38 protein-coding genes (1 of these 38 cut by a window edge) are annotated in these 46784 nt (G+C 72.3%); 20 read left to right on the top strand and 18 right to left on the bottom strand.

The features are described 5' to 3' along the window. From VFV67_RS08165 to VFV67_RS08150, 4 genes are all read right to left on the bottom strand, one after another. Positions 1–735, bottom strand: a 735-nt coding sequence (locus tag VFV67_RS08165) for a DUF4192 domain-containing protein (RefSeq protein ID WP_326468491.1), incomplete at its 3' end; no start/stop codon positions are given. Positions 736–840: 105 nt separating this feature from the next. Continuing rightward, positions 841–2259, bottom strand: coding sequence for a hypothetical protein (locus VFV67_RS08160; protein WP_326468490.1), 1419 nt, complete (start codon positions 2257–2259; stop codon positions 841–843). Next, the gene (locus VFV67_RS08155) at positions 2256–4097 is read right to left on the bottom strand and encodes a dynamin family protein (protein ID WP_326468488.1); all 1842 of its coding nucleotides are present in this window, start codon (positions 4095–4097) and stop codon (positions 2256–2258) included. The genes VFV67_RS08160 and VFV67_RS08155 overlap by 4 nt, the downstream gene beginning before the upstream one ends. Before the next feature lie 80 nt (positions 4098–4177). After that, the gene (locus VFV67_RS08150) at positions 4178–5182 is read right to left on the bottom strand and encodes an IniB N-terminal domain-containing protein (protein WP_326468487.1); all 1005 of its coding nucleotides are present in this window, start codon (positions 5180–5182) and stop codon (positions 4178–4180) included. A 206-nt stretch (positions 5183–5388) separates the two neighbouring features. On the opposite strand from VFV67_RS08150, the gene VFV67_RS08145 reads away from it, so the two are divergent. Continuing rightward, entirely contained in the window at positions 5389–6630 is a 1242-nt protein-coding gene (locus VFV67_RS08145) for an Hsp70 family protein (RefSeq protein ID WP_326468485.1), read from the top strand. A gap of 42 nt (positions 6631–6672) precedes the next feature. After that, on the top strand, positions 6673–9003 hold the full coding sequence (locus VFV67_RS08140; protein WP_326468484.1) for a helix-turn-helix transcriptional regulator: 2331 nt from the start codon (positions 6673–6675) through the stop codon (positions 9001–9003). Between the two features lie 51 nt (positions 9004–9054). Here the strand turns inward: VFV67_RS08140 and VFV67_RS08135 are convergent, their stop codons facing one another. Then, positions 9055–9897 (bottom strand): M23 family metallopeptidase, encoded by an 843-nt coding sequence (locus VFV67_RS08135; protein WP_326468482.1) that lies wholly within the window; start codon positions 9895–9897, stop codon positions 9055–9057. A gap of 61 nt (positions 9898–9958) precedes the next feature. Between VFV67_RS08135 and add the strand changes: the two genes are divergently transcribed. After that, entirely contained in the window at positions 9959–10966 is a 1008-nt protein-coding gene (gene add, locus VFV67_RS08130; protein ID WP_326468480.1) for an adenosine deaminase, read from the top strand. Between the two features lies 1 nt (position 10967). Here add and VFV67_RS08125 read toward each other — a convergent pair whose 3' ends face one another. Beyond that, complete coding sequence (locus VFV67_RS08125; protein ID WP_326468478.1) at positions 10968–12911, bottom strand: Xaa-Pro dipeptidyl-peptidase; 1944 nt, start codon at positions 12909–12911, stop codon at positions 10968–10970. 64 nt (positions 12912–12975) lie between these two features. On the opposite strand from VFV67_RS08125, the gene VFV67_RS08120 reads away from it, so the two are divergent. Genes VFV67_RS08120 through VFV67_RS08095 form a run of 6 tightly spaced genes read left to right on the top strand, consistent with a single transcriptional unit; the run spans position 12976 to position 19161 of the window. Next, positions 12976–14568 (top strand): mucoidy inhibitor MuiA family protein, encoded by a 1593-nt coding sequence (locus VFV67_RS08120; RefSeq protein ID WP_326468476.1) that lies wholly within the window; start codon positions 12976–12978, stop codon positions 14566–14568. Then, a complete protein-coding gene (locus VFV67_RS08115; protein ID WP_414636203.1) occupies positions 14568–15458 on the top strand; it encodes a dihydrodipicolinate synthase family protein in 891 nt (296 codons plus the stop codon). The genes VFV67_RS08120 and VFV67_RS08115 overlap by 1 nt, the downstream gene beginning before the upstream one ends. Next, positions 15458–16459, top strand: a complete 1002-nt coding sequence (locus VFV67_RS08110) for a proline racemase family protein (RefSeq protein WP_326468473.1) — start codon at positions 15458–15460, stop codon at positions 16457–16459. Before VFV67_RS08115 ends, VFV67_RS08110 begins: the two co-directional genes overlap by 1 nt. A 7-nt stretch (positions 16460–16466) precedes the next feature. Further along, positions 16467–17576: an FAD-binding oxidoreductase gene (locus VFV67_RS08105; RefSeq protein WP_326468471.1), complete on the top strand. Its 1110-nt coding sequence runs from the start codon at positions 16467–16469 to the stop codon at positions 17574–17576. Then, the gene (locus VFV67_RS08100) at positions 17573–17839 is read left to right on the top strand and encodes a (2Fe-2S)-binding protein (RefSeq protein ID WP_326468470.1); all 267 of its coding nucleotides are present in this window, start codon (positions 17573–17575) and stop codon (positions 17837–17839) included. Before VFV67_RS08105 ends, VFV67_RS08100 begins: the two co-directional genes overlap by 4 nt. Then, positions 17836–19161 carry an NAD(P)/FAD-dependent oxidoreductase gene (locus VFV67_RS08095; protein WP_326468468.1) on the top strand — a complete coding sequence of 442 codons (1326 nt, stop codon included), beginning with the start codon at positions 17836–17838 and terminating at the stop codon, positions 19159–19161. The genes VFV67_RS08100 and VFV67_RS08095 overlap by 4 nt, the downstream gene beginning before the upstream one ends. A 49-nt stretch (positions 19162–19210) precedes the next feature. Here VFV67_RS08095 and VFV67_RS08090 read toward each other — a convergent pair whose 3' ends face one another. The 3 genes from VFV67_RS08090 to VFV67_RS08080 all read right to left on the bottom strand — a co-directional run bounded on the left by VFV67_RS08090 (position 19211) and on the right by VFV67_RS08080 (position 23491). Continuing rightward, positions 19211–19714 (bottom strand): GNAT family N-acetyltransferase, encoded by a 504-nt coding sequence (locus tag VFV67_RS08090; protein WP_326468466.1) that lies wholly within the window; start codon positions 19712–19714, stop codon positions 19211–19213. Between the two features lie 18 nt (positions 19715–19732). Next, on the bottom strand, positions 19733–20977 hold the full coding sequence (locus VFV67_RS08085) for a LuxR C-terminal-related transcriptional regulator (RefSeq protein WP_326468464.1): 1245 nt from the start codon (positions 20975–20977) through the stop codon (positions 19733–19735). Positions 20978–21181: 204 nt separating this feature from the next. Beyond that, a complete protein-coding gene (locus tag VFV67_RS08080; RefSeq protein ID WP_326468462.1) occupies positions 21182–23491 on the bottom strand; it encodes a peroxidase family protein in 2310 nt (769 codons plus the stop codon). Positions 23492–23932: 441 nt separating this feature from the next. On the opposite strand from VFV67_RS08080, the gene VFV67_RS08075 reads away from it, so the two are divergent. The 3 genes from VFV67_RS08075 to VFV67_RS08065 all read left to right on the top strand — a co-directional run bounded on the left by VFV67_RS08075 (position 23933) and on the right by VFV67_RS08065 (position 31091). Continuing rightward, a complete protein-coding gene (locus VFV67_RS08075) occupies positions 23933–26668 on the top strand; it encodes a lectin (RefSeq protein WP_326468460.1) in 2736 nt (911 codons plus the stop codon). 1112 nt (positions 26669–27780) lie between these two features. Then, positions 27781–29007: an HNH endonuclease signature motif containing protein gene (locus tag VFV67_RS08070; protein ID WP_326468459.1), complete on the top strand. Its 1227-nt coding sequence runs from the start codon at positions 27781–27783 to the stop codon at positions 29005–29007. Between the two features lie 62 nt (positions 29008–29069). Then, the gene (locus tag VFV67_RS08065; RefSeq protein WP_326468458.1) at positions 29070–31091 is read left to right on the top strand and encodes a prolyl oligopeptidase family serine peptidase; all 2022 of its coding nucleotides are present in this window, start codon (positions 29070–29072) and stop codon (positions 31089–31091) included. Here VFV67_RS08065 and VFV67_RS08060 read toward each other — a convergent pair. Continuing rightward, complete coding sequence (locus VFV67_RS08060; RefSeq protein ID WP_326468457.1) at positions 31079–32029, bottom strand: hypothetical protein; 951 nt, start codon at positions 32027–32029, stop codon at positions 31079–31081. The two genes, VFV67_RS08065 and VFV67_RS08060, sit on opposite strands and share 13 nt — an antisense overlap. A gap of 55 nt (positions 32030–32084) precedes the next feature. On the opposite strand from VFV67_RS08060, the gene VFV67_RS08055 reads away from it, so the two are divergent. From VFV67_RS08055 to VFV67_RS08045, 3 genes are read left to right on the top strand one after another with little or no spacing between them, the layout of a single operon-like run. Further along, positions 32085–32840: a Sir2 family NAD-dependent protein deacetylase gene (locus VFV67_RS08055; protein ID WP_326468455.1), complete on the top strand. Its 756-nt coding sequence runs from the start codon at positions 32085–32087 to the stop codon at positions 32838–32840. Positions 32841–32900: 60 nt separating this feature from the next. Continuing rightward, positions 32901–33860 (top strand): MoxR family ATPase, encoded by a 960-nt coding sequence (locus tag VFV67_RS08050; protein ID WP_326468453.1) that lies wholly within the window; start codon positions 32901–32903, stop codon positions 33858–33860. Next, complete coding sequence (locus VFV67_RS08045) at positions 33857–35071, top strand: DUF58 domain-containing protein (RefSeq protein WP_326468451.1); 1215 nt, start codon at positions 33857–33859, stop codon at positions 35069–35071. The genes VFV67_RS08050 and VFV67_RS08045 overlap by 4 nt, the downstream gene beginning before the upstream one ends. Here VFV67_RS08045 and VFV67_RS08040 read toward each other — a convergent pair. Next, positions 35013–35837 carry an SAM-dependent methyltransferase gene (locus VFV67_RS08040; RefSeq protein ID WP_326468449.1) on the bottom strand — a complete coding sequence of 275 codons (825 nt, stop codon included), beginning with the start codon at positions 35835–35837 and terminating at the stop codon, positions 35013–35015. The two genes, VFV67_RS08045 and VFV67_RS08040, sit on opposite strands and share 59 nt — an antisense overlap. Before the next feature lie 72 nt (positions 35838–35909). On the opposite strand from VFV67_RS08040, the gene VFV67_RS08035 reads away from it, so the two are divergent. Both VFV67_RS08035 and VFV67_RS08030 read left to right on the top strand, forming a co-directional pair. Then, entirely contained in the window at positions 35910–36893 is a 984-nt protein-coding gene (locus VFV67_RS08035) for a penicillin-insensitive murein endopeptidase (protein WP_326468447.1), read from the top strand. A gap of 58 nt (positions 36894–36951) precedes the next feature. Next, a complete protein-coding gene (locus VFV67_RS08030; protein WP_326468445.1) occupies positions 36952–38367 on the top strand; it encodes a M28 family metallopeptidase in 1416 nt (471 codons plus the stop codon). Positions 38368–38401: 34 nt separating this feature from the next. Here VFV67_RS08030 and dinB read toward each other — a convergent pair whose 3' ends face one another. Then, a complete protein-coding gene (gene dinB, locus VFV67_RS08025) occupies positions 38402–39646 on the bottom strand; it encodes a DNA polymerase IV (protein WP_326468443.1) in 1245 nt (414 codons plus the stop codon). A 36-nt stretch (positions 39647–39682) separates the two neighbouring features. Beyond that, positions 39683–40402 (bottom strand): class I SAM-dependent methyltransferase, encoded by a 720-nt coding sequence (locus tag VFV67_RS08020; protein ID WP_326468442.1) that lies wholly within the window; start codon positions 40400–40402, stop codon positions 39683–39685. 31 nt (positions 40403–40433) lie between these two features. Between VFV67_RS08020 and VFV67_RS08015 the strand changes: the two genes are divergently transcribed. Continuing rightward, positions 40434–41288: a ParA family protein gene (locus VFV67_RS08015; protein WP_326468440.1), complete on the top strand. Its 855-nt coding sequence runs from the start codon at positions 40434–40436 to the stop codon at positions 41286–41288. A gap of 5 nt (positions 41289–41293) precedes the next feature. Next, a complete protein-coding gene (locus VFV67_RS08010; RefSeq protein WP_326468439.1) occupies positions 41294–42082 on the top strand; it encodes a DNA-formamidopyrimidine glycosylase family protein in 789 nt (262 codons plus the stop codon). A 255-nt stretch (positions 42083–42337) separates the two neighbouring features. Here the strand turns inward: VFV67_RS08010 and VFV67_RS08005 are convergent, their stop codons facing one another. Beyond that, positions 42338–43192, bottom strand: coding sequence for a hypothetical protein (locus VFV67_RS08005; RefSeq protein WP_326468438.1), 855 nt, complete (start codon positions 43190–43192; stop codon positions 42338–42340). A 33-nt stretch (positions 43193–43225) separates the two neighbouring features. Between VFV67_RS08005 and VFV67_RS08000 the strand changes: the two genes are divergently transcribed. Next, positions 43226–44248, top strand: a complete 1023-nt coding sequence (locus VFV67_RS08000) for a quinone-dependent dihydroorotate dehydrogenase (protein WP_326468436.1) — start codon at positions 43226–43228, stop codon at positions 44246–44248. On the opposite strand, the gene pspM is transcribed toward VFV67_RS08000, so the two are convergent. From pspM to VFV67_RS07980, 4 genes are all read right to left on the bottom strand, one after another. Continuing rightward, a complete protein-coding gene (pspM, locus tag VFV67_RS07995; RefSeq protein ID WP_326468434.1) occupies positions 44234–45046 on the bottom strand; it encodes a phage shock envelope stress response protein PspM in 813 nt (270 codons plus the stop codon). The genes VFV67_RS08000 and pspM overlap by 15 nt on opposite strands. Before the next feature lie 9 nt (positions 45047–45055). Then, entirely contained in the window at positions 45056–45925 is an 870-nt protein-coding gene (locus tag VFV67_RS07990; RefSeq protein WP_326468432.1) for a PspA/IM30 family protein, read from the bottom strand. A gap of 183 nt (positions 45926–46108) precedes the next feature. Continuing rightward, complete coding sequence (locus VFV67_RS07985) at positions 46109–46579, bottom strand: helix-turn-helix transcriptional regulator (protein WP_326468430.1); 471 nt, start codon at positions 46577–46579, stop codon at positions 46109–46111. 151 nt (positions 46580–46730) lie between these two features. Beyond that, positions 46731–46784: the final stretch of a CinA family protein gene (locus VFV67_RS07980; protein ID WP_326468428.1), read on the bottom strand. 462 nt of this gene lie beyond the right edge of the window; only the last 54 of its 516 coding nucleotides appear in the window; its start codon lies off the right edge, out of view — the gene reads right to left on this strand; its stop codon occupies positions 46731–46733.

Raw genomic sequence — 46784 nt, 5'->3', positions numbered from 1 at the left:
GTCGGTGGGGGGAGCAGGGGCCTCGGTCGGCGGGCTGGGGGCGGGGGTGCACGGGGTGGGGGCGGGGGTGAGCGAGTGGGTCTGATTGGGGGGCGGGGCGAGGGCGTCGATGGTGGTGCGGAGGAAGGGGAAGTCGTGGTCGGGGTTTACCGGGGGAAGGGTGGTGAGGAGGGTGGCGCGGTGGGCTAGGGACTCGGGTGGATCGGCTGACAGGTGGGCGGAGAAGGCGGCGCGGTCGGCGAACGGGGTGGTGGGGGTCGGGGATGGGGTGAGGGCGGTGAGGAGGGGTGGTGGGGTCGCGGGGATGTGGCCGGTGCAGACGGGATCGGCGTAGCAGTGCCAGGGGGTGCCGGGGTGGGGGTCGGCGGCCCAGATGGAGTGGGCGACCAGGATGCCGCCCTGGTCGAAGGATTCGGCCAGGGCGTCGACCAGGGGACGGTGCGGGAGGTCGGTGGCGGGGTCGGATGCTCTGCGGCCGCCGAGGATGATCAGTTCGACGACGCTGGCTTCGTGGTTGTGGGCGACCATGCGGAGTTGGTCCACCACGTCGGGAACGTGCGGTGGGTCGGGGAGGTCCATGCGGAGCACGGCTTCGAGGCCGAGGGTCTGGGCGCCGGTGTAGGTGATCAGGACGAGCGAGTCGGCGGGGACGAAGCGGAGCAGGGCGGGGATGGCGGCGATGAGGCCGCCGGGGTCGTCGGACAGCAGGCTGGGGCCGGGCAGTGGTGAGGTCATGCGTCCACAGTGCACGGTTTCGCGGGCGGGCAGCGGGCCGCCATGGGTCTGCTGTGGACAGATCCGGCCCTTGTGGACAAGCGGCGGGAATGTCGGTGGGGTGTGTTAACCGGGAAGGTTGGCCAGCATGCCTTCGCAGCTGCGAACGACGGTTCCGGCGGCGGCGCGGGCGTCCTCGTCGAACACCGGGTTCTCGGCATGGGCGCGCCAGCGGCGCAGGGCGTTGACGATGGCGTGCCGCAGCGCGGGGTCGGCGAGTTCCTCGTCGGTCAGGCCGAGGCGGGCGGACAGGGACACGCCGTCGCCGCCGATCAGGGTGCGGGCCTCGGCGGTCAGCTCGGCGGGCAGCACGGCGGCGCCGGCGTGCAGGGCGGCGAGCAGGCGCAGCTCACGGAAGTCGTGGGCGCCGGCCAGGATCTGTTCCAACTCGGCCGCCATGGCCACGGCCGGCGGGCGGGGTTCCCGGCGCAGCACGACCTCCAGACCGATCAGGGCGGAGCGGGCCTTGAGCACCTCGGCCCGATCGGTGAAGTAGCGCCCGATCGCGGTGCGCAGCTCGGTCAGCCCGCTGCGCTGCACGAGTTGGCCGCACAGCTTGGTGTGGGTGTCGAAACCCTGCCGGATCAGCGCGGTCGCCAGCCGCAGACCGAACAGGCCCAACCGGTCCAGCAGGGCGTGCCGCAGCTCGGCGCCCAACGGGAGCACCGCGCCGGCGAACCGGTCGGCGGACAGCAGGTGGCCGTCCAGTTCGGCGCGCGGCGTGCCGGCCAGCACCAGCAGCGCGTCGAACTCGGCCTGGCGCAGGGTGCGCCCGGCGTAGCCGAGCAGGCCGGTCACCGCGATGACGTCCTGGCAGTGCGCGCCGATCCGGGCCTCCCGGCGGTGCTGCCGGGCCAGCTGCCGGGCGGCGAACAGCGCGTCGATCTGGCCGGCGCCCACCTCGTCGGCTCGGGACAGCACCAGCAGCACCCCGACCGGGCTGGCCATCGCCAGCGGGTTCTCGTGCAACGACTGCACCAGCCGGACGTCACTTGTGTGCAGGTGCTGGGCCAGGTAGACCACGGCGTCGGCGTCGGTCAGCCGCTCCATCGCGGGCGGGCCGGCGGTGTCCAGCAGCGCGGTGCCCCGCAGGCTGCGCGCCGGCCAGTCCACCACGATGCGGTCCACCGGCCGTTCCCGCCATGGACCCAGGTCCACCTGCAGCCGGCCGCCGACCCGCTCGGCCGGCAGCTCCCGGGGTGGCTCGTCGTGCGGGAACACGGTCGCGCTGGGGGTGGCCCCGGCCTGGTACCAGACCGTGCCCGGCGCGTCGTCGGACAGCTCGAGCGGCGCGACCTGCTCCCCCACCAGCGCGTTGACCAGGGTGGACCGGCCGGCCTTCTGCTGTCCGGCCACCGCGATGCGCAGCGGGCCGGTCAGCCGGTCGGCGTGCCGGCGCAGCCAGTCGCCCGCCCTCGGGTTGTCCTGGTACACCTCGAGCGCCCGGTTCAGCACGGCCCAGGTCCGGCCGAGCAGCTCGGTCATCCGGCGATGCTCCGCCGCCGCGGGCCGGCCAGCGCCACGCCGGCCGGCGCGAGCGCCACGATCCGGTTGTGCAGCGCGGTGAGCCGCTCGATCCCGGTCCGGGCATCGGCGGTGCGCCGCTGCTGCTCGGCGGCGTCCAGCTCGGCCTCCTGCTTGGCCGACTGGGCCTCCTGGATGATCTCCATCCGCAGTTCCTCGGCCGTGCCGGTCAGGTGGTCCCGCAGCCGCCGCTGCAGCTGCCGGACGATGTCCTTGGCGTCCTTGCCGTAGGAGAGGAAGAAGTCGTCGATGTGCCGCTGGGCGGCGGACTTCGCGGTGGCCTGGCGGCGGCGCAGCTGCACGCCGCTCTCGTCGTAGATGGTCTTGGCGGCGAACAGCGCGCCGGCACCGAGGGACACCGCGTTGATCAGCGGCCAGCCGGCCAGGCTGGTCGCCAGGCCGAACATCAGCACGCCGCCGTAGGACCCGCGCAGGCCGACGAACAGCTTCTGGCTCAACGTGAACCGCTCGATCCGCGGCCGGTCCATGTCGCGCGCCTCGTCGAGCAGCCGGTCGTCGATCTCCAGCACCGAGCGGGGCAGCACCTCGTCCCGGTACTGCTCCAGGTCCCGCTGAACCCGGCGGACGATCCAGTCGAACCGTTCGACCAGCCAGGCGAAGTTGGTGTCGGCGGCCTCGGCCAGGTTCTCGTCGAGCCACTCGGCGAACGCGTCCCAGTCCCGTTCCGGGTCGGCCTCGTCGAAGTACTTGTCCATCTCGCGCAGGATCCGCCGGGTGCGGTCACGCAGATCGAACTCGATGTCGCTGGACAGGTCGGCCATGTCGTCGGCGAGCGCGGTCTGCCAGGCGGTGGCGTCCTTGCGCAGCTGGTCGATCTGCCGCTGGGCGGTCTGCCACTTGACCACCGACTCGGACGGGCCGGTCGCCGGGGTGCCGGCCACGGTCTGGTGCAGCGGAACCAGCAGCTGGCGAACGGCCAGGCTGGACAGCACCGCGACCGACCGCCTGGCCAGCACGTCCGGCTGGCCGAGCACGTCGTGTTGCAGGTAGGAGAGCAGCTCACCGAACCCGGACTCGGCGTTGAGCGCCTCGTCGCCGGACTTGGCCGCGGTCTGCCGGAGCACGGCGGACACCGGGATGACCTTGGCCTGGATGCCGGCGGCGGCCAGCCGGCTGCGGTTGCGCTCGGCCACCCGACGCCAGCGCGGCGCAATGTCGATCTTGGTGAGCACCACGGCGACGGTCGGGCACATCCGGGTGAGCCGGTCGATCAGGGCGAGCTCGGTCGCGGCCAGCTCCCTGGTCGCCGCGGACGCCACCAGCACCGCGTCGGCCTGGGCGACCGCGCTGAACATGCTGGCCGACCGGATCGAGTCGAAGTCGTCCACCGCCGGGGTGTCCACCAGGACCAGCCCGCTGGCGAGCAGCTTGCGCGGAAGGCCGACCTCGGTGTGCAGCAGCTCGCCGCGGCCGGACGCCGGCGCGGGCGCCCGGGCGGCGAGCTGCTCGGCGACCTCCTCGACCGGGATGGGCTCGCGCCTCGGCTCGGCCCCGGCCGGTTCCCTGACCAGGGTGGCCACCGGCGCGTCGGCGTGCGAGATCACGATCGGCGCCGGGGTGGTGACGTGGTCCCCCACGGCGCAGATCGGGGCATTGATCAGCGCGTTGACCAGCTGGCTCTTACCCTGGTTCTGCTCGCCGACCACGGGCACCCGCAGGGTCGAATCGAGCAGTTGGCCGCGCTTGCGGCGCAGCCGATCGGCGAGGTCATGCCGCTGTCCCGCAGTGCATGCACCGATCGTGGCATCTAGAACGTCCAACCACGACACTGCTGTCACCCGGCTGAGTGTGCCTGGTAACTCTGTGTGCACGAAAGCCGGGGGCGGCCCGGTCGGGCCGCCCCCGAGGCGGGCGATGCTCAATGCCCGAACGGCAGGTGGTTGTCCACACCTCCGAGCAGATCACCCACGATCGGAACGCCGGAGGTGAGTCCGCCGACCGTGCCGACGGTGTCCTGCACGACACCGGGCAGGAGGGGCAGCCCGGGGGCGTCCGGCGCATCCGGTACCGGGGGCGCGGCCGGGTGCTCCGGAAGGACCGGCAGGTCGACCGGCAGGTCGGGCAGGTCGACCGGGAGCTGCGGCAGGTCGATCGGCAGGTCCGGCAGGTTCAGCCCCAGGTCGCCGAGGCCGGGCAGCCCGTGCCCGACGCCCGGGATGCCGGGAACTCCGGGGATGCCGGGAAGCCCCGCCGGCAGGTCGGTCGGCAGCTCCGGGAGCGCGCCGGGGAGGGTGCCGGGCAGGTCGCCGGCGACCGGGAGGTTGGCCTGGTCGAACAGCTGACCGGCGCTGCTGGCCAGCCCGCCCACCATGCCGGTGCCCATGGTCACGGCGTCGGTCAGGCCGCCGGCGCCGTCGGTCAGGTAGCCGTTGAGCGTGTCCATGCCGCCGCCGGCATAGCCGGCCACCGTGCCGGTGACCGCGTCGCCGCCGCGGCCGAGCGCGTCGGGGTCGAACCCGCCGCCGTCCAGGCCGAAGCTCAACGCGGCGGACGGTTCGCCCGTGGTGGCGGCGTAGGAGATCTGGCCGTCGGCCGGCGCGGTGTCGAACGTGGCGGCGAACGCGGCCTCCCGAGGGCCGGCGACGAAGCCGAACGTGCCGGAACCGACCGGCGAGCTGAGCGCACCGGCACCGGAGACGCCGGACAGGTTGGCGGTGAGCCCGCCGTCGACGGAAATCCCCTCGGTGGTGGCGGACGCGAGGTCGAGCACCAGCGGGATGGCGTCCATGACGTCTTCGGGGGTGACGTCGGGCAGGCCGGCGTCGCACAGCGCGCCCACCGGGTCAAGGTCGAACACCTGGCGGCACGACGGGTCGGACAGCAGCTTGATCACGAAGTCGTGCAGCGTCGGTTCGGCGGTCAACGGAAGCTCCTCGGACGATCGGTCGGTTGGCTGGGCGGAACGCTAGGGCGACCGGGCAATGAGCCGCATCGGGGATGACTCCTAGTCATTCCGCGTAACCCATTAGGGCCTCGGTAGTTACTCATTAGGGGGTTAGGGGTTCCCTGGCTCGCCACCCGTGGTGATACCAACTCACGGGTCCGATCGAACGCGGAGGAATCGCCGGCATGCCGTACGTCCTTGGCGTTGACGTGGGCAGCGGTCACACGACCGCGGCACTGCGGGGGCACGACGACGAAGGCGCCGTCGTGCTGCAACTGGACGCGGAGACCACCTCGGTGGAGTCCGTGCTCTACCTGACCGACGACGACACCGTGCTGGTCGGGCGGGACGCCGTGATCCGGGCCGAGCACGAGCCGGAACGGGTGTCCCGCGGGTTCGCCGGCCGGGTCGGCGATCCGGTGGCCCCGCTGCTGGCCGGGCGGCCCTGTCCGGCGGAGATTCTGACCGCCGCGCTGATCGCCTGGGTGGCCGACCGGGCGGTCGAGTCCGAGGGGTCCGAGCCGGACACGGTCGTGGTCACCCATCCGGCTGGCTGGGGTCCGCACCGGCGCAGCCTGCTCGGCGGCGCGCTGCGCCAGGCCGGGCTGACCGAGGTTCTCCTGCTGCCCAAGCCGGTGGCGGCCGCGGAGTGTCATGCCGCTGCGCACCCGCCGGCCGAGGACGACGCGCTGGCCGTGTTCGACCTGGGCGAGCACGACCTGGCCTGCGCCGTCACCCGATACGGGCAACACGGATTCGCCCTGCTGAGCCGGGCCGAGCCGGCCGAGCACCTGGGCGGGAGCCGGTTCGACGACCTGCTCACCGGTCACGTGCTCAGCGAGCTCGGGGTTCGCCCGGACGACCTCGACCCGTTCGACGACGCGGTCCGCGCGGCAATGGCCGACCTGCGGCTGGCCTGCCGGGTGGCCAAGGAGAAGCTGACCGACAAGCCCCACACGGTCGTCCCCACCGCCCCGTTCGGTCCGGCCGGCGTCCAGGTCACCCGCGCCCGGCTGGCCGGCCTGATCGGACCGGTGGTCCAGCGCGGTGTCGACCTGCTCCAGCAGACCGTGCGCGCGGCCGGCCGGGAGGTCGGCCGGGTGATCCTGACCGGCGGCTCGGCCCGCGTCCCGACCGTCGCCGAACTGGTGCGGGCGGCCGCACCTGGCGAGGTGAGCGTGGATCCGGAGCCGGAGACCGCGGTGGCCCGCGGCGCGGCCCTGGCCGGCTGGCGCCGGCTCACCCGGGCCGACCCGCCGGTGGAGCAGGTACGGGTGCCGGAGCAGCGCGAGGAGGCCGGCCCGCTGGACCCGGACGCCCCCACCCAGCCGCCCCGCCCGCCGGTGGCGGTGGCGCCGCTCGACCTTCCGCGGCGCCGGGTGCGGCGCCGGTACGCGGCCGGCCGGTCCCGGCGAAGAGCGGGTTGACGCGAGGCCCGCCAGCCGCACCCGACCCGCGGAGGATCGCCGTTGACCACCCGAACCGCGCCGAACCCGGTGCCGGACGCGCGCGCCCGCCAGCTGGCCGAGACCGTCGCCGCCGACCCCGGCGCCCCGATCCGGGCCGGCGTCCTCGCGCCCGGCGGCTACGGCAAGACCGCCGTGCTCGGCGAACTGGCCGCGATCTACCGGGACGCCGGGGTCCGGGTGGGCGGGGTGTCCGAGGCACTCGACCCCGCGGCCGACCCGGCCCGGATCGCGCTGCTGGTGGACGACGCGCACCGGCTGGACCCGGCGGCGCTGCGGCACATCCACGGCGTGGCCCGGACCGGGCAGGCCCGGCTGATCGTCGCGGCCCGGCCGTGGCCCAACTCCACGGCGCTGCGCGAACTGGCCGGCGCGCTGGACGGCACCGCGGCGCTGCGGCCGTTCGACCGGGAGCAGATCGCCGCGCACCTGGCCGCGGTCGGCCTGGCCGACCGGCCGGGGCTGGACGAGTTCGTGCTGGCCCAGACCGGCGGGGTGCCGGCGCTGGTGGACCGGCTGGCCAGGGCCATCGCCGCGGCCGGCCATGACGACCCGCTGGAGGTGCCGGCGGCGGCGATCACCGAGCTGGGCCCGCAGCTCGACGGCCTGGCCACCGGGGTGCTCGACTTCCTGATCGCCGCCGACCTGTCCGGCCCCGCGCCGCACGTCGAACTGCTCGGCGACCTGCTCGGCTGTGACCCGGACGGGGTCGGCGAGGTGGCCGGGGCGGCCCGGGCCACCGGGCTGATCGACCGGAGCGGCCGGCCGGTCCCGGTCGTGCGGCTGGCCATCCGCACCCTGGTGCCGGTGGACCGGCGCACCGCCGTGCGGGCCCGGCTGGCCGAGGCCCAGCGCTCCCGCGGCCCGGCCTGGGCGGAGCGGGTGGCGCTGGCCGGTGATCTGGACACCGCGCTGCGGGTGGCCGACCAGGTGCTGGCCGGACCGGACCGGGCCGGCCACGGCGAGACCGCCCGGGAGGCGGCCCGGGTGGCCGCCGCCGCACTCGCCCACCGTGGCCAGCTCGGCAGCAGCGCCGAGCTGTTCCGCTGGTCGGCGACCGGCCTGTCGAACGCGTTCGCGGCCATCGGCCTGATCGGCACCGGCGCGCCGGACGCGGCCGGGGCGCTGCTCGGCGGGTCCCCGCCGGACGGCCCGCCGACGCTGCTGTCCGGGGCGGCCGAGCTGATGGCCCGCGGCGTGCACGCCTCGGTGACCGGCCGGCCGGCGAGCGCGCTGGCCGACCTGGTCCGGGCGTCCTCACTGCTCGAACCGGCCGAGGCGGCCGTGCTGCTGCCCGACTCCCCCGCGGCGCTGGCCGCCGTGGTCGCGCTGCATGCCGGCGAACTGGCCGTGGCCGAGTCGGTGCTGCAGCGCGCGGTGCGATCCGGGATGGGCGGCCTGCCGTTCGCCGTGCGGCACCGGTTGCTCTACGCCTGGGTGAGCCTGATCCGCGGGGACCTGGACGCGACCAGGCAGCGGCTGCGCGATGCCGGCGCGGCCCGCACGGCCGGCGCCCCGCTGCCGCCGCGCGACTGGCTGTTCGCGGTCGCGCTCGAGGTCGGCCTGGCCCGGCGGGCCAGCGACCTGGAGGCGCTGCGCCGGGTGTGGGCCCGGGCCGGGGACGCCGCGATCCGCCATCCGGTGGACCTGTTCACCCTGCTTCCGCTCGGTGAGCTGGCGATCGCCGCGGCCCGGATGGGCGAGGAGGACCGGCTGGCCGGACACCTGGCCACCGCCCGGATGCTGCTGGACGCACTGGACGATCCGCCGCTGTGGGCGGCCGGCCTGGCCTGGAGCCGGCTGCACGCCGCGATCGTGGCCGAGCGGCCGGCCCTTGCGCAGGAGCAGGCCGCGGTGCTGGCCCGGCACGCCGGGCACGGCCGGCAGCACACGCTGCTCGCCGCCGCCGCGCGCTGCTGGCTGGACGTGCTCGGCGGCACGATCGATCCGGCCGCCATCGAGCCGGTGGCCCGCGACCTGCACGCCGCCGGGCTGCGCTGGGATGCCGCCCGGCTGGCCGGCCAGGCGGCGATCCGCACGCCGGACCGCCGGGCGATGGTCGCGCTGATGGACTGCGCCCGGTCGCTGTCCGGCGCCGGCCCGGTGCCCGCGCCGGACGAGCCCGGCCCGGCCCGGATCAGCGAACGGGAACGCCAGGTCGCCCGCCTGGTGCTGGACGGCCTCACCTACCGGGAGGTCGGCGACCGGCTCTACATCTCGGCCAAGACCGTCGAACACCACGTCGCCCGGATGCGCCAACGCCTCGGCGCGGCCAACCGACGCGACCTGCTCGCCCAACTCCGCACAATGCTCGCCGAGCCACCCAGCCCCTGATCAACCGCAACGCCAGATCAACCGCGGTACCTGATCAACCGCGGTACCTGATCAACCGCAGTGCTTGAACGGGCTGGTGTAGGACGCCGACCCGACCGAGCCGCCCCACCGCACGCACGCCCCGGGTGCCGCGCGGCGGACCGGGCCGGCGTAGTAGGCGAACGAGCCGGAGTCCGTGGCCCGCGCCGCGCCCTGCACCTCGAGGAAGGCCGAGGTGGCCGAGGCCGTGCCGATCGACGTCGACTTGATCGTGGCCACGCAGTTGTTGCCGGTGCCGGCGTTGTAGAGCAGGTAGACCGTGCCGGCCTGGCCGAGCCCGGCGAAGTCGATCACCTGGTAGCCGGCGCCGCACACCTCTCGTGGGGTGTGCGAGTTGTTCGCCGCGCAGGTGTTGGCGCTGGTGTAGTTCCGGGTGCCCCAGTAGAGGATCTGCGCGCCGTTCACCGAGATCCGCACGGCGGCGCCGTTCTGCCGCTCCTCGAAATGCAGGTGCGGGCCGCTGGACCCGCCGGTGGTGCCGACGTTGCCGATCAGCTGCCCGGGGCTGACCCGGTCGCCCACCGCGACCCGCTGGGCGGACAGGTGGGCGTAGCGGGTGGTCCAGCCGCTGCCGTGGTCCAGCTCGATCCACCGGCCGTAGCTGTCGGCACCCTCGTTGTCCACCCGGGACACCCGGCCGGCCGCGGCGGCGGCCACCGGGTCGCCGTCGTCGTTGGTCCGGTTGAGGTCGACCGCGTTGGCCGGGCTGTGGTTGGTTCTGGTCTGGCCGCTCCAGGTCTGGCCGCAGGGGAACGGGAGCTGGAAGGCGGGCGCGGCGCTGGCCTCGGTCGTGCCGAGGACGGTGAGCGCGGAGGCGGCGAGCGCCGCGCCGGTGAGGAGGCGCAGGGTCTTCATGTGAGGATCTTGCCAAATAAATTGCGTTGTCGTGTAGATCTAACTTGGAAGAATTGTCGGCGTGCAGAACTTCGTCGCCGCGTTGCCCAAGGTCGAGCTGCATGTGCACCTGCTCGGCTCCGCCTCCATCGACACGGTGCTCGGGCTGGCCCGCCGGCACCCGGACCGGGGCGTCCCGGTGGACCGGGCGGCGCTGCGCGAGTTCTACGAGTTCACCGACTTCGCGCACTTCATCGAGGTGTACGTGAAGGTCACCACCCTGGTGACCACCGCAGCCGACATCACCGACCTGGTCGTCGGGCAGGCCGCCGACCTGGCCCGGAACAACGTGCGCTACGCCGAGGTGACCGTGACCCCGGTGCCGCACCTGATGCTGGGCATCGAGCCGGACGAGCTGGCCGAGGCGCTCACCACCGGCCGCGAGCGGGCCCGCGCCGAGCACGGCGTCGAGCTCGCCTGGGTGTTCGACATCGCCGGATCACTCGGCTACAAGGCGGGCATCGCCACCGCCGAGTGGGTGCTGCGGCACCGGCCGGCCGGGACCGTCGGGTTCGGGCTGGGCGGCGCGGAGATCGGCGTGCCGAGGGAGAAGTACGCCGACGCGTTCCGCATGGCCGGCGACGGCGGGCTGCACCTGGTCCCGCACGCCGGGGAGACCACCGGACCGGAGACCATCTGGGCCGCGCTGACCGAGCTGCGCGCGGAACGGATCGGGCACGGCACCAGCGCGGTCGCCGACCCCGAACTGCTCGCCCACCTGGCCGCCAACGGCATCCCGGTCGAGGTGTGCCCGACCTCGAACATCCGCACCAAGGCGGTGCCGACGCTGGCCGAGCACCCGCTGCCCCGGCTACTGGAGGCCGGGGTGCCGGTCACCATCGCCACCGACGACCCCGGGATGTTCCACACCGACCTGAACACCGAATACCTGCTCTGCCACGAGCAGTTCGGGTTGAGCCGCACCGAGCTGGCCGACCTGGCCCGGGCCGGTGTCGACGCCGCGTTCTGCCGGCCCGAGGTGCGCTCCGCCCTGCTCGCCGAGATCGACGAGGTGGAGCGCACCCGGTAACTCAGCGGAAGCCGGTCCACCGGTCCTCGGGCGGGACCTCCGGCTCCAGGGTGGCGGAGACCTGCGGGGCCACCTCGACCTCGGGCAGCGCGGCCGCGCCGGGCAGCAGCGAGATCGGCAGGCCCAACCGGCTGCGCCCGAGATCCAGGTCCACCGTGGCGCCGGTGCCCCGGGGCACGGTGAACTGGCTGTCGCTCAACGTGATCACCAGACCGAGCACCCGGCCGGCGGGCAGCACCAGGTCGTGCGCGTGCAGCTGCCAGGTGACCGTGTACCACCGGCCCGGAACCAGCGGGCTTGGCGCGGTGAGCGAGTCCCGGTGCGCGGCGTCGAGCCAGCCGCGGGAGATCACGGCGGCGTCCCGGGTGACCACGTTCTTCACCGTGTCGCGGTAGCACGGGTCGTCGGCAGCGGAGGTCGCGCCCCAGCACGACTCGGTGGCCAGCGTCCGGATCCCCTCGCCGGAGGCCAGGGAGTTGATCCGCTCCGCCGTGCCGTAGTCCACCAGCCGGGCGGCGAACCCGGTGTTGGCCTGGTTCACCCGGACCCGCAGGCTGACCGTCGCCGTGCCGCTGATCCGGAGGTCACGCCGCAGCGGCGCGGACAGGAACACCTGCCGACCGGCCACCGCCGCGTTCGGGTCGGACACCGCGGCGCCCTCGCGGAGCGACGGGTCGTCGGTGACCGACACCAGCGTGCCCGGCCGGCTCGGCCGTAACCCGAGCGTGCCGGCGGAGCCGTCCCCCGTGCCCAGCGAGACCGGCAGGTGGAACGAACCCGGCGCCGGCCAGGTCGGCTCGTTCACCCAGTGGTCCGGGGTGCGCTCGATGGTGGCCATCGGCTCGCGCATGACGTCGTTGCGCAGGCCCTGCAACCAGAAGTCGAACCACCGGTGCAGGGTGGCCACCCACTCCGCGCGGCGGAAGTCGAACGGGTCGACGTGCCCCTCCTGGCCCAGCCAGATCTTGCGCGGCACGCCGCGGCCGGCCAGCGCGTCCCACCACCGCGCGAAATGCTTGGTCTCCACGTTCAGGTCGTTGATGCCGTGCACCACGAACACGCTGGCCCTGACCCGGCGCGCGTCCGGCACGAAGTCGCGCTCGGCCCAGAACGCGTTGAAGTTGCCGGTGGCGTTGTCCGATCCGGCCAGCAGCGCTTCCCGGTTGGGCACACAGATCGGGTCCGGCCGGCCGTTGACGAACCCGGACAGCCAGGCCGGTCCGAAGTCGGTGGTGTAGAGCGCGCCGTTGTCCCGGTAGTAGTCGAACCAGCTGGAGATCGCCGAGATCGGCACGATCGTGGCCAGCCCGTCCACGCCGGTCGCGGCCACGCCGTTGGCCACGGTGCCGTCCCACGACTTGCCGATCATCCCGACCTTGCCGGTGGACCAGGTCGCCCTGGCGACGGTGCCGTCGGCGTACTCACCGCGCGCCCGGCCGTTCAGCCAGTCGATCACGGTCTTGGCGCCGATGATCTCCTCGCGCCCGCCCACGTCGCCGCACCCGGTGGACCGGCTGGTGCCGTTGAAGTCCACCGCGGCGAAGGCGTATCCGCGCGGCACGAAGTAGTTGTCGTAGAACAGCGGGAACTTGGCGACGGTGCCGTCCGCCGCGTACACCTTGCGCTCGCTCTCGTTGCCCCGGCCGCAGCACTGGTAGTACGGCGAGGCGTCCATGATCACCGGAACCTTGACGCCGCGCTCGGCCGCCTCCCGCGGATGCACCAGGTCGACCACGATCTTGTCGCGGACCCCGTCCCCGTCGTTGTCCAGCGGCGTGGTGACCCACACGCTTTCCCGGATCGCGTCGGCATAGTCGTAGACCGGCACCGTCTGGGTGCCGCGCACGTGCGGGGCCGCCGGGGCCGCCGTGGCGACCGCGCCCGGCACGAGCAACCCGGCGACGCAGACCAGTGCCGCCGCCAGAGTGGTACGGCGCATCGTCATGCCCCGGAACCTATCCGCGGCGCAGCAGGGGTGATAGCGCCGAACGTCGGCTAGCCTCGCCACAGTGAGCAGAGTGGATGCGGACATTGTGGCCGTAACGGTGTATCCGGGACAGGCCCGGATCACCCGGCGTGGCACGGTTTCGCTTGCCGCGGGCGAGAACCGGGTGGTGATCGGCGGGCTGCCGCTGACCCTGCGGGCCGACTCGGTGCGCGCCGGCGGGCACGGCCCGGCCACCGTGCTCGGCGTGGACGTGCTGCCCGAGCGCAATCCCCGGTCGCCCGACGTGGCCGTCGAGGAGCTGGAGCGGCGCCGGGACGCGGTGCGGGACCGGGTGGCCGAGCTGAACGACGAGGACACGGTGCTGGCCGGCCGGGCGGACCTGATCACCGCGCTGGCCCGGCGCTCCGGTGCGGCGTTCGCCCGGGCGCTGGCCGCGGACTCGGTCGAGGTGTCCCGGGTGGCCGCGGTGAGCGACGGCCTCGCCGAGCAGCTCGCCGCGGTGCTGGCCGCCCGCCGCCAGCTGACCGAGCGGCGCCGGGCGACCCAGCAGGAGCTCGACGAGCTCGAGCGCCGGCTGGCCGACCGGATCGCCGCGCAGGCCCCGGACCGGATGGCGGTCGCGGTCAGCCTGGACGTCGCCGCGGCCGCCGACATCGAGCTCGAGCTGTCCTACCTGGTCGACGCGGCCCGCTGGGAGTCGCGCTACGACGTGCGGCTGCGCGGCGAAACCCTGACCCTGACCTGGTTCGGGCTGGTCAGTCAGCACACCGGCGAGGACTGGCCGGAGTGCGACCTGCGGCTGTCCACCGCCCGCCCGGCCAGCGCGGTGACCGTGCCGGAGCTGGACCCGTGGTACCTGGACCGCGAGCAACCGGTGGTCCCGCTCAGGGCCGGTTTCGGCATGGCCGCCGACATGGAGATGGAGCGGATGCCGGCACCCGTGCCCGCCCAGGCGCCCGGCGGCGGTGGGTTCCGGCAGTTGGTCGCGCAGGCCAAGGCCGAGGTCGCGACCGCAACGGCGAGCGTCGAGCACGGCGTCGCGGCGGCCACCTACCGGCCGGCGCGCCCGGTCGCGGTGCCCGCCGACGGCTCCGCGCACCGCACCACCGTGCTGCAGGCCGAGCTGCCGGCCCGGTTGGACCATGTCACGGTGCCGTTGCGCGGACCGGAGGCCTACCTGCGGGCGACCGTGGTGAACTCCTCGGAGCACACGCTGCGGCCGGGGCCGGCGGCGATCTTCCACGAGACCGAGTTCGTCGGCAGCACGGCGCTGGAACCGTGGGCCCCTGGTGAGGAGGTGGAGCTGGCGCTCGGCGTGGACGACCGGGTCCGGGTGGAGCGCGAGCTGGTGCGCCGGACGGCCGGCAAGGCGGTGCTCGGCAACACCCGGCGGCACGAGGCGGCGTACAAGATCACGATCGGGAACTACGGGCCGCGGCCGGCCAGCGTCACGGTGATCGACCAGGTTCCGGTCTCCCGGGACGACGGGATCACCGTGCGGGACGTGCAGCTGACCCCGAAACCGGCTGAGCAGACGGAGTTGGGCGAGGTGAGGTGGACGTTGGAGCTGGCGCCGAACAAGACCGCGGAGCTGACCATGGGGTTCCGGGTGGACGTGGCCAAGGGCGTGCGGCTGACCGGGTGGCGGGACTGATGGGCGCCCCGGCCAAGCCGTGGCACGGCGTGCTGGTGGCCACCGCGCTGCCGTTTCGCGGCCCGGACCTGGCCGTGGACCTGGACGGCTACGCCGAGCACGTGAAGTGGCTGGCCGAGGCCGGCTGTCACGGCGTGGTGCCGAACGGATCCCTTGGTGAGTACCAGGTTCTCACCCCCGAGGAGCGAGCCGCCGTGGTGCGCACCGCGGTCGACGCCGCACCGGCCGGCTGCGTGGTCATGCCCGGGGTGGCCGCCTACGGCGCGCTGGAGGCCCGACGGTGGGCCGAGCAGGCCGGCGAGGCCGGTTGCCCGGCGGTGATGCTGTTGCCGCCCAACGCCTACCGGGCCGACGAGCGCGCGATCGTCGCGCACTACCGCGAGGTGGCCAGGGCCGGACTGCCGATCGTGGCCTACAACAACCCGCACGACACCAAGGTGGACCTGACCCCGGAGCTGCTGGCCCGGCTGTTCGACGACGGCCTGATCGTGGCGGTCAAGGAGTTCAGCGGCGACGTGCGCCGGGCCTACCGGATCGCCGAACTGGCCCCCGGGCTGGACCTGCTGGCCGGTGCCGACGACGTGCTGCTCGAGCTGGCGTTGGCCGGCGCGGTCGGCTGGGTGGCCGGCTTCCCGAACGCCTTGCCGCACCAGTGCGTCGAGCTGTACACCGCGGCGACCGGCGCCGACCCGGCCACCGCAGTGCCGGCCTACCGGCTGCTGCATCCGTTGCTGCGCTGGGACTCCCGCACCGAGTTCGTGCAGGCGATCAAGCTGTCCATGGACGTCGCCGGCCGGTACAGTGGACCGTGCCGGCCTCCGCGCGAGCCACTGTCCACTGCGGACGCCGAGGAGATCGTGCGGGAAACGGCGAAGGTGTTGAGGCACTGATGCGCTCGCGGAACGTCTTCCACGCGGTGGACTCGCACACCGAGGGCATGCCGACCAGGGTGATCACCGGCGGGGTCGGCGTGCTGCCGGGCCGCACCATGGCCGAGCGGCGCGCACACCTCATCGAGCATCTGGACCACCTGCGCACCCTGCTGATGTACGAGCCACGCGGCCACGCGGCGATGTCCGGTGCGATCCTGCAACCGCCGACCCGGCCGGACGCCGACCACGGCGTGCTGTTCATCGAGGTCTCCGGGGTGCTGCCGATGTGCGGGCACGGCACGATCGGCGTGGCCACGGTGCTGGTGGAGACCGGGATGGTGCCGGTGACCGAGCCGGTGACCACGGTCCGGCTGGACGTGCCGGCCGGGCTGGTGACCGCCGAGGTCGCGGTGCGCGACGGGCGGGCAACGGCGGTGACCATCCGCAACGTGGCCTCGTTCGCCGCCGCGCTGGACGCGAAGGTGGACGTGCCCGGATACGGCACGGTGCGCTACGACCTGGCCTACGGCGGGAACTTCTACGCGATCGTGCCGCTCGAGGAGCTCGGGCTGCCGTTCGACCGGGCCGAGCAGAACCGGTTGCTCGACGCCGGGATCGCGATCAGGAACGCGATCAACGCCACCGATCCGCCGGTGCACCCGGAGGACCCGGCGGTGCGCGCGGTACACGGCGTGTACCTCGCCGCGCCCGGCTCGGACGCCGCACACTCCCGGCACGCGATGGTCCTGCCGCCCCGGTGGTTCGACCGGTCGCCGTGCGGCACCGGCACATCCGCGCGGATGGCGGCGCTGCACGCGCGCGGCGAGCTGGGCCTGCACACCGACTTCGTGAACGAGTCCTTCCTCGGCACCAGCTTCACCGGCCGGCTCGTCGGCGAGACCACGACCGGCGGCCGGCCGGCGGTGCTGCCCACGATCACCGGCCGGGCCTGGGTCACCGGCACCGCGCAGTACCTGCTGGATCCGGCCGATCCGTTCCCGGCCGGATTCCTGCTGTGAGCGGCAGATGACCGACGTGGTGGTGATCGGCGCGGGCATCGTCGGAGCGGCCTGCGCCTACTACGCCGCCCGGGCCGGCCTCGCGGTGACCGTGGTGGACCGTGGACCGCTCGCCGGCGGTACCACCAGCGCAGGCGAGGGCAACATCCTGTTGTCGGACAAGCTACCCGGGCCCGAACTCGACCTCGGCCTGCTGTCCTACCGGCTGTGGCGGGAGCTGGACATCGGGCCGATCGAGCTGGAACCCAAGGGCGGCTTGATGATCGCCAGCACCGAAGCCGCGATGTCCACTGTGGACGATCTGGCCACGGCGCAACGTGCGTCCGGAGTGGACGCCATCATGGTCAGCGACCTGGCCGCCTACGAGCCGCGGCTGCGGCCCGGACTTCCCGGCGGCGCCTACTATCCGCAGGACCTCCAGGTGCAGCCGATGCTCGCCACCGCCCGCCTGCTGCGCGCCGCCCCCAACCTCGAAGTCCATTATGGACATCCGGTGACCGCGATCGAGACGGACCGGGGACGGGTGGTCGCGGTTCGCACCGCCGGCCGGCGCATCCCGACCGGCGCCGTGGTCAACGCGGCCGGCGTCTGGGCCGGCGAGGTGGCCGGGCTGGCCGGCGTCACCCTGCCGATCGCGCCGCGCCGCGGCTTCGTGCTGGTCACCGAGCCGCTGCCGCCGCTGGTGCGGTACAAGGTGGCGACCGCGGACTACCTGGACAACGTGGCCAGCGGCGACGCCGGGCTGCAGGCGTCGGCCGTGGTCGAGGGCACCCCGTCCGGCACCATCCTGATCGGCGCCAGCCGGGAACGGGTCGGCTTCGACCGCGGCTTCGCCCTGCCGGTACTGCGCCGGCTGGCCGCGCAGGCCATCGCGCTGTTCCCGTTCCTGGCCGGGGTGCGGCTGCTGCGCGCCTACCGCGGGTTCCGCCCGTACAGCCCGGACCACCTGCCGATGATCGGCCCGGACCCGCGGGTGGCCGGCCTGTTCCACGCCTGCGGGCACGAGGGCGCCGGGATCGGGCTGTCCCAGGCGACCGGACGGGTGATCGCCGCCGAACTGACCGGCGCGCCGCGGTTGCTGGACCTGACCCCGTTCCGGCCGGAGCGGTTCGCATGATCACCTTCGCCGGCCGGGAGATCCCGTTCGAACCCGGGCAGAGCATCGCCGCCGCGCTGATCGCGGCCGGTGTCCGGTCCTGGCACCGGACCCGCCGGGCCGGGGCGCCGCGCGGGCTGTTCTGCGGCATCGGCGCCTGCTTCGACTGCCTGGTCACGGTGAACGGCGCACCGGCCCAGCGGGCCTGCCTGCTGCCGGCGCGCGACGGTGACGTGGTGGCGCCGGTGAGCGAGCTGGCGAGCGAATCGTCGGGCCGGCCATGACCTACGACATCGCGGTGATCGGCGCCGGACCGGCCGGACTGGCCGCCGCGGCGCGGGCGGCCGGCGCCGGTTGCCGGGTGGTCGTGCTCGACGCCGGACCGCGGCCGGGCGGGCAGTACTGGCGGCACCGCGCCGGATCGGCCCCGGCCGACCGCCGGTTCCGGGCGCTGGCCGGCGCGCTGGATCGGGTCGACTACCGGGCCGAGGCCAGCGTGTGGTTCGCCGAACCGGGGTTCACGCTGCACACCGGCGCCGGCGAGGTCAGCGCCGAGCGGCTGGTGCTGGCCACCGGCGCGCACGACCGGGTGGTGCCGTTCCCCGGCTGGGACCTGCCCGGGGTGACCACGGCCGGCGGCGCGCAGGCGTTGCTCAAGGGGCACGGGGTGCTCACCGGCCGGCGGATCGCGGTCGCCGGCACCGGGCCGTTCCTGCTGCCGGTGGCCGCCGGGCTGGCCGCCGCCGGGGCCCGGATCGCCGGCGTGTTCGAGGCCGGCAACCCCCTGCGGGTGCTGCGCCGCCCGGTCCCGGCGGCCAAGCTGGCCGAGGTGGCCGGGTACGCGGCCCGGTTCGCCCGGCACCGGATCCGGTACCGCACCGGCCACGTGGTCGTGGCCGCCCACGGCGACGTCGAGGTGTCCGCGGTGACCGTGGCCGGCCGGGACGGGCACACCCGGCGGGTCCGGTGCGACGCGCTGGCCGTCGGCTACGGGTTCGTGCCGGCGCTGGAACTGCCGACCCTGCTCGGCTGTGCGGTGTGCCTGGATACCGACGGCAACCTGGTGACCGCCGTCGACCACACCCAGCAGACCTCGGTGCCCGGGGTGTTCGCCGCCGGCGAGGTGACCGGCGTCGGCGGGGCGGACCTGGCGCTGGCCGAGGGCGCGATCGCGGGTGCCGCCGCCGCGGCGTCGCTCGGCGGCCGCACCCCCGACGACGCGGTCCCGGCCGGACCGGCCGGCCGGCGGGCGCGGCTGCGCCGGTTCGCCGCGACGCTGCACGCCGCGCACCCGGTGCCGGCCGGCTGGCCGGACCGGCTGACCGCGGACACCGTGGTGTGCCGGTGCGAGGAGGTGCCGCTGCGCGCCGTGCGCGCGGCGGTGACCGAGCTGGGCGCGACCGACGCGCGCACGGTGAAATCGCTGACCCGGGCCGGAATGGGCTGGTGCCAGGGCCGGATCTGCGGCTACCCGGTGGCCTGCCTGGCCGCCCGGCTCAACGGCCGCCCGGTCGCCGAGTCCGATCTGGACACGTTCGCCCGCCGGCCGATCGGCTCGGCCATCACGCTCGGCCAGCTGGCCGAGGGTGATCGAACAACGCCATGAGCCGCGGCAACGGGCCGAGATCGCCCTCGCTGGAACGCAACGACAGCAGTTAATCCCGGAGCGGCGGCAACTGCCGGTACATCACGTGCAGGCCGACGTAACCCTTGGTGGGATGCCGAAAGGCCTCCGGAACGGTGCCGACGATCTCGAAGCCGAGCGAGCGCCACAGCGCCACCGCGCGGGTGTTGGTCTCCACGACGGCGTTGAACTGCATGGCGCGGTAACCCTGCGCCCGGGCCCACGCCAGGGAGTGCTCGCCGAGCGCCCGGCCGACGCCCCGGCCGCCGTGCGCCGGGTCGACCATGTAGCTGGCGCTGGCCACGTGCGCGCCCGGGCCGTCCCGGTTCGGGTTCATCTTGGCCGAGCCGAGCACGGTGCCGTCCTGGTCGACGGCGACCACGGTCGTGCCCGGCGCGGCGAGCATCCAGATCGCCCGGGCCGCGTCCTCGGTCAGCTCCGGGTCGTAGGCGTAGGTCTCCCCGGCGGCGACGATCTGGCGCAGGAACGACCAGATCGCCGGCCAGTCCGCCGGGGTCGCGGTACGGATCAGCACGCCGTCAGCGTGCCACGGTCAGCCTGACGGCGGCCGGGCGGCCGGGATCAGGTCCAGCAGGCCGAGCGCGTGCGCCGCGGCGAGCGCACCGGGCCGGTTGCGCGCGCCGAGCTTGCGGAACAGCCGGGCCTGGGTGTTCTCCACGGTCTTCTCCGCGATGCCGAGGGCCCGCGCGGTCAGCCGAACCGTGTGGCCGTTGGCGATCGAACGCAGAATGTCGCATTCGCGGGAGGTCAGCTCCGGCAGGCCGGGGGCGGTTCCGCCGGAAGGGCCACGCACGGCATCGAGCAGGGCCGCGGCAGCACTCTCCTCGATCGCCAGGTAGCCGTGCGTGGCCAAGGTCAGGGCCGGCACCAGGTCGCTGGCCACCCGGTCGGCGGTGACCACCGTGAGCGCACCGCGCAGCAGCGCGCCGAGCACCTCGGCCCGGGGCGGCGGGGTGCTGCGCACCAGGGCGACCGGCAGTCCGGCGTCCCATCCGGTGGGCCAGTCCGACGACGCCGGGTCCACCAGGACCACGAAAACCGACTCGGAGCCCTCACCCTCCGCGGGTCTGCGTCTGTTCGCCTCCACCTCGGTGGCCACCGAGATGCCGCCGGCCAGCAGCGCCGTGGCGACCTGCTCGCGGGTCGGCCCGGCCGCGCCGCGCAGCACGGCCACCACCGTTCCGACCGGACGGCTGCCGGCCGGGCGGGTGGTCGGGCGGGTGATGATGCCCAGTGCGGTCGCCCTGGCCACCACCTGACACTGGCTGGCCACCTCGAGCTTGCGATAGATGCGGCGTTTGGCGTTGGCCACCGCGGAGGTGCTGATGTCGAGCAGCTGGGCGATCCGGTTTGCGGTGTGCCCGGCGCTGAGCAGGGAGATGATCTTGCCTTCCTGCTCGGTGAGCCCGTCCTCGACACCGGCCGAGCGAACCGGGTGGTTGCGGTAGGTGGCGACGTAGCGTTGCAACACGACCAGGAGCGCGTCCAGGCCGTGTGAGCACGGCAGCAGCGTGTCGACGCCGAGCTGCCACAGCGCGCCGAGCTCGGCGGAGGACAGCCGCTCGTAGACCACGACCAACCGGGCCAGGTCGACACAGTCCTTGAGGCGCTTGAGAACCTGCTCGTCGGTACCGATCCCGCCGCCGACGTCGACCAGGACCACATCGGGATGTTGCAGCTCACACAGCATGGGGAGATCGTCGAGATCGGCCACACTGCCGACGACCGCGTACTCCGGTCTGGCTTCGAGACAACCCGCGAGAGCGTCTCTGAACAACCGTCGAGGAGAGCGCAGCGCTACTCGGATCATGTACATCTACCCCTTTGCGCCTGGCACTCCCCGTGACTCCTCATTGTCGTCCTGCGACCACAGTTGCAACAGGCCCTAGGGGTTTTAATTTGGTCAAATCCAGTTTAGGCAGACACTTAGGTACACACAGGCCCCGGGATGATCATCCCGGGGCCCGTGTGTGTCACTCGACTAGCCGATCGAGCACTGTGTGGTGTTCAAGGAGAATCTTGTTGGTCGGGCGTTGGTGGCGCCGTTCCGGGTCGCCGTGAACCCGACATCCCGCACGGTCTGACCTGGGTTGATCGTGCCGTTCCAGCCCGCGTTCTCCACGGGCACACGGAATTCGTCCTGCACCACCGACCCGTTCCACAGGCTGGTGATCTGCTGGCCGTTGGCGAAGCTGAACCGCAGGGTCCAGTTGTTGATCGGCACCGATCCGGTGTTGGTGATGTTCATGTTCGCCTGGAAGGCGCCGGGCCACTGGTTGACGATGGTGTAGCTGACCCGGCAGGCGCTCGGCGGGGTGTCGCCGTGCGAGAAGAACACGTTCGAGCCCAACTCGGACCGCGGCACGCCGGCGTTGCGGGCGATGATGTCACCGAGGTTGCTGCGGAAGTCGATCCCGTAGGTGTTGCGGATGAAGGTCAGGCCCGGGTCGTTGGCGTAGAAGAACCGGTCACCGTCCCGGAGCCGGGTGAACTCGCGGGCCCAGATGGCTCGCTGCAGCTCGCCGAGGTCACCGTTGCTGGCGTGCCGCTCGGCCAGGGCGCCGACGAACGCGTCGACGTTGTTCACGTTGCCGTAGATCGCCTGTAGCCGGGCGGCCAACGGTGCACGGCGCACCGAGTTGATCGGCGTGGCCTCCAACCGGTCCTCGTCCTCCGGGTCGATCGCCGCACCGAACACGTCGGAGAGCTCGCGGAACTCCAGGCTCGCCGGGTTGTCGATGCCGGTGCCGGGCGGGAAGGCCGAGCTGGACTCGCCGGTGATCTGCGTGAACGAGGTCCGGGCCGGCAGCCCGTAGGCCTGGCGCATCTGGTTGTAGGTGGGCATGCCGTGGTCCCGGCCGCGCTCGACGTCGATCGCACCGAGGTCGACCACCGAGTCGAAGCACTCCGGCAGCTCCGGCCCGTCCAGGCACTCGGGGTTGCCGGTGACCGGGATCTGGAACAGCACGCTGCGCAGCTGGTTGTCGATCATCTCCTCGTTCTTGTACTGCGGCTCGCCGCCGATGCCCTGCAGCAGCGGGCCGAGTCCGATCGGCTGGACCAGATCGGGGTTGAAGAAGCCCCGGTTCAGCGGGATGACCAGCTCGACCTCGCCGTCCTCTTCGACCACCTCGATGCCCTGGGCCCGGAACGCGTCGAGCTGTGCCGCCGTCCAGGTGTCCTCCTCGCCGGCGACCTCCATCTCGCCGTGGATCATGCTGTGCACCCGGTAGCCGACCGTGGCGAACTCGTTGGTCAGCGTGGCGTTGACGTTGTTGCGGTAGCCGGAGTACCTGGGGATCGAGACGCCCATCGCCGGCAGGAACTCGTTGTAGGTGATGTACTGCTGCTCGGCGATGATGACCCGCCGGGCGATCTGGAACTTGTCCTCCTCGCTGAGCGAGTTGGGCAGCGAGTTCACGATCCGGTTGTGCTCGCGGGCGAACAGCGTGTGCGTGGCGGTCAGGAACAGGTTCTCGTTGGCGCGCACGTCGCCGGCCACCATGGCCCGGTTCGGGTTGGCCCGCAGGATGCCGTCGATCTCCATCGGCGGTGCGGCCGCCGGGTTGCCGCGGGCGTCGCGCCGGGGCAGGTAGTTGTTCTGCAACAGCAGTCGGCCGTTGTTGTTGGCCGGGTTGCCGTCGACCGAGCCCTCGCGCAGCCAGTCCAGGCGCTGGTTCGTGCCGCCGTAGACCGCGGCCGCGTCGATGTAGGAACTGACCGTGTTGACCTGCTGGCGGGCGTTGTTCACGCCGGTGCCCGGCGCCGCGTCGGAGCGCGTGAACCCGATCACGCCGAGGTCGTTCTCGAAGTCCTCGAGCGGATCGTTGGCGTTGAACGGAATGTTCGCCGGCTCGCCGGCCGGGTCGCCGGGCGAGCGGCCCAGCCGCAGACCGAAGGTGTGGTCCAGGAACTGGCCCCAGGTCCACGCCCACGCGGTCGCCTGCTTCTCGGAGAAGATGTTCTGGTTGCCGTCGTTGAACACCCGGTTGCTGATCGCGCGGGAGTTCGGCCCGGCGACCGGTTGGCTGCGGCCGTCGGCGTACCGGGCGGCGGCGACCCGGGCGTACGCCGTGCCGCCCTGGCCCCAGGTGGGGTTGGCGATGTTGTTGCCGCCGCCGTCCAGGCTCTGGATGGCGAACGGGACGGCGGCGGCCGCGGTGCCCGCCGAGCCGACCAGGCCCATCACCTGAGCCCCGGCCAGCAGCACCGCGGCGGACAGCGTGACGAGTGGATTTCGGCGTCTGGTCCCGCGGACCAATCTGGACGAGGAACCGAATTTAATGTTCATGCCATTCCTCTCCGTCAGTATTTCGACGCCGAGAAAACTGGTGGGTCGGCGACAAAACGGACTAATCGTAGGCAGGGACTGGAAGGCTGGACCGAAGACACGGGTTCACCGACGCGCAAAGGGAGTGCTCGAATTGCGCGCATATTCCACCCACCCTTGGCCGGGCACTGAATTGACGACGATATAAGGCGAGGCCCCGCCCGTGTCATTTCGGCACCTGGGCTAAGCCTGGTACGACTCCAAACAACGGTCAATACCGGCATCCCACCCGTATCCCTTGGGGGATGCGAAATAAGCTTCGGACAAACCCGACACATCGCTGCGCCAACCGGGGGAAGCTCCGGAAGCCACCCTTCCGCGCCGTCGGCGGTACCTGCCAGGATCGGCGCTGACAACGTTGTCACCCTATTTGACGGGGGCCATGACATGTACCGGTCACCGATGTTCGCGATCCTGGTCGGCGCCGGCGTCGCGCTGGCCACCGCCGTGCTGCCGAGCGAACCCGCCGCGGCCGCGCCGGCCCCCCAGGTGGTGATCGACGACCCCGCGCAGTACGTGAACCCGTTCGTAGGCACCAAACCCGGCGGCCCGGACTTCGGACACGGCGGCGGCGCCGGCAACACCTTCCCGGGCGCCGACGCGCCGTTCGGAATGCTGCAGTGGAGCCCGGACACGGTGACCCACCAGCACGGCGGCTACCACTACGACGACAACCGGATCCGCGGGTTCAGCCTGACCCACCTGTCCGGGCCCGGCTGCAGCGACTTCGGCAACGTGCCGTTCCTGCCGACCCTCGGCGCCGCCCCGGTCGGCCACTACACGTTCTCGCACGCCAACGAATCCGCCACGCCCGGCTACTACTCCGTGGCGTTCGACAACGGGCTGCGCACCGAACTCGCCGCCACCCAGCGCTCCGGCATGGCTCGGGTGACCTACCCGGCCGGCGTGCAGGCCTCCCTCGCCGTGGACGCGGCCCGGGCGTTCAACACCGCCAGCGGTTCGATCACCATCGGCACCAACACGTTGACCGGCTTCACGGACAGCGGCGGCTTCTGCGGCGCCGGAAACCGCTACCGGCTGCACTTCTACGCCGTGTTCGACCGGCCGTTCGCCACCGCGGGCGTGGCCGGGCCGGACGGCAAGGTGGATCCCTCCCGCCGGTCGATCGAGGGCACCGGCCCCGGCACCGTGCCACCATCGGCCAAGACCGCCACCGCACAGTCCGGAGTGGACACCCGGCCGGCGCCGCCACCCGATGCCAGCACCGGCTCCGCGGAAACCCTTGCCGCGGCGGCATTCGTCTCGTTCGACACCACGACGAGCCGCACCGTGACGTTCCGGGTCAGCATCTCGTTCGTCAGCCTCGACGGCGCCAGGGCCAATCTCGAAGCCGAGCAGGGCACCCGGGGCTTCGACGTGGTCCGCACCGGCGCGCGGGATGCCTGGAACGGGCTGCTCGGCCGGATCGCGGTGTCCGGCGGCAGCACGACGCAGCGCCGCGTGCTCTACACCAACCTGTACCACTCCCTGCTGCACCCCAACGTGTTCAGCGACACCGATGGGCGGTACATGGGGTTCGACGGGCGGGTCCACAGCACCGCGCCCGGGCACGTGCAGTACGCCAACTTCTCCGGCTGGGACGTGTACCGCTCGCAGGTCCAACTGGTCGCGCTGCTCGTCCCGGCGCAGGCCTCCGACATCGCCCAGTCGGCGGTCAACCAGGCCGTCCAGGGCGGGTTCTTCGACCGCTGGACGGTGGCCAACGGCGGCACGGGCGTGATGAACGGCGACCCGATGTCGATCATCGTGTCGAACCTGCACGCGTTCGGGGCGACCGGGTTCGACACCACCACCGGGCTGCAACGGATGATCACCGGCAGCCACGACGGCCGGCAGCGACCGGGCGCCGCCCAGTACGACACCATGGGATACGTGCCGACCGGCACGGCGGGCGTGTGGGGCTCGGCGGCGACCACGCTGGAGTACACCAGCGCCGACTTCGCCGTTTCCGCCTACGCCGCGCGACTCGGCGACAGCACGACGGCCGAGCTGTACCTGCGCCGGGCGCAGTTCTGGCGGAGCCTGTTCGAGTCGGCCAGCAAGTACATCCAGCCGCGCAACGCCAACACGACCTTCCCCGCCTTCAGTCCGACGCAGCAGAACGAGTACGTGGAGGGGAACGCGGCGCAGTACACCTGGATGGTGCCGTTCAACTACCGCGGCCTGTTCGACGCGATGGGCGGCAACGCGGCGGTGCTGCCCCGCCTGGACACCTTCTTCACCGAGCTGAACGCCGGTGGGGCGCGCCCGTACGCCTACCTCGGCAACGAACCCAGCCTGGAGACACCCTGGGCGTACGTGTACGCGGGCGCGCCGCACAAGACCCAGGACGTGGTCCGCCGAGCGCTGACCACCATCTTCAAGGACACCGCCGACGGGTACGTGGGCAACGACGACCTCGGTCAGATGTCCTCGTGGGCGGTGTGGGCGGCCCTTGGCATGTACCCGGAGGTGCCCGGCCGGGCGGAACTGGTGCTGGCGAGCCCCCAGTTCCCGGCGATCACGGTGACCCGCGGGAACGGAGTGGTGCTGAACATGACGGCGCCAGGAGCCTCGGACACGGTCAAATACGTGCAGGCCCTGACCGTCAACGGCGCTCCATCGGCCCGTTCCTGGCTCCCGGAGTCCTTCGTCCATTCCGGCGGAACCCTCGGCTTCACCCTCACCGCATCGCCCACCCCGTCCTGGGGTGCCACCGAGCCCCCGCCGTCCTTCGACGTCGGCCCGGTCCCCGCCCGCAGCGGCCGGATCACCGGCATCATCGGCAAGTGCCTCGACGTTGCCGCCAGCGGCACGGCCGACGGCACCCGAATCCAGATCCACGACTGCAACGGAACCGGAGCCCAAAACTGGACCCTGGCATCCGACGGCTCGCTGCGGGCGCTGGGCAAGTGCCTGGACGTAGACCACAGCGGCCGCGCCGACGGCACCCGAATCCAGCTGTGGACCTGCAACGGAACCAGCGCGCAACAATGGTGGCCCCGCCCGGACGGCGGTCTACGCAATCCGCCGTCCGGGAAGTGCCTGGACGTGCCGAACAGCAACACCGCGAACGGGACGGCTGTGCAACTGTGGACGTGCAACGGGACCGATGCGCAGACATGGCGGGTTCCGTGAGTGCCTGACGCAGGAGGCGGGCTGGAGGACGGTGCGCCGCCGGCGCCTGATCCGCCGTCGTGCACTGTTGCCTTTCGGTGGGCCTGGGTGGCGTCCCCGGCGACATCGGAACGCTCGGGTCGGTCACCCTGGCCAAGCTGGGCCCGGCGTTCCGCCGCACGGTCATGGACAGGCGCTCAGTGCACACACCCCAGGCTCGGCCTGTCCACAACCGTGCACCGAGCCACCCACTCACCTCCCGCTCTTCGCAAGTCCCAACCCCAGCACCCCAACCCCCGACCTCGCGGTTCCCGCACCCGAATCCCCGAATGACTCGCCGAACAGCCGGCATCGGCCCAACCGCCATCCCTAACGTGCACCACGCCACCCGCCCACCCCCGATCTTCACGAGTTGCCAGCTCCAGCAGCCGAACTCCCAGTTCCAACACCCGAATCCCCGACTGACTCGCCGAGCAGCCGGCATCGGCCCGGCCGGGCCGATGCCGGCTGTGGCCTGGTCGGATCTCCAACTTCTCCCTCTTCCTCGGAGGGCCTATCTCCCTCCTCCCCTTACCCCTTCTCCCTCCCAGCCGCCTTTCCCTTCACCCCCAACCCGCTTGCCCTTCACCCCTCAGCACGCCTTGCCCTTCTCCCTCCAACCCGCGCCCTTTGCCCCTTCCCCCCTCAGCGCCTTGCCCCGTCACCCCCAAACCCGCTTGCCCGTCACCCCTCAACTCGACTTGTTCTCCCTCCACCCACGCCCCGTGCTCCGCCCCCCAGCCCGCCTTGCCTCGTCACCCCCAGCCCGCCTTGCCCCGTCACCCCCAACCCGCCTTGCCCCGTCACCCCAACCCGCTTGCTCCTTCACCCTCCAACTCGCCTTGCTCCTCCACGCCACACCTCCTGTGTCTCTTCTCCCGCACCTTCGCCTTTGGCCCTTCCCTCCTCCCTTTCCTTCCCGCTCGCTTGCACCTCCGCTCGCACTCCCGCAGCTCGCTCATCCAAGCCGGAGACCCGTCCCATGGCCCTCCCTTTTCGCAAGTCGCGGCCCGGATGAATGGACCGTTCGTTCGTCGAACACCTGATCGAGTGAACATTCTTGGAAGATGCGGCCAAGTCGGTAGAATGGCGGCATGAGCGCAGCAATGGAAATCACGGCCCGGAGAGGTCCGGAGCTTCAGGCTGCCCTCAGTGGATTGTTCAGGCAGATGCGGCGTGACTATGCGGACGCGTTGGATATCATCCGCGAATTGGGGCGGCGGCAGGTCGAGGAGACGGCCGGGTATCCCAGTTTGGCCAAGTATCTGTCCGACCTGTTGCGGATCACTACGCGTAAGGCGGCGGCGTTGATCGTGCAGGCTGAGCAGGTGGCCGAGTCCGTAACACCCACGGGGTATGTGGCGCCGGCCAAACTGCCGCTGGCGCGGGAAGCGCTCCATGACGGGATGATTGACGCCGACCATCTCGAGGTGATCGCGGAGACCGTCCGGGCGATCCCGGCGTGGGCGGGGCCGGAGAACACCAAGCTCGTGGAGGCCACGCTCATCGAGACTGCCCGCACTGCCGACCCGCGAGTCGTGCGCAAGTACGGGCGGATCCTGTTGGCACGCATCGACCAGGACGGCGAGGATCCACACCAGGAGGACAAGCTCGCCGAACCGACCAACGAACTGCACCTCCACACCCAGTCCAACGGGTGGGTCAGGTTCCGGGGGCTCCTGGATCCGGAGGCGGGCGAGGAGTTCGTCAGCCTGATCGGGGCCTTGAGCCTGCCTCAGTCTCCGGCCGACGGCGTTCCCGATCCGCGACCGATCGAACTTCGGCGAGGTGACGGTTTCGCGCAGCTGTGCCACAGCGCCGCCCAGATCGACGACGCCAAGGCCGGCGGGAACAAGCCGCACCTGCACCTCTACCTGAACCTCAACACCCTGCTCGAAGGTGTCGGCACCGCCACCATGGACGGCGGAGCATTCCTCACCGCATCCGCCGCACGGCGCGTCGCCTGTGATGCGGGCCTGATACCGGTGGTACTCAACGAGAAGAGTGTCCCACTGGACCTGGGCCGGGAGCATCGGCTGGTGAAACCCGAACAACGGAAAGCGCTGATCGCTCGGGATCGGGGTTGCGCGTTCCCCGGGTGCCATCTACCGGCACGCTGGACCGACGCACATCACATAAGGCACTGGGCATACGGCGGAACTACGGATTTGCACAACCTGGTTCTGCTATGCCGAAGGCATCACCGGCTGGTGCACCACTCAGAATGGTCAATCCGAATGATAAACGGGTTGCCGTATTTCAAGCCGCCGAAATGGTTGGATCGTACGCAGAAACTTCGGCGGAACGTGCTGCGGCAATAGCCCTGGACGGGCATCCGATCCGTCGCGGGCTGGGAGGTGAGCGGCGCTGGCAGACTGACGGCATGAGTGAGTCGCTGGGCGCCGAGGAAGATCCGTACCTCTGGTTGGAGGACGTGACCGGGGAGGAGGCGCTGAGGTGGGTACGGGAACGGAACGCGGAGACGGTCGCGGAGCTCGCCGGGACGGCGCGGTTCCTGGAGTTGCAGGACTCGCTGCGGGAGGTGCTGGACGCGGACGACCGCATCCCCTACGTGCGGCGGCGGGGACGATACCTCTACAACTTCTGGCAGGACGCGGCCAACCCTCGGGGGGTGTGGCGGCGGACGACCTTGGAGGAATACCGGACGGAGCGTCCGGCGTGGGAGATCGTCCTCGACGTGGACGCGTTGGGGGCGGCCGAGGAGGAGAACTGGGTGTGGCAGGGCGCCACGGTGCTGTGGCCGGAATGCCGGCGGGCGCTGGTGGAACTGTCTCGGGGTGGGGCGGACGCGAGTGTGGTGCGCGAGTTCGACCTGGTGGACCTGCGGTTTGTCGAGGACGGGTTCGAGCTGGCGGAGGCCAAGAGCAACATCGGGTGGATCGACGACGACCGGATCTACGTGGGGACCGACTTCGGACCCGGGTCGTTGACCAACTCGGGGTATCCGCGCGTGGTGAAGGAGTGGCGGCGGGGGACGCCGTTGAGCGAGGCGACGACGGTGTTCGAGGGGAAGCCCGAGGACGTGTCGGTGCACGCTTACCACGATCCGACGGAGGGATTCGAGCGGGACTTCGTGCACCGGGGGTTGGACTTCTGGCGGAGTGAGAAGTACCTGCGGACGGCGGACGGGCTGGTGCGGTTGGAGGTGCCGGAGGACGCGCGGATCAGCGCGCACCGGGAGTGGTTGCTGATCACGACGCGGACGGAGTGGGGAAAGTATCCGGCCGGTGCGCTGTTGGGGGTGCGGTTCGACGACTTCCTGGCCGGGGAGCGGGAGCTGACCGTTCTGTTCGAGCCGGACGAGCACACCGCGTTGCAGTACCACGCGTGGACGCGGAACCACCTGATCATGGCGATGTTGACCGATGTGAAGAGCCGATTGGAGGTGTTGACACCGGGACCGGACGGGTGGATTCGGGCGCCGTTGGCGGATGTGCCGGACATGGTGTCGGCCGAGATCATCGACACCGATCCGGATGAGAGCGACGAGTACTTCCTTGACGTCAGTGGGTATACGCAGCCGGGAACGTTGCGGCGAGGGGTCATCGGGGAGGACGCCGAGACGGTCAAGGGGGCGCCGGAGTTCTTCGACAGCACCGGAGTGTCGGTGCGGCAGCACTTCGCGACCTCGGCGGACGGGACTCGGGTGCCGTACTTCGTGGTCGGGCGGGAAACCGGGGAACCCGGGCCGACGCTGCTCACCGGGTACGGGGGGTACGAGATCTCGCTCACCCCCGGATACAGCGGGACGATCGGGCGGGGGTGGTTGGCTCGGGGTGGAACCTATGCGGTGGCCAACATCCGGGGCGGCGGGGAGTACGGCACGCGCTGGCACACGTCGGCGATGCGGGCCAACCGGATCAAGGTGTACGAGGACTTCGCGGCGGTGGCGGCCGATCTGGTGGAGCGGGGAATCACCACGCCGGAACAGCTCGGCATCCAGGGGGGCAGCAACGGGGGGCTGCTGATGGGGGTCATGCTCACCCACCACCCCGACATGTTCGGGGCGATCGTGGCCCAGGTTCCGCTACTGGACATGCGGCGCTTCCACCGGATGCTGGCCGGCGCGTCGTGGATGGCCGAGTACGGGGACCCGGACGAACCGGCGGACTGGGCGTACCTGCGGCACCATTCGCCGTACCACAACATCCACAGTGGACGGAGCTATCCGCCGCTGCTGCTGATCACGTCCACCCGGGACGACCGGGTGCATCCCGCGCACGCAAGGAAAATGATGGCCAGGATGCGCGAGTCCGCCCACGACGTTCGCTACTACGAGAACATCGAGGGCGGACACGGCGCCGCGGCCGACAACGAGCAGATCGCGTTCAAGTCGGCCCTGGTGTACGAGTTTCTCTGGCGCAAGCTCGACTACGACCGGTAGGGGTTGCGGGTGTAGGTCAGGCTGAACGCGCCCTCGCCGGCGAAGTAGGCCGACACCAGGTAGGCCGGGTCGGTGGCGAGCAGGCCACGCGGAATGTCGGTGCCGTCATTCTGGTCGTCCCAACCCCACGGCGGGTTGGCCGCGTTGTCCGCGCCGTTGTCGCCGCGGAAGGCCCCCGTCGGGCCGGTGAACGTCGTCGGGTCGGTGCGGTGTGCCCACAGGCCGCCGCCGGCGAAGACATCCGCCAAGCGGTAGGCCACCGACCGGTCGTTGCCGCCGGAGGGCACCTCGGTGGCGGTGGCGCTCGGGAAGTAGATCACCCCGTCGTTGCCGGGGAAGTTGGCGCCGTTCCAGCCGAACACGCCGTGGCCCTTGGGTTCCTGGCGGGTGGTCGGGTGGGCGAGGCCGTCCACGGTCTGCATGATCAGCGTGCCGTCCACGCTCTCCCGGCCGCTTGTGTACGGGCTGCCGGCCGGCACCCAGGAGTAGAAGTCGCTGTGCGCCACGGTGACCATCGCCTCCAGCGCCCCGTACGTCGAGCCGTCCTTGCGCACGGTCAGCAGCGCGCCCTCCATGTCGTTCTCGTGGGTGAACAGCTCGAACGGGTCCGGGAAGTCCTCCCAGTCCCGCGGGTGGTAGAAGCCGTACAGCAGGAACCAGTGCGTCGAGGTCTCCACCACCGAGTAGTAGGTCCAGCCGGCGAGGAAGGCCGGGTTGTCGTCCTGGTGTTCCCAGTTGTTCAGCGTGTTCCACTCGGCGTCGTAGTCGATCCGGGTGAGGAAGTCCGCGTCGTAGTCGGACGAGTCCGTGTCCTGGTAATGGATCGGAGCCCAGCGCAGGGCCAACTCCGCGTCCGTGACGGCCGCCGCGGGCACCGGGCTGACCACCAGGAACGCGCCGCCGGCGAGCACGACGGCGAGGCGGCGAAGCAGGTTCATCGTCAACGCACCTCCGTAGCAGGGTGAAAGAGCTTCACCTACGTACCATCGACAGGTGACCTCCGGAGCGGGTTTGGTTGAACGGGCCCGGAACCTGCTGGCCGCCGCCGGCCGCATCGCCGTGCTGACCGGGGCCGGCATCTCCACCGAGTCGGGCATCCCGGACTTTCGCGGCCCGAACGGGCTGTGGACCAAGAACCCCGGCGCGGAGCGGATGTCGGACCTGCGTACCTACCTCACCGACCCGGACGTGCGGCGCCGCTCCTGGCAGGCCCGCGCCGCGCACAGCGCCTGGGACGCCAAGCCCAACGCGGGGCACCGCGCCCTGCTCGATCTCGAGCGCGACGGACGCCTGCTGGCCATCCTCACCCAGAACATCGACCGCCTGCACCAGCGCGCCGGCTCCGACCCGGAGCTGGTGGTCGAGCTGCACGGCAACATGTTCGACACCGTGTGCATGTCCTGTGCCGACCGCCGGCCGATGCGGGAGGCGCTGGACCGGGTCGCGGCCGGCGAGCCCGACCCGCCGTGCCCGCGCTGCGGCGGCATCCTGAAGTCGGCGACCATCTCGTTCGGCCAGGCGCTCGACCCGGAAGTGCTGGACCGGGCCAGGAGCGCCGCCCAGACCTGCGACCTGATGCTGGCCGCCGGCAGCTCGTTGACCGTGCAGCCGGCCGCCGGCCTGGTCGGGCTGGCCGCCGCGGCCGGCGCGACCGTGGTCGTGTGCAACGGATCCGAAACCCCCTACGACGGCCTGGCCGCGGTGGTGCTGCGCGAGCCGCTCGGCCGCACGCTTCCCGCACTCGTGTAGCGGTTACGGAACGCAATCCCGCACCCCAGCCACCGCCGGCTCGTTAGGCAACGTGTGAGGATGCTTGCATCGGCAACGACAGCGCTCGCTCAGGTCGTGCTGGACGAGATCGAACAGGCGGTGGTGGGCAAACGGGACGCGCTCACGCTGATCCTGCTCGGCGTGCTGGCCCGCGGCCACGTGCTCATCGAGGACCTGCCCGGGGTGGGCAAAACGCTGATCGCCCGGTCGTTCGCGGACGCCCTCGGCTTGCGGTTCACCCGCATCCAGTTCACGCCCGACCTGCTGCCGGCCGACCTGATCGGAGCCACGATCTACGAACAGTCCCGGAAGATCTTCAACTTCCGGCCCGGCCCGGTGTTCACCAACCTGCTGCTGGCCGACGAGATCAACCGGACCCCGCCGAAGACCCAGGCCGCGCTGCTGGAGGCGATGGCCGAGGGACAGGTCAGCGTGGACGGCAACACCCACCGGCTGCCCGACCCGTTCATCGTGCTGGCCACCGACAACCCGATCGAGTACGAGGGCACCTACCCGCTGCCCGAGGCCCAACTGGACCGGTTCACGCTGCGCGTGCGGCTGGGCTACCTCCCCCGCGCCGGCGAGCTGGAGATGCTGCGCCGCCGGCTGGACCGCGGGTCCGCCCCGGCACAGCTGCGCGCGGTGGTCGGCCCGGACGAGGTGCTGGCCATGTGCGAGTCGCTGGAGTCGGTGATCGTGGACGACCAGGTCCTGGAGTACGTCGTCGGGCTGGCCGCCGCCACCCGCGAGCACCCGAGGATCGAGGTCGGGGTGAGTCCGCGGGCCGAGCTGGACATGGTGCAGCTGGCCCGGGCCCGGGCGGTGCTGGCCGGTCGGGACCGGGTGCTCGCCGAGGACGTCGCGGCGCTGGCGGTGCCGGCCTGGGCGCATCGGATCAGCCTGGTGCCGGAGATGTGGGTCCGCCGGGTGCGCGGCGAGCAGCTGATCGAAGAGCTGGTCGCCCAGCGGCCCGCGCCCCGGCTGTGCGAGCTGGGATGACCGTCCGGCGGACGGCGCTGTGCTGGCAGCTCTCCCCGCTGGCCCTCGCGCTGCTCACCACCTCGGTCACCGCGCTGACGTTGGCCGTGGTCGGTCGCCGGCCGGAGCTGGTGGCGTTCACCGCCCCGCTGCTCGGCGTGCTGGCCGGGATCTGGGGAGCCGGCCGGCCGGCCACGCACGTCCTGGTGCACGCCGAGCCGGCCGAGCCACGCTGCTTCGAACGGGAGACCGTGCCGGTGCGGGTGACCGCCACCGCGGCCGGCGGAATCGGCACGCTGTCCGTGCGCCCGCGCCCGCCGGCCGGCATCGAGGCGCTGCCCGGCGGACTGCGGGCCGGCCGCTGGGGCCGGTACCGGGTGCCGGTGGTGGTCACCGCCCGGGCCGCCGGCGGCCTGCTGACCGCGACTGCCGTGGTGGCCGCGATCGACCTCCGGGTCTACCCGAGGCCGCCGGCAGCGCGGACGGTCGTGCGGCCGAACGAGCTGCTCGACCGGCTCGGTGTCCACATCGGACGGATGCGCGGCGGCGGGCTGGAGTTCGCCGGCATCCGGCCGTACGAGCCGGGTGACCCGCTGACCAAGCTGAACTGGCTGGCCAGCTCCCGGTTGGGCCGGCCGCACGTCACCGAGCGGCTGGCCGAGCGGGCCACCGACGTGGTCGCGCTGATCGACACCACCAACGGGTGCGGCCTGGACCTGGCGGTGCACGGCGCGGCCGGGATCGCGCAGGCGGCCCTGTGCCGCGGCGACCGCGCGGGGGTGCTCGCCCTCGGCGGCCCGGCCCGCTGGCTCGGCCCGGACATCGGGCGCCGGCAGTTCTACCGGATCGTGGACACCGTGCTGGACGCCACCGGCGGGTCGTCCGGCGCGCCGGCCAGTCCGCCCCGGGCCGCGCTGCCGCCGCGCAGCTGCGTGCTCGCGTTCAGCCCGCTGCTCGACGCCCGGGTCGGCCCGGTGCTGGCCGACCTGCGCGCCCGGGGGCACACCGTGCTGGTGATCGACGTGCTGCGCCGCCCGGTGACGCCGGTCGACCCGCTGATCACGCAGCTGTGGCGGGCCGACCGGGCGGTGCTGCGCCGGGATCTGGCCGCCGCCGCGATCCCGGTGCTGCCCTGGACCGAGGGTGCATCGCTGGACGAGGTGCTGGCCGACGCTAGGTCGTTTTCCTTGCCACGCCGGCGAACCCGGGAAACCGCTCCGGGTCGTCGGTGAAGTAGCTGATCCCGTCCGGGCGCCACAGCGGCAGCGTGACCACGCCCGGCTCGACCAGCTCGTACCGGTCGAACAGAGCCGAGATCTCCTCCTGCGAGCGGAGCACCACCGGGTTGGCGGTATTGGCGTAGACCTTCTCGAACCGCTCGAGGAACTCCCGCGGCTGCCCGGTCATGCTCATGTGCGACAGGGCCAGATAGCTGCCGGCCGGTAACGCCTCCCGGTACCGGCCCAGAACCCCGGCCAACCCGTCGGAGTCGGGCACGAAGTGCAGCACCGCCACCATGAGCAGACCGATCGGCTGATCGAAGTCGATCACGCGGCGCAGCTCCGGGGCGGCCAGCACCGCGTCCACGTCCCGCATGTCGGCGTGCACGAAGGCGGTGCGGTCATTGCCGGCCAGCACGGCTTGGCCGTGCGTCACGGCCACCGCGTCGATGTCGACGTAGACCACCCGGGCCTCCGGGTCGCCCAGTTGGGCGATCTCGTGCACGTTGCCGGAGGTCGGGATGCCGGAGCCGAGGTCGATGAACTGCCGGATGCCGGAGCCGACCAGGAACCGCACCGCCCGCTGCAGAAACGCCCGGTTGGTGCGGGCGCCGGCGACGGTGGCCGGCAGCGCGGCGATCGCTCGCTCGGCGGCCTCCCGGTCGATCGCGAAGTTGTGGGCCCCGCCCAGGTAGTAGTCGTACATCCGGGCCGCGCTGGGCTGGTCGAGGTTCACCTTCGGTGGCACGCTCTCCGGCCAGCTCCCTGCCTGATCCATCGACTCCCGTTCCGTTAGATCTTTGCATCAAGGACTACACATTTGGTTGGATCTTGTCCATACTGTCCGCTCATGCGAATGATCAACCTACGCCGGTCCGCCGTTACCGTGGCCGCTGCCCTCGTCGCCGGAAGCCTCTGGCTGACCGGATCTCCGGCGTACGCCTTCGATGGCGCGTTCTTCCACACGCAGAGCACCGGCAACCGCGGCGTTGACGTGCAAGCGATCCAGCATTTGCTGACGCACCACGGGTTTGCGGTCGACCCGATCGGCGTGTTCGGCCCGGCGACCAACACCGCGGTGCGCTCGTTCCAGTCCGCCCGCGGCCTATCCGTCGACGGCATCGTCGGGCCGAACACCTGGGCCGCCCTGGTTCCCGTGCTGCGCCAGGGAAACAGCGGCTCCGCGGTGCGTGCGCTGCAGGTCGAGCTGAACGAGAAGCGTCGCCTCTCGCTCGCGGTCAACGGCGTGTTCGACGCCGCCACCGATGCGGCCGTGCGGTCCTTCCAGCAGCACGCCGGCATCGGGGTCGACGGCGTCGCCGGTGCGATGACCTGGCGCAACCTGGTGTGGCACCACGGTTATCCGGACTTCTCGGTCGGCATCTGTGACCAGGACCCGGACGGCAACGGCACCGCCGCCAACTGGGCCACCGCCGCCGCCATCGGCCAGCTGGAGCGGGCCGTGGGGATCTTCGCCGGCACCGGCAACGGCCGGGTTCCGATGGGCGACGCCGGTTTCGAGCACGGCGGCGACATACCCGGGCACGCCAGCCACGAGGTCGGGCTGGACATCGACATCTGGCCGGTCCGCACGGACAGCGCGCAGTGCACGGCCGGACGGATCACCTGGCAGTCGGCGACCTACGACCGGGCCGCCACCCGGCAGCTGATCAACGAGATCCGCGCCGCCGCGCCCGGCCACGTCCGGCTGATCTTCTTCAACGACCCGACGCTGATCGCCGAGGGACTGACCACCAGCCAGCCCAACCACGACAACCATCTGCACGTGCGCTACTGCGAACGTGGGCACCCGAACAGCCTCTACACGTGCTGATCGGGCGGGCGTAGGTTCGCAAGGGTCCGATATTCCGGTTGTGCTCAGGAGGCGCACCGTGAACGACGAAAACCCTGCCATCTCCCGAAGAAACGTCCTGGCCGGCGCGGCCGTGCTCGGCAGCGTACCGATCATCGGGGCGACCGCCGCGCACGCGGACGAACAGACCGGCGACCGCGGCGGCCGGGTTCCCCCCGACATCCGGGCGATGCTGCGGGAGATCAACCCGCGCAACATCGAGCGGACCATCAACACGCTGGTCTCGTTCGGCACCCGCAACACGCTGTCCGCCCAGGACCACCCGACCCGGGGCATCGGCGCCGCACGGGACTGGCTGTTCGCCGAGTTCACCAGCGCGGCCGCGGCCTCCGGCGGGCGGATGACCGTCGAGCTGCAGTCCTACATCCAGGGGGTGGCACCGCGGATCCCGGTGCCCACCCCGATCACCAACGTGGTGGCCACCCTGCGCGGCAGCTCGCCGGACTCGGTGGACCGCACCTACGTGGTGAGCGGCCACTACGACTCGATGCCGACCAGCGTCACCGACTTCACCTCGGACGCGCCCGGTGCCAACGACGACGCCTCGGGCGTGGCCGCGGTGCTGGAGATGGCCCGGGTGATGGCCACCCGCACGTTCGACGCCACCATTGTGTTCATGGCCGTGGCCGGCGAGGAGCAGGGCCTGCTCGGCTCGAACCACTTCGCCACAACGGCCAAGGCCGCCGGCCGCAACATCGCCGGGATGTTCACCAACGACATCATCGGCAGTTCGGTCGGCGGCGCGGGCGAGCGGGAGCCGTTCACCGTCCGACTGTTCGGCGAGGGCCTGCCAACCGTGGCGAACCCGGCCCTGGAGACCGACTGGCGGCGGTTCGGCGGTTGGGAGACCGAGGGCCCACCGCGCCAGCTCGCCCGCTACATCAAGGATGTCGCCGAGAACGACGCCACCCGGATGAAGGTGAAGATCATCTACCGGCGGGACCGGTTCGGCCGGGGCGGCGACCACATCCCGTTCCTGCAGCAGGGCTATCCGGCGGTCAGGTTCACCGAGACGAACGAGGACTACCGGCACCAGCACATCGACGTCGCGGTGCGCGACGGGGTGCAGTTCGGTGACCTGCCCGAGTTCTGCGACTTCGACTACATCGCCCGAGTGGCACGGGTGAACGCGATCTCGCTGGCCAACCTGGCTCGATCGCCGGCCGCGCCGGCCGGCGCGCTGTTCAACGTGCAGGGCCTGCGGTCGGACACGGTCCTGCGCTGGAACCCCAACACCGAGGTCAACCTGTCCGGCTACGAGGTCGTCGTGCGGGACACCACGGACCTGGAATGGGAGGACGTCATGCCGGTCGGCAACGTCACGAATGTGACGTTCCCGAACACCTCGAAGGACAACTTCCTCTACGGCGTGCGCGCGGTGAACCGCAACGGCTTCCGGAGCCCGGTCAGCTTCCCGAGCGCCACGTCGACCTAGGGTCGCGGTCCAGGAACCGCCGCGCTCGCGCCGCTCAGGGCTCGAGCAGTGCGGCGGGGCGCACGGCGGCGTTGCCGAACCGCCCGCGGGCGGCGTCGGCAGCGGCGTCGGCGTCCCGCCAGCCGCGTTCGGGCGCGTCCAGGGTGAGCTGCTCGGCGTCGCCTGCGCCGAGTTGCTCCACCCGCACGCCGATCAGCCGGATCGCACCGGGCGGGGTCTGTCCGTCCAGCAACTGGGTGGCGGTGCGGTAGATCTCCTGGGTCACGTCGGTGGCCACGGGCAGCGTGCGGGACCGGGTGATTGTGCTGAAGTCGCCGAACCGCACCTTGATCGACACGGTGCGGCCGCGCAGCCCGCGCCGGCGCAGGCTGGCCGCGGTGCGCTCGGACAGCCGCAGCAGCTCTCGCCGGACCGCCTCCCGGTCGGCCAGGTCGACGTCGAAGGTCTCCTCCGCACCGATCGACTTCTCCGCGACGTCCGGCTCGACGGCGCGCTCGTCGTGCCCGTTGGCCAGCGCCCACAGGTGCTCGGCCACGGCCACCCCGAGGGTGCGGCGCAGCCGGGGCAGCGGCGTGGCCGCCACGTCGCCGATCCGCTCGAGGCCCACGGCGACCAGCCGCTCCGCCGTGCGCTGCCCGACGCCCCACAGCGCCGAGACCGGCAGCGGGTGCAGGAACGCGAGCACCTCCGTGCGCGGCACGACGACCATCCCGTCCGGCTTGGCCAGCCCCGACGCGAGTTTGGCCACGAACGGCGTCGATGCCACCCCGACCGAGCAGGTGAGGTCGTGCTCGGCCAGCACCCGCCCGCGTAACTGCGCCCCGAGCCGCGCCGGGCTGGTCCGCAGCCGGCGCAGCGCCCCGCCCACGTCGAGGAACGCCTCGTCCAGGCTCAGCGGCTGCACCAGTGGGGTCAGCTCCCGGAACGCCGCCATGACCGCCCGGGACACCCGCTCGTACTTCTCCCGGTGCGGCGGCAGGAACACCGCCTGCGGGCAGAGCCTTCTGGCCCGCGCGGCCGGCATCGCCGAGCGCACCCCGAACGTGCGCGCCGGGTAGTTGGCGGCCAGCACCACCGCCCGCGGACCGCCGCCGGCCACCACCACCGGCCGGTCCTTCAGCTCCGGTCGCTCGCGCAGCTCCACCGACGCGAAGAAGGCGTCCATGTCGACGTGCAGGATCGGGCAGCCGGTGTCGTCGGGCCAGCCGTCCGGCCCGACGTCCGCCGCCGCCCGGTACCGCTCGACCAGCCCGCGCGGCAGATCCCCACTGCGTCCCACGGGGCAAGCATGCCAGCCGGGACCGACAGTTCCGGGTCAGCGGCGCGCGATCGCGTGCAGCCGGGTGGCCACGTCGCGCAGCGGCGCCAGCGTGGCCACCCGCAGCTCCAGCTCGGCGAGGGCGTCCGCGGCCCCCGGGCTCTGCTCGAGCACCGGTCCGGGCACCATGTCGGAGAGCACCCCGCTGCCCTGCATCAGCTCCACCGCCAGGCCGGCGTCGACCAGCAGCCGGCGCAGGCCCTCGGTGTCGAACCGGCGCAGCAGCGACTCGCCGGGCAGCTGCCCGGCCGGGTCGTCGAGCAGCACCCGGGCGTCGGCGAGCCGGCCGGCCAGCGCCCGGTGCAGCACCGCGGCGAACCGGTTGGCCACCAGCACCGAGACCGCGCCGCCCGGGGCGAGTGCCTCGGCGATCGCGGCCACCGTGTTCTTCGGGTCCTCGACGACCTCGAGCAGCCCGTGCGCAAGGGCGAGGTCGGCGCCACCCGGCGCGACGAGCGTGCCGAGCAGGTCGCTGTCGCCCTGCACCGCGGTGATCCGCCCGGACACGCCCGCCTCCTCGGCCCGGCGGTGCAGGGTGGCCAGCGCGTTCGGGCTCGGCTCCACCACGGTGACCAGGCAGCCGGCGGCGGCCAGCGGCACGGCCAGGGTGCCGCTGCCCCCGCCGACGTCCAGCACCCGGGGCGGCATGCCGGCCCGGCGGTCCCGGGCGGCGGCCAGTTCGGCGTCGAGCGCACGGCGAACGGCGTCCAGTCGCATGGGCAGAGCGTAGGACCGTAAGGTTCCGTGCGTGCGAACGGTGGCGGTGCTCAGCCTCAAGGGTGGGGTCGGCAAGACCACCGTTGTGCTCGGCCTGGCCTCGTCGGCCATGCGCCGCGGAGCCCGCACACTGGTCGTCGACCTGGACCCGCAGTGCAACGCCACGGCCACGCTCGACCCGGAGGACACCGCGACCACGCTCGCCGACGTGTTGGAGACGCCGCGCCCGACCGTGCTGCGCGAGGCCATCGCGCACAGCGGCTGGAGCGACGAGGTGGACGTGCTGGTCGGTTCGGAGGACCTGGAGGTGCTCAACGACCCGGATCCGGACTCCCGCCGGCTCGGCAAGCTCGGCCGGGCGCTGACCGCGCTGTCCTCACTGCTGGAGGACGGGGAGCTGCCCTACCAGCTGGTGCTGCTGGACTGCCCGCCGTCGCTCGGCAGGCTCACCCGCTCGGCCCTGGTGGCCGCGGACGGCGCGCTGCTGGTCACCGAGCCGACGCTGTATGCGGTGTCCGGCGCAAACCGGGCGTTCGACGCGCTCGAGGAGACCCGCGAGCAGCACAACCCGGACCTGGTGCCGCTCGGCGTCGTGGTGAACCGGGTCCGGCCGCACTCCTACGAGCACCAGTACCGGATCGCCGAGCTGCGGGAGAGCTTCGGCTCGCTGATCATGCCGGTGGCCCTGCCGGACCGGCTGGCCGTACAGCAGGCGCAGGGCGCGTGCACGCCGATCCACCTGTGGGCCACGCCCGGCGCCCGGGAGATCTCGCTGGCCTTCAACCTGCTGCTGGCCCGGCTGCTGCGTACCGGGGGCCGCGGCCGGCACCAGGCGATCAGCTGGCCGGCCCGGGACGGGGACCCCGACCACGACCCGGACGGCTGACCCCGGTGCCCGAGGGCGACACCGTGTTCCTGACCGCCCGCCGGCTGGCCGCCGCGCTGGCCGGAAAGGTCCTGGTGCGCGGGGAGATCCGACATCCCCGACTGTCCACAGTAGACTTCGCGGGGCGCGTCGTGCGCGGCGCCGGCAGCGTCGGAAAGCACCTGTTCATCCGGTTCGACCGGGAGTTGAGCCTGCACAACCACCTCGGGATGGACGGCTCGTGGCGGCTGGCCGGCCCGGCCGCCCGACTGGGCCACCAGGTCCGTGTGGTGCTGGTCACAGCGGACAAGGCCGCGATCGGAGTCAACCTGCACAAGCTCGCCCTCGTCCCCACCACCGAGGAGCATCGCCTGGTCGAGCACCTCGGACCGGACCTGCTGGCCGCGGACTGGTCCGACGCGCACGCCGCCGAGGCGGCGCGCCGGCTGTCCGGCCAGCCGGACCGGGAGATCGGCGTCGCGCTGCTCGACCAGCGCGCCATGGCCGGGGTCGGCAACGTCTACAAGGCCGAGGTGTGCTTCCTGCTCGGCGTCTCGCCGTGGACCCCGGTGTCCGAAGTGGACTCGGAGCGGGCGGTCCGGCTCAGCCGGGAACTGTTGCTGCGCAACACGGCCACCTTCGACCGCAGCACCACTGGGGACACCCGCCGGGACCGCCGGCTGTGGGTGTACGGCCGCGCCCGGTCCGGCTGCCTGCGTTGCGGCGGCCCGGTTCGAGTGGCCGACCAGGGCGACGACGCCCGCGAGCGAATCACCTACTTCTGCCCGGCCTGCCAACCGGGACCGCATCCGTGAATTCTCTTGGCGACCGGGCCGCTCGCCTATTACGTTGGCGGTACACGAGAGAGGAGGTGGTCCAACGGTGAATACTGATGGGACTCGTGAGGTGGCTGTCCGCTAGGACCACCGATCGGACAATTTTGGGTTGGCCGGCCTCGGTGGGCCGGCGAATACCAGGCAGTCACCCACCCCCCGGAGTCTCTGGGACCTAGTCCGCCCCAGGGCCCGCGCACCGAACGGTTCGCGGGAAGCATGCTCCGGGGGGTTGTCCTATTTCTCCTCCAACTCGGCCAGCCGCTGCTCGGCCTGCTGGACCTGCCGCCAGGCCGCCCCGGCCTGCCGCTCGGACTCCTTGGCCGCCCGGCGGGCCGTCGCGACCAGCCCTCTGGCCCGCCGCTCCCGGGTCTCGGCCGCGTCCAGCTCCTCGCCCAGCCGGTGGACCTCGGCCGCCGCCTCCTGCGCGGCCGCATCGGCGTCGGCCAGCGCCCGCTCGTCGTCGGCCCGGGCGGCCTCGGCCTCCTTGACCCCCGCCCGCGCCTCCTCCAGCGCCAGCCGGGCCCGGTCCAGCGCGTCGTCGGGCTTCTTCTTCGATGTCTGCTTCGGTTCCGGTTTCGCGCGCGGAGCCGGTGGCCCGGCCGGTGCGCCGACCGGCCAGCCGGCGGTCGGGGCGAAGCCCTTCGCCGAGGTCAGGCAGCCGGACACCAGGGCCTGCCCGGCGTCGGCGTCGGCCACCGCCCGGGTGAGCACCTCCTCGAGCTCGCGCAGCACCGACTCGCTCAGCCCGTTGCCGTGCCGCTGCTGGGCCCGCTCCAGCAGGTCCCGGATCAGCCCGGTGCGTTCCTGGGACAGCTCCCGGATCCGGGCACCGTCCAGCTTCTCGTGCGCCTCCCGCAGGTCGTCGCCCAGCCCGGCGAGCGCGCCGACCTCGGCCGCGTCGGTGCGGGCGAGCTGGTTGGCCACCCAGGCCGCGGTGCTTGGCTTGGTCAGCTTGGCGATCTCGGTCGCCGCCGCGACGTCACCGGCCGCGCGGGCCCGGCCGGCCAGCTCCTTGCGCAGGGCGATGAACTCCTCGCGGGGGGCGGCGTAGAGCTCTTGGACGGCGTCGGCCAGCGCGGTGTCGGACACGGGCTCCATCATCCCCCGTGACACGATGCCTTGGTGATCTATTCCCGGGTGCTGCGCCAGCATCTGTTCCGGATCGGCCACGGCGATCCCGAGGCGGCGCACGAGCGGACCCTGGCGACGCTGGCCCGGCTCGGCCGGCACCCGCGGCTGGTCTCGCTGCTGCACCGCTGGTTCGGCGCCGACGCGCCGCGGACCGTGTTCGGCGTGCGGTTCCCCAGCCCGGTCGGGCTGGCCGCCGGGATGGACAAGGACGGCCTCGCGCTGCCCGCCTGGCCCGCGCTCGGCTTCGGCTTCGTCGAGGTCGGCACGGTCACCCGGCAGGCCCAGCCGGGCAACCCGCGACCCCGGCTGTTCCGGCTGCCGGCCAGCGCCGCGATCATCAACCGGATGGGCTTCAACAACGCCGGCGCCGAGGCGCTGGCCGCCCGGCTGCACGACCTCGGTCCACTTCGGACACCGCTGGGCATCAGCATCGGGAAGTCCCGCGCCACACCCGCGGCCGGCGCGGTCGAGGACTACCTCGAAGCGTTCCGGGTGCTCCGCCACCACGGCGACTACTTCGCGATCAACATCAGCTCCCCCAACACGCCGGGCCTGCGCGCCCTGCAGGACCGCGCGGCGCTGGACGCGCTGCTCGGCGCGCTGCGCGCGGAGGCCACCGTGCGGCTGCTTGTGAAGATCGCTCCCGACCTGACCGACCACGCGATCGCCGACCTGCTCGACGTGTGCGCGGTGCACGCGGTGGACGGCATCATCGCGACCAACACCACGCTCGCCCGGGACGGCCTGGCCCCGGCCGACGCGGCCCGCGCCGAGGAGACCGGCGGCCTGTCCGGCCCGCCACTCGCCGCCCGCGCGCTCGCCGTGGTCGACTTCGTGGCAAGGGAGACCGGCGGCCGCCTCCCGATCATCGGCGTCGGCGGCATCGCCACCCCCGACGACGCCACCCGCATGTTCGACGCGGGCGCGAGCCTCGTGCAGCTCTACACCGGGTTGGTCTACCAGGGTCCGGGACTGGTCCGGAAGATCAACCGGGCGGCGCTACTCCGGCGATAGCTCGCGCAGGGCCAGCGCGAGGCCGGCGAGGTGTTCGGTGGCGTCGTTGAGGTCGTGTCTGGGGTCGCCGAGGGAGCTGGCGGCGAGGACCCGGCCGGCGGCGGCGACCAGGCTGCCGTAGCCGTCGACACCCTCGTCGAGTTGGGTGCGCAGCCGGCGGACGGCGTCGGCGAGTGGGCCGCGCTCCAGCGGCGGGGCGTGGTCGCGGGCGCGTTCGACCGCATGCAGCTGGGCCGCCACGTCCCGCAGGACCACGGCGGCGTCGGCGCCGGTCTGCCGGGTGTGCTCGACCGACTCGGTCGACACCGAGCCGCCGCGGGCGATCTGGGCGAGCAGGTCGGCCAGGGTGCTCTCGGCCTCGACCAGGCGCTGGATGGGCGCCCGGGCCATCGAGCCCTTCGGGGGGAGGGCGGCGCGCGCCGGCCCGGCCGAGCCGGCGGGCTCCAGCTCACGCTGCTGCCGGGAGAGCACCCGCATCCGCTGTCCGGAGCGGAACGCGAACGTGCCGGCGATCATGCCCATGATGATCGAGCCGATCGCGGTCGCCTCCTCCATGGCGCCGAGCAGCGCCGCCACCGTGATCACCATGCAGATCGCGGTGACCAGCGCCCACACGGTGGTCCAGCGCGACGCCCAGGCGTGCCGCCGGGCCAGCCGGGCGCGCTGCCGGCGCAGCTGGTCCTGGTTGGTGCCGCGCTGGGCGACGGCGTTGGAGAACTGCTGGACATGCTGCATCACGGGTCCGCGCAACTGCTCGGCCAGAGCGATCAGCCGTCTTAACTCGTTTGCGCGTCCCATGGCAACGGATCAGGACCCGGGCTGCGGGTTGGCCTTCTGCTCCTGGGCCACCCGCTGCGCGATCTCGGCCTGGATGTTGGACGCGGACGGCGACCCGGACGACGATCCGGCGGACGAGGACCCGGACGTGCCGGCGGTGACCTGCCCGGCCACCGAGCCGCCGCGCATCGAGGCGCGGATCTGCTCCAGCCGGGACTGGCCGGCCATCTCCGTGGTGGAGGCCTGAACCTCCATCATCCGGCCCTGCACGGAGTTCTGTGCCAGCTCCGCGGAGCCGATCGCGGTCGCGTACCGCTTCTCGATCTTGTCGCGAACCTCTTCCAGCGACGGCACGTTGCCCGGGGCGGCCAGTTCGCTCATCTGGTTGAGCGACTTGGAGACCTGCTCCTGCATCTTGGCCTGCTCCAGCTGGCTGAGCAGCTTGGTGCGCTCGGCCAGCTTGTTCTGCAGCACCATGGCGTTGCGCTCGACCGCGGCCTTGGCCTGGGTGGCCGCCTGCAGGGCCTGGTCGTGCAGCGTCTTGAGGTCCTCGATGCTCTGCTCGGCGGTGACCAGCTGGGTGGCGAAGGACTGCGCCGCGTTCTCGAACTGGGTGGCCTTCTGCTCGTCACCCTTGGACCGCGCCTCGTCGGCCAGCACGAGCGCCTGGCGGGCGGACGCCTGCAGCTTCTCCACCTCGCCCAGCTGCCGGTTCAGCTTCATCTCGAGCTGGCGCTGGTTGCCGATCACCGCGGCGGCCTGCTGCGAGAGGGCCTGGTGCTGACGCTGCGCCTCCTCGATGGCCTGCTGGATCTGCACCTTCGGGTCGGCGTGCTCGTCGATCTTCGACGAGAACGCCGCCATCAGGTACTTCCAGAACTTCACAAAGGGGTTGGCCATCTCCTCCGCCTGCCTTCTCCGTGCTCTGGCTGCTCTCGCGGTTGTGTAGAGCAACGCCCCGCCGTCGCTGTGAGTTCCATCGTTCCAGGTACACCGTTGCCGATCCACCGCACCCCGGAGAAATCAGGGATGGCCCTGATCATTCCCCGTGGTCCCTGAGTCGGCCTCCGGGTCGATGGCAGCCTAGGCGGCGAAGACGACCCCGGCACGGGTGTTGGACAACGCGGTCGGCAGGCGGTGGCTGAGCGCGGGTTGGATGCGCAGGTCGGCAAGGCTGTCCCCGACCACGGCCGGGACCAGACGACCCGCGTCCACCGAGTCGACCGACGCGCGCGGCGCCGGCTCGCGCCGTCCGGTGGCCGGACCGGCCGGCTCGGGCTGCGGCGGAACCGGGTCGGGCACGGCGTCCGGAACGGCGGTGAGCACGTCGAGATCGCTCGCCACGTTGTGCAACAGCTCGGCGAGCGGCAGCTCGAGTGCGTCGCAGATGGCGGCCAGCAGCTCGCTCGACGCCTCCTTGCGGCCCCGCTCGACCTCGGACAGGTATCCGAGGCTCACCCGGGCGGACCGGGAAACCTCACGCAACGTGCGCCTTTGGTTGGTGCGGGCGTGGCGAAGCCGATCACCGATGGCCTCGCGCAGGAGCACGGTCATCGCGCGCCTCCCTTCGTCCGGCGGGTCCAGCCGAGCACAGTAGCTACGTTACCGAGCCGATGCGGCCGTCCGCAGCGACCCGGCCCACCCGTCCGCCAAGGGCGAACGAGCGGTCCGGCCCTCATGTTCCCCCGCACCGGGCGCACCCTGCTCAACGACCGCTCGGCGACCGGTCGATTCCGGCTTGAAGCAGCTCCACGGCGCG

The sequence above is a fragment of the Actinophytocola sp. genome, from assembly GCF_035762905.1.
Lineage (GTDB): Bacteria > Actinomycetota > Actinomycetes > Mycobacteriales > Pseudonocardiaceae > DASYTH01.
This window is presented reverse-complemented; position numbering and strand designations above follow the sequence as displayed.

Coding starts and splice junctions, on each gene's coding strand:
- VFV67_RS08160 (WP_326468490.1), bottom strand. CDS start 2,259: ATGACCGAGCTGCTCGGCCGGACCTGGGCCGTGCTGAACCGGGCGCTC.
- VFV67_RS08145 (WP_326468485.1), top strand. CDS start 5,389: ATGCCGTACGTCCTTGGCGTTGACGTGGGCAGCGGTCACACGACCGCG.
- VFV67_RS08135 (WP_326468482.1), bottom strand. CDS start 9,897: ATGAAGACCCTGCGCCTCCTCACCGGCGCGGCGCTCGCCGCCTCCGCG.
- VFV67_RS08125 (WP_326468478.1), bottom strand. CDS start 12,911: ATGACGATGCGCCGTACCACTCTGGCGGCGGCACTGGTCTGCGTCGCC.
- VFV67_RS08115 (WP_414636203.1), top strand. CDS start 14,568: ATGGGCGCCCCGGCCAAGCCGTGGCACGGCGTGCTGGTGGCCACCGCG.
- VFV67_RS08110 (WP_326468473.1), top strand. CDS start 15,458: ATGCGCTCGCGGAACGTCTTCCACGCGGTGGACTCGCACACCGAGGGC.
- VFV67_RS08105 (WP_326468471.1), top strand. CDS start 16,467: ATGACCGACGTGGTGGTGATCGGCGCGGGCATCGTCGGAGCGGCCTGC.
- VFV67_RS08100 (WP_326468470.1), top strand. CDS start 17,573: ATGATCACCTTCGCCGGCCGGGAGATCCCGTTCGAACCCGGGCAGAGC.
- VFV67_RS08095 (WP_326468468.1), top strand. CDS start 17,836: ATGACCTACGACATCGCGGTGATCGGCGCCGGACCGGCCGGACTGGCC.
- VFV67_RS08080 (WP_326468462.1), bottom strand. CDS start 23,491: ATGAACATTAAATTCGGTTCCTCGTCCAGATTGGTCCGCGGGACCAGA.
- VFV67_RS08075 (WP_326468460.1), top strand. CDS start 23,933: ATGTTCGCGATCCTGGTCGGCGCCGGCGTCGCGCTGGCCACCGCCGTG.
- VFV67_RS08070 (WP_326468459.1), top strand. CDS start 27,781: ATGAGCGCAGCAATGGAAATCACGGCCCGGAGAGGTCCGGAGCTTCAG.
- VFV67_RS08065 (WP_326468458.1), top strand. CDS start 29,070: ATGAGTGAGTCGCTGGGCGCCGAGGAAGATCCGTACCTCTGGTTGGAG.
- VFV67_RS08060 (WP_326468457.1), bottom strand. CDS start 32,029: ATGAACCTGCTTCGCCGCCTCGCCGTCGTGCTCGCCGGCGGCGCGTTC.
- VFV67_RS08050 (WP_326468453.1), top strand. CDS start 32,901: ATGCTTGCATCGGCAACGACAGCGCTCGCTCAGGTCGTGCTGGACGAG.
- VFV67_RS08045 (WP_326468451.1), top strand. CDS start 33,857: ATGACCGTCCGGCGGACGGCGCTGTGCTGGCAGCTCTCCCCGCTGGCC.
- VFV67_RS08040 (WP_326468449.1), bottom strand. CDS start 35,837: ATGGATCAGGCAGGGAGCTGGCCGGAGAGCGTGCCACCGAAGGTGAAC.
- VFV67_RS08035 (WP_326468447.1), top strand. CDS start 35,910: ATGCGAATGATCAACCTACGCCGGTCCGCCGTTACCGTGGCCGCTGCC.
- VFV67_RS08020 (WP_326468442.1), bottom strand. CDS start 40,402: ATGCGACTGGACGCCGTTCGCCGTGCGCTCGACGCCGAACTGGCCGCC.
- pspM (WP_326468434.1), bottom strand. CDS start 45,046: ATGGGACGCGCAAACGAGTTAAGACGGCTGATCGCTCTGGCCGAGCAG.
- VFV67_RS07990 (WP_326468432.1), bottom strand. CDS start 45,925: ATGGCCAACCCCTTTGTGAAGTTCTGGAAGTACCTGATGGCGGCGTTC.
- VFV67_RS07985 (WP_326468430.1), bottom strand. CDS start 46,579: ATGACCGTGCTCCTGCGCGAGGCCATCGGTGATCGGCTTCGCCACGCC.